The following is a 57671-nucleotide window of genomic DNA, read 5'->3' on the forward strand; positions in this document are numbered from 1 at the left end:
CTTTGCCTGTTAAGCGTGCGCCCACGTTGGTTTTTCCTAAAACATTCACAATAAAAGCGGTTAAATCATGGAAACGATTTGCAACTTTTTCTGCACGTTTTGCCCATTCAGGTTCACCAAAACGAGTGAAATATTCTGAGTAGTTTTTGATTGCATATACGCAAGAACCCGCTGGGGCTACAATTGGATAATCATTCACTTCAAAAGTTTCAACTAATTTTTTCATTCCTGCTACGGCATCTTTTGCATATCCGCTGTTAATTGCAGGTTGTCCACAACAGCCTTGTTTTTCAAGGAAAATCACGTTACAGCCTAGTTTTTCGAGCAATAACACGCTGTTTTTCGCCACATTGCTTTTTATAATGTCTGCGATACAGGTTACATAAAAATTCACGTTCATTTGAATTCCCACCTAATAAATAAAAATAAGAAATAATCGTATTTAGAAAGCCATAAATGACAAAAGGAAGCAAATGCTTCCTTTTAGTGTTTTTCCTATAGCTGACGCCATAGGTTACGCATAAGTAAGCCCCTTTGGGACTTTCAAGCGGTTATGTTTTAAATTTCTTACATTCAGCAATGAGGTGCTGATTTATGCTTATCCTAGGGCAAAAGCCCTAGGAAATTATCTACACATTAAAGAATAATGGAATCACCGTTAAAGCAACAATTGCTGCAATAACACCGTAGATAAACATTGGTACTACAGTTTTCTTAATGATTGCACCCTCTTGGTTTTCGATACCTAATACAGAGTTTACTGCTACGATGTTGTTGATACACACCATATTACCCATTGCACCGCCTGCAGATTGTAATGCAAGAACAAGTGAAGCAGAGAGACCTGTAATTTCAGCTGTTGATAATTGTACACTACCGAATGTTAAGTTCGAAACGGTATTTGAACCTGAGAAAAATGCACCTACTGCACCTAAATATGATGCGAAAATTGTCCAATATTCCCCTGTCGCGTGAGCAAAGCTACGACCGATGATTTTCACCATTGACTCATCGCCACCCACTAACATTAAGTTCACCATAATTAACGCGCCGATTAGAGCGATGAATGGGTTACGAACTTGTTTTAAGCTGCTTGAGAAAATACCTTTCACATTGCTTGCAGACATTGAGAACACAGGAATTGCGATTAATACTGTGATTACAAATGGAATCAACGCTGGTACATAAAGTAATTTATAGCTTGCGTTCATACCTGTGCCGAAGATATTTTTCAGGCTGAAAATTAAACCTTCACTGATCTCAAAGTGACCTAATGAACCTAATTGCATACCGACCCATTCAGTCGCATTGTTCATCATTGCTTTGAATGGTAATTGTTTAACACGGGTTAAGATTAAGAAAACAATTAATAAACCTGTTGGTAACAATGCTTTTGCAACTTCTTTACCTGTTACGGCGGTGTTATCTAAAGTATTTTCTACTTTCGCTAAACCAACGCCTTTATTTGCTAAGAAGATTGATAAGAACATACCAATTGCACCACCTACTAATGATGGGAACTCGTAGTTTACTTGAGCAAGTAAGAAATAAGGTGCTACGCAAGCTAATACACTTAAGTAAATGAAAACGATATTTTGACGAATTTCTTTCCAAGTTACGATAAAACTTAACGCAATCACAGGAATGATAAATGCCGCAATTGAGTGAATCGTTGCTGTCATAGAACCAATCTCTAAGATTTTATCTTCTGGAAGGTTCAATGGACCGAAACCGAACCATGTTGGTGTACCTACTGCACCGAATGAAACTGGCACTGAGTTCATAATTAACGCAACAATCGCCACACGAATTGGGTTGAAACCTAAACCCACTAAGATTGGTGCTGCGATGGCTGCTGGTGTACCGAAGCCACTTGCCCCTTCAATCATAAAAGCAAACGCCCAACCGATAATCATCAACTGTGCTACAGGGTTTGGGTTAATGTTACCTAACCATTTACGCAGTGTGTTTGTTACGCCAGACACTTCCGAGAAGCGGTTAAAGAGAATCGCACCAAAAATAACCGTTACAGGCGTTAATACATCCACCACCGCTGATGCAATTTTTGCACTAATAATAGAAACATCCGTTGCAAAGAAGACCAAATGAATAATTAATACTACTGCTGCAATCCAAGGTAAAGCAACATAAGATGGAAGAGCATTACGTTTTACCATTAGGTAAATCAATAATACTATTGGGAAAATACTAAGAAATAGAGCCATAAGGTTCACCTACAAAAAAGAAATATTTTTTTCTGATAGCAATTGCTAATCGGGCTCGATTGTAAACAACTTATTAAATAAAGATAGGATAATGTTACAGTTTTGTGAATTAGATCACGCTTTTTAAGTTTAATTGATTAAAAAATAGAAGAACTATTTTCGAGATAATTCAAAAGAGGTAGCGATTTTTAGCCCAACTACCCAACTAAAATCGTTTAGCGTGCTTTTAGTATAGGTTTAAAATGAAAGTTATTCATAATAAAGAAACGAAATTTTCAACTTGAGTAAAGTGAAAGTTTGTTACAATTCTTATAACAGATTTAAATGACAACAAAGGATTTTTTATGTCTCACCTTTTCCCAAATGCACAACCTCGTATTTCCGCCCCGTTCCGTTTTGATATTGTCGGCAGTTTTTTACGCCCTGAAACGTTAAAACACGCTCGTCAGCAATGTTCTTGTGGTGATATTTCTTGTGCAGATTTAACCCAGGTGGAAGATAGCGAAATTGCCAAACTGGTTGAACACCAAAAAGCGGTAGGCTTACACGCGGTGAGCGATGGCGAATTCCGCCGTACATTCTGGCACTTAGATTTCTTGAGTGCCCTTGATGGTGTAGAAGAAGTAGATGCAGAAAAATTCTCAGTACAATTCAAACATCACAACGTTCGTCCAAAAACCTTAAAAATCGTGGATAAAATTGATTTCTCTGAATCGCATCCATTTGTAGAGCATTTCCGTTCGTTACAAAAATTAGCAGGCGATACCGAAGTAAAATTAACCATTCCTTCGCCATCAATGTTGCATTTAATTACTAACGTACGTGCAACGGATTATGTGGCGATTCCACGTTACGAAAACAACAACCAACAACTTTTAGATGATATTGCAGATGCTTACATCAAGGCAATGCAAATTTTCTACCAATTAGGCTGCCGTAATCTTCAATTAGACGACACAAGCTGGGGCGAATTTTGTGCAGAAGATAAGCGTAAAGCTTACCAAGAGCGAGGTTTCGATTTAGACCAAATCGCTAAAGATTACGTGTATATGGTAAACAAAATCATTGATGCGAAACCTGCTGATCTTGCGATTACGATGCACATTTGTCGCGGTAACTTCCGCTCAACGTGGTTCTCCTCAGGCGGTTATGAGCCTGTGGCAGAAACATTATTCGGCACTTGCCGTGTCGATGGTTTTTTCTTGGAATACGATAGCGACCGCTCGGGCGATTTCAAACCTCTCCGCTTTATTAAAGATCAACAAGTGGTGCTTGGCTTGGTAACTTCAAAAAGTGGCGAACTCGAAAATCGTGATGAAATCATCGCTCGCATTAAAGAGGCAACGCAATATGTGGATATCAATCAACTTTGCTTAAGCCCGCAATGTGGTTTTGCTTCAACCGAGGAAGGAAATATCTTGACCGAAGAACAACAATGGGCGAAACTTGCATTTATTCGAGAGATTGCCCGCGAAGTTTGGGGCGAATAAAAAGAAATAACAACAGATGAAAAACGCACTTCGGTGCGTTTTCTTTTTAAGGTCAAACGATGCAATTAACCCTTCCACCGCTTAGCTTATATATTCATATTCCTTGGTGCGTGCAAAAATGCCCATATTGCGATTTCAACTCCCACGCACAAAAAGGCATTATTCCTGAAGCTGAATATATCGAACACCTACTTGCAGATTTATCGCAAGATTTGACCGCTTACAAAGAGGCTATTGGCGAGAGAAAAATCTATTCCATCTTTATTGGCGGCGGCACGCCAAGCCTATTTTCAGCCGAAGGCATCGGGCATTTATTGAGCGAAATTCAAAAACGCATTCCCTTTGAACAAGGCTTAGAAATTACCCTTGAAGCCAATCCTGGTACGGCAGAAGCAGAGCGTTTTATTGGTTACGCTAAAGCTGGTGTAACTCGCATTTCAATGGGGATTCAAAGTTTCGAGCCAGAAAAATTACTCAAACTTGGGCGAATTCACGACAGCCAAGAGGCGAAACAAGCAGTCAAATTTGCTCAAAATGCTGCAAGTGCAGGCTTAAAAAGTTTTAACATCGATTTAATGCACGGCTTGCCAAACCAATCGGTAAAACAGGCATTGGAAGATTTAAAACAAGGTATTGCGTTAAACCCACCGCATCTTTCTTGGTATCAACTCACCATTGAGCCAAACACAATGTTTTATTATCGCCAGCCAACATTGCCTGATGACGATGAGCTGTGGGATATTTTCGAACAAGGGCATCAGCTTTTAACTGAAGCAGGCTACGAACAATACGAAACCTCTGCTTACTCTAAAAAAGGTTTTCAATGCCAACATAATTTAAACTACTGGCGTTTTGGTGATTACCTTGCCATCGGCTGTGGTGCACACGGTAAAATTAGCTACCCAACGGGCGAAATTTACCGCTTTAGCAAAACCAAACATCCGAAAGGCTATATGCGTGGCGAATACCAATACAGCAAAGAGTTAATCGCCCTTGAAGATCGCCCTTTTGAGTTCTTTATGAACCGCTTCCGCTTACTCGAAGCTGTGCCAAAGGTAGAATTCGAAATGTACACAGGGTTATCGGCAAAAGTGGTTAAACCTACAATGGATTGGGCGTTGGAGCAAAATTACATTACCGAAACCGAAACAGATTGGCAAATTACCCAACACGGCAAGTTGTTCTTAAATGAACTGCTGGAGAAGTTTTTGGATTGATTAGCAAAAAAATTTAAGAAAATAACCGCTTGTGATAAGATACAAGCGGTTTATTTTTACGGAATTTTAACAAAATGAATACCTTAAAAGCAGGCAATTTGGCCCCTCAATTTACCCTTTTAAATAAAAACGAACTCCCTGTTTCTCTCTCTCAATTTGTAGGCAAAAAAGTCCTTGTTTATTTCTACCCAAAAGCCCTCACACCAGGTTGCACCACTCAAGCTTGCGCCTTACGTGATAGCCGCTCAGAACTTAACGCTTTAAACGTTGAAGTACTTGGCATTAGCCCAGATCTTCCGAAAAAATTAGCTCAATTTATTGAGAAAAAAGAGCTGAACTTTACGCTGCTTTCAGATCCAGAACATCAAGTAGCAGAAGCCTTTGGTGTATGGGGCGAGAAAAAATTTATGGGCAAAACCTATAACGGCATTCATCGCATTAGCTTTTTAATCAATGAGCAAGGCGTGATCGAAAAAGTATTTGATAAATTTAAAACTAGCGAACATCATCAAATGGTAATTGATTACCTAAAAGGGGAAAATTATGGGGCATAAAGCTATTTTTTTAGATCGCGACGGTACAATCAATATTGATCACGGTTACGTGCATAAAATCGACCATTTCCAATTTATCGAAGGCGTAGGCAAAGCGTTAAAACAGCTGCAAGATAAAGGCTATTTACTCGTGTTGGTCACAAATCAATCAGGTATTGCACGTGGTTATTTCAGCGAAGAGCAATTTACCCAACTAACTGAATGGATGGATTGGTCGCTTGATGAAGATTATGGCGTGGTGCTTGATGGTATTTATTACTGCCCACATCATCCCGAAGGCAAAGGCGAATATCGTGAAGATTGCGATTGCCGTAAGCCCAAAGCAGGAATGTTCTTCCAAGCGATTAAAGATCTCAACATTGACCCAGCCAAATCGTATATGGTGGGCGATAAATTAGAAGATTTGCTGGCTGCCGAAGCTGCAGGTGTGCAAACTAAAGTACTAGTTAAAACAGGCAAAGAAATTACAGAAACAGGACGAGAAAAAGCGGATTTAGTGCTTGATAGCTTGGTGGATTTGGTGAGATTTGTGAAATAACTTCAAGCGATAAGATTTGCAAAACAATTTGCAGATCTTACCACTGGTGTTTTATTAGGCATAGTAGACAAAATTGTTACTGAAAAGTTATTATATATCAATGCCTTACAAACACAGAAACCGACTCTAAATGCCCTGTATGTGGAAACATATCAATCATGGCAGATTTTTCTAATTTATAGCCCGCTTGAATCAGTTTTTCAGCATCACGAACTAAAGTCGCAGGGTTACAAGAAACATAAACAATGCATTCAGGATTGAGTTCACATAAGTGATCTAAAGCAAATAGTGCGCCGTTACGGGCGGGATCTAATAACACTTTGTTGAACGGTTTATCAGCCCACGGCTGATCGGCAAAGCGTTCATCCAAATTGGTTTGGAAAAATTCAACATTACTTAAGTTGTTTGTTTTGGCGTTCGCTTTTGCTTGATTAACCATTTCTTCGACACCTTCTACACCCACAACATAATTCGCTTTTTGCGCGATCGGTAGCGTGAAATTTCCCATTCCGCAGAAGAGATCTAAAATGCGATCTTGCGGTTGGATATCGAGCCAATTTAAGGCTGTTTCAACCATTTTCTGATTTAATTCACGGTTTACCTGAATAAAATCACGAATCCCGAAATGGAGTGTTAAGCCATTGATTTGATAGTAAGGAAGCTTGCCAAACCAGTGTTCTAGTTGATTCTCTTCCATCATTATAAATAAAGAAAGTTGTTCCTTTTTTGCGAATTGAAGCAGTGTTGTGCGGTTTTTCTCATTCATTTCGCCTAAGTGGCGTAAAAACATTGCAATGCCATTATCAGCAAGCACGAGCTCAATATGCCCAAGCAATTTTTTGTTTTGCCACATCACCACAAGCTGTTGCAGTTTCGGCAGTAAATCGGCAAGTGGTTTCTCTAAAATATCGCAACGTTCAAGCGGTATGATTTGGTTAGAATTTTGTAGCCTAAAGCCCATCACCCACTCATTTTTTTGTTGAGCAATGCTCAATCGAGCTCGGCGGCGGTAGTATTTGTCGCTTCCAACAATCATAGGTTGAAAATCAATAGGTGTGGCTTGCAATTTTTGCAGGCGATGAAATAGTGCTTTTTGCTTTGCCTTGCGTTGCAAGTCAAGGTCGATATGTTGCATTTGGCAACCACCACATTTAGCATAATATTGGCAAAAGGGTGTTTGACGTTTTGCAGATTTTTTCAAAATTTTGACCGCTTTTGCCCGTCCATATTGACGTTTTTCTTCCAGCGTTTGAATTTCTACCTCTTCATCGGGCAAGGCATTTTCAATAAACCAGGTTTTGCCATTGAGTTTTGCCACCCCTAAACCTTGATAATCTAAAGATTGAATTTTTACCGTTTGACGAGCGGTAGATTTTGGCGATATTTTTGCAGAGTTCTTTGCAGTATTAGGAGTATAAAAAAGAGCCATAAAATAGAGTAAATTAGTAATGATAACGACAAGAAGCAATTAAAATTGCTTCATCAGTTACGGCATAAACCAGCCTGTGTTTTTCATCAATTCGACGAGACCAAAAACCACTTAAATTAAACTTCAATGATTCAGGTTTTCCTATACCTTCAAAAGGCGTTCGTTGAATATCTTTGATGAGATTATTGGTGCGTTTTAGTTGTTTTTTGTCAGTTGCTTGCCAATATAAATAATCTTCCCAAGCGGGGGCGGCAAAGGTCAATTTCATTCAATCAATTCCCTCTCTTGCCCTTCATTTTGGCGAAGTTGCTCAATGGCTGAAAGTAAGCGTTGTGCATTGGTAGGTGAACGAAGTAAATAAGCGGTTTCCTCCAGTGAGCGATAATGTGCTAGAGAAATAAGCACACAATCTTCGCCCGTAGTGCGAGTGATTAGCACAGGCTCATAATTTTCCACGACTGAAGTCATTGTTTTGGCTAAAGTTTGACGGGCTTGCGAATAAGAAATAGCTTGCATATAAATTCCTTCAGAAAAGTTGTACAAAAGATTGTACATTTGTCGCTTAGAGAATGCAATATCAGGCTCAGATTACTTTTCTCTGCGTGAATGCAAAGCTTAAATTTGCTAAAATATTGCCTTAATGAATACAGAAAAAGAGGCGAAAATGTTTGTCGTTGGGCAAAGATGGATTAGCGAATCCGAAAATAATTTAGGTTTAGGTCTAGTTTCAAATGTAGATAACCGCACAGTGACTATTCAATTCCCTGCTGCGGAAGATGAGCGAATTTATGCGGTTTCAAATGCACCGCTTACCCGTGTGCAGTTCCAAGTGGGCGATGTGATTACCGCTCAAGAAGGTTGGAAAATGCAGGTGACGCAAGTGATGGATAATCAAGGAGTGGCGTTTTATTTAGGTAAACGAACGGATAATCAAGAAGAAAGCGTTTTGCCTGAAATGTTGCTTGATCACAAAGTCAGTTTTAGCCGCCCGCAAGACCGTCTATTTTCGGCACAGATTGACCGCTCAGATCGTTTTTCGCTCCGCTATCGAGCTTTGCAGCACCAACAAGCACAGTTCCAATCTCCGTTGCGCGGTTTGCGAGGCATTCGAGCCAGTCTGATTCCTCATCAATTGCATATTGCCAAAGAAGTAGGGCAACGTCTCTCTCCACGTGTATTACTTGCTGATGAAGTGGGTTTAGGAAAAACCATCGAAGCAGGGATGATTTTACAACAACAAATTTTTGCAGGTAGAGCGGAACGCGTGTTGGTGCTCTTACCTGAAAGCTTGCAACACCAGTGGCTGGTGGAAATGCTTCGTCGTTTCAACTTGCGTTTTTCGCTGTTTGATGAAGAGCGTTGTGCGGATTTCGACAAAACGGACGAAGATGGCAACGATGCAAGCGAAAATCCGTTTGAGAGTGAATCGATGGTGATTGCTTCCATCGACTGGCTAGAAGCGATGCCAAATCGTGCGAAGCAAGTGCTTGAATGCGATTGGAATATGTTGATTGTTGATGAGGCTCATCACCTTGAGTGGTCAGAAGATGCACCTTCGGTTGCCTATCAATTGGTGGAAAAACTGGCAAAACAGATTCCGTCTGTCTTACTGCTTACCGCAACGCCTGAACAGCTTGGCCAAGAGAGTCATTTTGCTCGCCTCGCTTTGTTAGATTCCGATCGTTTTTACGATTATGCTGCCTTTGAACAGGAACAAAATGCGTATCAACCTGTGGCTGATGCGGTGGCAACTTTGTTGAATGACAAGCTGTTAAGCGATGCGGAGCAGAATGCTATTGCAGAATTGTTGAGCGAAGAAGACACTGAACCGATGTTTAAGATCATCAATAGCAAAAAATCGGCAGAATCTGACCGCTTGCAAGTTCGCCAAGAACTCATTAAAGAGTTGATTGACCGCCACGGCACAAGCCGCGTATTGTTCCGTAATACACGCCAAGGCGTGAAAGGTTTCCCTCGTCGTGAATATTATCAAATTAGCCTTGAATTACCGAACCAATATGCGAATGCGTTAAAAGTGATGAGCACAATGGGCTCGTTACAGATGAGCGAGCGTCTTTACCCAGAGCGTTTGTTCCAACGTTTCAATCCAAATGCACGTTGGACAGAGTTTGATCCGCGTGTGGAATGGTTGATCACTTTCCTGAAAAATCACCACGATGAAAAAATCTTAGTGATTTGTAAACACGCAGAAACGGCAATTGCACTTGAACAAATTTTGCGTGAAAAAGAGGCAATTCGTTCAGCGGTATTCCACGAGAAAATGTCGATTGTGGAACGTGATAAAGCCTCTGCTTACTTTGCACAACAAGAAGATGGGGCACAGGTGCTGATTAGTTCTAGCATTGGCTCGGAAGGGCGAAACTTCCAATTTGCCAGCAATTTAGTGCTATTTGGTTTGCCAGATAACCCTGACTTATTGGAACAAAGTATCGGGCGTTTAGATCGAATCGGTCAGAAAAAAGACATCAAAATTCACGTGCCTTGTTTCGAAAATTCTGCACAATCGGTACTTGCTGATTGGTATCATCAAGGCTTGAATGCTTTTGAAGAAACTTGTCCGATGGGCACGGCACTTTACCGTGAATTTGGTGAAGACTTAGGGACTTATTTCCTCAACTCACAAGCGGACGGATTTTCAGAATTAATTGCAAAAACCAATAAACGCCAAAAAGCCTTGAAAGCTGAACTAGAGCATGGACGCGATCGATTGCTGGAACTTAATTCCAATGGTGGTGAACAAGCACAACAGTTAGGCGAGGAAATTGGTAAGCAAGATAATCAGCCACAATTGGTGAATTTTGCCTTAAATTTGTTTGATGTGATTGGTGTGGAACAAGAGGATTTAGGAGAGCAGAGTATTGTAATCCGCCCAACAGGGCATATGCTGGTACCCGATTTTCCTGGACTTTCGGAAGAGGGGAATACGGTAACTTTCAATCGTCAATTAGCGTTAATGCGTGAAGAGCTTGAATTCTTAACGTGGGATCATCCGATGATCCGTAACGGTATTGATTTGATTACCTCTGGCGATATTGGTAAATCAGCGGTATCGTTGTTGATTAATAAAAATTTGCCAGCGGGCACCTTGTTGCTCGAAACTATTTTTGTGGTGGAAACGCAGGCACCAAAAGGCTTGAATCTTACGCGTTTCTTACCGCCAACACCAATTCGTGTGTTGTTGGATGCGAAGGGTAATAACTTGGCAGCACAAGTGTCATTTAATGGTTTGGAAAAACAACTCAAGCCTGTAAATCGCCAAATCGCAAACCAAATTGTAAAAATGGCACGTCGCAATATTGAAAAATTGATCAGTGTGAGCGAACAAAAAGTGGCGGAACAAGCATCAGACATTATTGCCAAAGCAAAAATTGAAGCGAATAGCAAATTACAAGCTGAATTACACCGCTTAGAAGCATTGAAATCGGTGAATAAAAATATTCGTGATGATGAAATTCAAGCTCTTGAACAGCAATTACAAGAAACGCTTGCACAGCTTGAATTGGCGAATTGGCGATTGGATAGTTTACGTGTGATTGTGAGTAATCAGGAATAATTATGGCTCTTATCGAATACCACCCACCGCTTGAACCTTTTTTAGATGAGGTTTATCGCGACAACCATATTTTAGTAATCAACAAACCGAGCGGATTGCTTTCCGTTCCAGGTAATCGCCCCGAATATTTTGACAGCGCAATGACCCGCGTGCAGAAAAAATATGGCTTTACCGAACCTGCTCATCGTTTGGATATGGCAACAAGCGGTATTTTATTATTTGCATTAAGTAAGGTAGCAGAAAAAGAACTGAAACGTCAATTTCGCGAACGTGAGCCTAAAAAACATTATATTGCGTTATTATGGGGCAAACTAGGCGAGAAAGTAGGTAATACGGGCGAGATGAATTTCCCGCTAATTTGCGACTGGGAAAATCGCCCACGTCAAAAAATTTGCTACGAGCATGGCAAAAAAGCGATTACCCATTACGAAGTGTTGGAATATTTACCGAACAATACCACGAGAGTAAAACTTACCCCAATTACAGGACGTTCTCACCAGCTACGTGTACACTCTTTGGCGCTGGGACATCCCATTCTAGGCGATAAATTCTATGCTAATCCATTAGCCAAAAGCCTTGCTCCAAGGCTTTGCTTACACGCCGAAAGTTTAACGATTACTCACCCAATAACGGGCGAGAGAATGACGTTTACGGCAGAGGCTGAGTTTTAAACAAAAGTGATTGTGAGCTAGTGCCTTATAATACAAGGCTTTAATCCCATTTTAAACTCAACCATTCAAAAGCATGATAAGAAAAATAATCTTCAGTTTCGACATGATCAGCAACCGTTTTATGCATCTGCCATATAATTTCGAAAAACTGGATAATATAAAGGCAAGTAAGATTTCTCTACTTGCCTTTATTTTTTTAATCTCTATAATAGCAACCCTTATGTTCGCAAGAGCATAATCCAATGGGGGTGTTATTGGTTCCTCGCAACGGTGTTCAGCTTACTTGGTCAGGTTCGGAAGAAAGCAGCCTGGGTTGAAATTTCTGTGTGCCGAGGGGTGCTGGTAACACCCCCACCTTTTTTTCTATTTACCTGCCTCTTTTTTCTCTTCTTTTGGTAAACGATATAACTGATGTTTATACAAATAGCTTGGCAGCAAGGCTTGAGCTAATGCATCTTTTTTCTCTTCCTCATCAACGGCTTTCGGAATCAGTTTTTCGTTGGCTTTATCGTATGTAAAGCTCTCAATAGGCGTATTTGGACGCATTACAATCACATCATTATTCGCTTTCATGACAGCTTGTGTCGCATCATATTGCATAATTGCACGATTTGGCTCAACATTTTGGGTTAAGTCATAGCCCATCATTGGGTTTTCGCTGCTAATTCCCGCTACAGACAGCAGAGTTGCCGGCATATCAAGTTGGCTGACTAAACGGCTATCACGTTTTGGCTCGATATGATTACCGAGCAATAATGCTGGGATATGGAAGTGACGAATCGGTACTAAATCATCGCCTGTTGCACGCGAGTCGTGGTCAGCAATAATTAAGAAGATGGTGTCATTCCAATAATTCGATTTTTTCGCTAACTCGAAGAAATGCCCAATCGCATAATCAGCATATTTTGCGGCATTATTACGTGTTTGTTTTGGTTGTTCATACAGTTCAATTTTGCCATCTGGGAACTCAAACGGATCGTGGTTGCTTGAGCTAAACACAAGGCTAAAGAAAGGTTTGCCTTCATTGTGTAATTGGGTAAAAGTCTCGTTTGCTTTGTCGAATAAGTCTTCATCGCTTACGCCCCAAGTCGCTTTAAATTTGGGATTAGCGTAATCATTTTCATCAATAATACGGGTGAAACCATTGCCGTAGAAAAAACTTGCCATATTGTCGAAATGTTTTTCCCCTCCATAAATGAACGAGGTATCGTAACCTTGACGACGCAATAATTCTGCAATACTAAAGAAGTTATTTTGACTTTTCGTGAGTTTCACAACTGCACGGGCTGGTGTTGGCAAGAAACCGGTGGTTGTTGCTTCAATGCCACGCACAGAACGCGTACCCGTTGCATATAGGTTTTCAAACAACCATCCCTGTTCGGCTAATTTATCTAAGTTTGGAGTTAATGGTTTACCGCCAAGCGTGCCAACAAATTGTGCACCAAGGCTCTCTTGAAGCAATATTACGATATTTTTCGGTTTACCTGTGTAACTTGCTTGGTTGTAAGTCAGTGTTGGAATTTCGCTTGAAATGTAATCTGAATCTGGACGACCACGCAATTTTTTCACACGTTCGAACATTTCTTCATCCGACATTTTGCCATATTGCTCCGCTGATTTTTCTTCATCTTTCAGTTGTTGCACCGCATAAAGCACTGAGTAGCCAGAGTTTAATACAAGAGAGTTTACGAGTGGATCGCTTGAAAATGCCACCATAGCGGGGTTAATCCCACGGTGAGCAAAACTTGAGCGCCCCCCAACAAACACCAATGCCGCTACAAGTAAGGCAACAAGCGGTCGAATTTTCCAACTCATTTGTAAACTACGGGCGGAAACCTTTTTCACCGCCCAACCTGCTAATTTCCAATAGGTAAAAATCGCCAGTGCCATCACCACAAGGCTAATAATCACCGTGGTTAAATGCCCGTGAATAAGCATCGTAAACACTTCTTTTGGATAAGTCAGATATTCAATAAACAGGCGGTTCGGACGCAAGTCAAAGGTTTCAATAAAATTCGGCGTCGATACTTCCATAAAGAGAATGAATACGGAACCCGCGGTGAGCCAAATACGTAAAATCGCTTGCCAAATTTTGCCAATGGCATTGTTATTGAACAGTAGCACACTGAATAAAGCAGGCAAACCAAATAGCCAACAAAGGGCGGATACATCAATCCGCAAGCCTTGCAACATCAGTTGTGACCAGCCATCTACTGCATTCACCCGTTCAGCTTGCCATAAGCCAAGAGCAAGGCGGGAAAGTGAGAGTAGAATTAAGTTAATGATAACAAAAAATAAAATAGGAAAGAGAACGGAACGTCCTTTTCTTGGAGTTGATTGCTTCATAGCAATTCCTTATATGAAATGAAAATCCATCGCATTTTATGCTATTCATTTTATAAATAACAGTAGCCCGCGAAAATAAAAGCCGTTTGCAAAAACAGACATAGAACGGTAAACTTTGTTCACACTTTATTAACGAGAGAAAAACAAAATGGCTAAGAAACCGACGCCCAATTTTGAGACAACATTAAAAGAGTTAGAAAGCATCGTAACGAATTTAGAATCGGGTGACTTACCGCTCGAAGATGCTTTAAATGAATTTGAAAATGCGGTAAAACTTGTGCAACAAGGACAAGAATATTTGCAAAAAGCAGAACAACGCATTCAAATTCTTCTTAATAAAACACCTGAAGCTGAACTCACCGACTACTAATATGACTTACTCTCTCTCAACCGATCTTGCTGAAATCCAGCAACGTATTAACCACTATCTTTCTACTCAGCTTAAAACACTCAAAACTACGCAAGCACCGCTCACCGATGCGATGGCTTACGCTGTCTTACTTGGCGGAAAGCGAGTTCGTCCGTTTTTGATGTATGCGACTGGGCGAATGTTGGGCGTAGACTTAGCAAAAATCGATGCTTCTGCAGGAGCAATGGAGTCTATTCACGCTTATTCATTAGTACACGATGATTTGCCTGCGATGGATGATGATGCATTAAGACGAGGTAAACCTACCTGTCATATTGCCTTTGATGAAGCCACGGCAATTTTAGCGGGCGATGCTCTGCAAAGTTTTGCTTTTGAGCTAATTGCAGACGATGAACTACTCACTCCTTTGCAAAAAATTCGTCAAATTCAATCACTTGCAAAAGCCGCTGGTGCAAAAGGAATGTGCCTGGGGCAAAATTTAGATTTGCTTGCGGAAAACAAAGCAGTTTCATTAGAAGAATTAGAATTTATTCATCGTAATAAAACAGGGGCGTTAATTGAAGCCTCTGTGTTAATGGGTTTTAACCTTTCTGATTATGCAGAAGATAAACGTATTGAAATGCAGCTTCAACGCTATGCCCAAGCGATTGGCTTAGCTTTCCAAGTGCAAGACGATATTTTAGACGTCATTGGTGAAACAGATAAAATCGGCAAAACCGCAGGGGCTGATGAGCAGCACAATAAAAGCACTTATCCTAAACTACTAGGCTTAGAAGGGGCACAGCAAAAAGCTCAAAAACTTTATCAGGTAGCGATTGATACTTTAAATGAGCTGAATTTTGATACGACCGCACTAAAAGAGTTGGCAGATTTTATTATTCATCGAGAAAATTAAGTTCATAAAAATGGTTGGTAAAAATGCGTAGTTTGATAATTCAATACCACGCATTTTATTTTAATATCCCTCACTTTCAGCCAAAACCCCATTCACAATCGCAATCCCTGCACTTGCCCCAATTCTTGTTGCACCAGCTTCTATCATCGCTAATGCGGTTTGTGTATCACGAATACCGCCTGAGGCTTTTACGCCAATTTCGCCAACGGTCTGTTTCATTAACGCCACATCCTCTACGGTTGCCCCGCCTTTATTGAAGCCTGTTGAAGTTTTTACGAAGGCAACGCCAATGGCTTTACAGATTTCGCACGCTTTAACAATTTCTTCTTTGCTGAGTAAGCAAGTTTCCAAAATCACTTTAAGTGGTGTGTCATGGCAAGCATGAAATACAGCTTGAATATCGGCTTGCACCTTTTCCCATTGGTTCGATTTAATCCAACCCACGTTAATCACCATATCAATTTCGCCCGCCCCCGCTTGAATCGCTTGCTCGGTTTCAAACGCTTTAACCACAGTTGCATTTGCTCCCAATGGAAAGCCAATTACTGTGCAGATTTTTACCGCTGAATCAGCAAGTTTTTGCTTAGCGAGCGAAATATGGCAAGGGTTGATACAGACAGAATAAAAGCCATATTCAAGCGCTTCTTCGCAGAGTTTTAGAATATCTTGTTCGGTTTTTTCAGCAGTGAGAGCGGTGTGATCGATATATTTTGCAAGTTGAGATGCGTTCATAAAATCTCCTTTGAGTGAAAATAAAATTGCCCACAATATACGCCAACTGGTTAGATTTGCAAAAGATTTTACCATCTTAACCGCTTACCTTTTTCTTTATGAAGAAAAAATGTGATTTAGTTATCATTTCTGAAGTTTCACTCTGTTTTCAAAATATCAGCTTGCTATAATCCGAAAGGGTTAATTAATTTCGAGGTTAGTATGAGTGAAACAGCGATAACCATCGGTCTGCTTGCCCTTGTTGCCGTGATTGGACTTTGGGTAGGGCATTGGAAGATCAAAGGCGTGGGGCTTGGTATTGGCGGCGTGTTATTTGGTGGGATTATCGTCGCCCATTTCACCACACAATACGGCATTCAGCTTGATAGTCACACGCTACATTTTGTGCAAGAATTTGGCTTAATTCTGTTTGTTTATACTATCGGTATCCAAGTCGGTCCGGGCTTTTTTTCCTCTTTGCGAAAATCAGGACTGAAACTAAATGGCTTTGCGATTTTAATTGTTGTGCTTGGCTCGCTTGCGACCATTATTATCTACAAAGTCACAGGCATTCCGCTTGATGTAGCTATTGGAATTTATTCTGGTGCGGTAACTAACACGCCAGCACTGGGTGCAGGGCAACAAGTTTTAGCCGAGCTCGGTATGACGGGCGTAACCAGCACAATGGGGATCTCCTATGCCATGGCTTATCCTTTCGGGATTTGCGGCATTTTGCTCTGCATGTGGCTGCTTCGTCTCTTCTTCCGCGTGAAAATTGATGAAGAAGCACATAATTTCGTGAAAGAGAGCGGGCAGGATAAAGAGACGCTCGATACCCTTGTAGTGCAAGTCTCTAACCGCAATTTAGACGGCATCAATTTAACTGAAATCCCGGGTTTTAACCAAGAAGATGTGGTTTGCTCGCACCTAAAACGGGGCGAAGAAACCTTTGTGCCGAAAGCGGACAGCGAAGTGCGGCTAGGCGATGTGTTGCATCTGGTCGGGGAAAGTGCCTCGCTAAAAAAAATGCGGCTGATTATTGGCGATGAAGTCGATGTGCCTGTTACGACCTCAAGCGGAGAAATTCGTGCTGAACGTGTCGTGGTAACCAACGAAAAAGTGCTCAGTAAAAAAATCCGCAGCCTTGGCATTAACCAAAAATATGGCGTGGTAATTTCTCGCCTAAACCGTGCAGGAGTTGAACTCGTGCCAACCGGCAACACAACACTTCAATTTGGGGATGTATTACATATGGTAGGACGCACTGATGTGTTAAACAACGCTATTTCGGTTATTGGTAATGCGCAACAAAAATTGCTACAAGTGCAAATGTTACCCGTGTTTATCGGGATTGGCTTAGGCGTATTACTCGGCTCATTGCCATTAAGCATCCCCGGTTTCCCTGTTGCCTTGAAATTAGGGCTTGCAGGCGGACCACTTGTAGTCGCAATCATCCTTGCTCGTATCGGTAGCATCGGCAAACTCTACTGGTTTATGCCACCAAGTGCTAACCTTGCCTTGCGCGAAATTGGCATCGTGCTTTTCCTCTCTATCGTCGGCTTGAAATCGGGCGGCAGCTTTGTTGATACACTCACTAAGGGCTCTGGTTTAGAATGGATGGGCTACGGCATTTTCATTACCCTCATCCCGTTATTGATTATCGGTGTGATTGCACGTTGGTATGCCAAAATGAACTATCTCAGCCTTTGTGGCTTGCTCGCAGGCTCAATGACCGACCCACCCGCACTTGCTTTCGCCAATGAGATGAAAGAAGAGAGCGGCGCACAAGCTCTTTCCTATGCAACAGTTTACCCGCTTGTCATGTTCTTGCGGATTATTTCGCCACAATTGCTGGCAATATTGTTGTTTGTGGCGTGATTTATCAAATGAAAGCGGTCGATTTGTAAAAAATTTTTGCAAATCGACCGCTTGTTTATTTACGCCGCTTCCCGATGATAGAACCTCAAACTATGCTCTTTTTGGCGAGCAGAGCTGAAAGCGGAAACTCGTTTTAAGTAGCCAATTACGCGCGTGCCGTAATCGATATCTTTCGAGCCACATTCTGGACAGCATTGCAAGGTGCGTTTGTCGATATGGTCGCAGGCGTTGCAGATAGTGATTTTTACGTTAATGCAGAAGTAGTTGCAGCCCGTTTTGGCTGCGATGTCGAGCATTGTGCGGTAGCCCGTTTGGGTTAAGGCTTCGTCTAAATTCAAATGTAAGGCGGAGCCGCCATCAAGCCATTCAATCAGCTCTTTACCGTGGAGTAAGAATTTATCGAGGGCGTTAATTTGCTCATCTTCTACCACATAAAAATAGGAATTGTAGCACTCACGTGGCACAAAATAGCCGTCAGCTTTATCCCATTTCGCATTTTTCACACCTAAATTTTCCGCGGGCACAAATTCGGTGTTGAACTTCACGCCATACTGTTTTGAAGCTTGCTGGTTCGATTCAAAAATCACTTTTAAGCGACTTTGCACAAACAGCATATAGTCAGGATTATAGCCCACAGTTAAGCCTTGGGATTCCGCTGCTTCTGCCATGCCGTTAATGCCAATAGTGAGAAACTGTTTGTCAAGTGAGATAAAGCCCGCATCATACACAGGCAACATTCCTGCCGCGAGATACTCTTCCATCAATTTACGATAAGCGACTTGATATTGGTGGATCTTGCTGACTTCTGTTGCCAAATCGCGTCCATCTTGCACTAAGCGGTTCATATTCAGCGTAATCACGTTAATCGACCCTGTTGCCACACCGCCTGCACCAAGTGAATAGGAGAAAGTGTGATCCGCAATCTCATTGCGTAATCGGCAACAAGAAGCGAGCGAGTCTGGGTTGTCTGATTGATAGATAAAGAAGGCATTACCTTGCGAGAGCTCTTCCGCCATTTGGTCAGCAAATTCACTGTCTTTGCATTTGCCATTTTCAGTCAGCATTGCAGCTGTCACCACAGGAAAGGTTAAAATTGCCTTGGTGCGTTCTTGGTTAAACCATTTCATAAAGAAGCGTTGCAGTTTGGCGGTGGTTTCCCAGTTTGGGCGTTCAAAATCGGGGAAGACGAAATCGCCGAACATCGCCTCAAAATAGAAACGGTCATAAACCGAAATGTTCCAGAACACGCTTTGATAACCACGCGCCGCAGCGGGCTGGTTGATGCTATAAACCACTTGTTGAAGATGATTTTCCACCTCCAAGCGGTGTGTTTCTAAGTAATTTTCACCAAAATCTTTACGGGCGAAATAGTCGAAATAGGTTAAAAATTCCACTGTTGCTACTGCACCAGCAAATTGAGAACTCACAGCAAATACAAAGTTAATAAACGAACCGCAAAATGAGGCGAGATGTTTCGGGGCTTGAGATTCTCCGCCCAGCTTGGTTAAGCCTTCACGCAAAAATGGGTACATCGTCACCGATACGCAATAAGGCTTAAGGCTGGTTTCATCGTGAACATAAATCTCGTGGGCTTCGATTTGGCGAAGATACTCGTCTGCCATCGCTTGCCCAAATAGTTCTGCGATTTTCTGGCTCACTTTGGCACGGTTGATCTGCACGAAAAAATCTTTCATCAACTCTTGTTCCATTGTCGCAATGTTTTTTTGGGTCACGTTCGCATTAGCGTCCATTTTCGAACCATCGGCAGCATTTTTAGCTTTTTTATATTCTGTGATGAAATTTAGCTTTTGAGAAAGTTGAGTGGGGGTGAGTCGGATCATATTTTTTCCTTAACACTACATGTTTTTTAATGATGAAAACTTCGTTCCCTCTATAAACGGGGAGATATCAACGAATAAATAAACTATTCAAACACTCCCCCGTCCTTAAATCGACAAATCGTTGGTTGGTAGTAAGGCTATTTAATCCGCCACGCTCAGCAATCCAGCACCCTGTTTTGAGGTAGGTGAGTGAGGTTAAAATTCTTGGGTCAAGTTCTGTTTTTTCTAAGCCAGTATAAAGACAGGTTGCCAGCCCCTCGGCTTGTGCTATTTTAAGCAATGGAATGAGTTTTTCAGGCAACCATTCTCCGCCCATAAACAGCACGCAAGTGATAAAACCTTGGTATTTTTTGAGCTGTTCGGCAAGATAAATCTCCGTCAAAATCTGACCACTTCCCCGTTTCCAGCTCTCAATGCTATGGCAACCTTTACAGCCTAAAGGGCAACCTGTAATCAAAAAAGCGAGGCTAGTTTCATTCGGCACTTCTTGCCAAACGACTTGTTGGTTGCAAAATCTTATTTCTTCCATTTTAAAATTAAATTACTATATATTGTGTATTTGTTTACAAATAATCACAAGATGTAGATATGCTACGATTTTTCTAAAAAAAAGAAAATAGAAAAATTTGCACAAAAGGGGTTGCAAAATTTTTAGTTAAAGAAAATCAAAGAGATAAACCCAGAAATTTTTTCAGGTTAATTTTGTGTTAAAAATGGATGGAAATGTTGCGTTTTTGGTAAGTGGTTGAATTTCTTTTATTTTTTGCAAGCATAATATTTCAGTTACTAAAATTACCCCGTTTTTTCTATTGTTCACACTGTCAAAAAACGGGATAATAAGCACATTTTTTAATATTGAATGTGAAATTTGGGTGTGGAAAATGGTGGATTATCTTCTTCTGATTATAGGCACGGCACTCATAAACAACTTTGTCTTGGTGAAATTTCTTGGGCTTTGTCCGTTTATGGGGGTATCGAAAAAAGTCGAAACAGCGATCGGTATGGGGTTGGCAACAACGTTCGTACTGACTGTGGCATCACTTTCGGCTTATTTGACGGAGACATTTATCCTCATTCCGCTGCAAGCCCAATTTTTACGCACACTTGTTTTTATTTTAATTATCGCGGTCATCGTACAATTAACTGAGATGATTATCCACAAAACGAGCCCTGTGCTTTATCGCCTGCTTGGGATCTACTTACCGCTGATTACGACCAACTGTGCTGTATTAGGAGTGGCATTGTTGAATGTAAATCTTACTAATAACTTGGTGCAATCAGTACTTTATGGCTTTGGTGCCGCACTTGGCTTTTCACTTGTTTTAGTGCTTTTTGCCGCACTGCGTGAACGATTAGCAGCGGCGGATGTGCCTCGTCCGTTCCAAGGAGCTTCTATCGCATTAGTCACCGCAGGCTTGATGTCGCTTGCCTTTATGGGCTTTGCAGGGTTGGTAAAAATCTAATGTTAGCCTTTTCCATTGTGACTTATATTATTATCGCCATCGTGGTTATCGCCTTGATTTTTGGGGCGATTTTGGGCTATTCCTCTGTAAAATTGAAAGTGGAAGAAGACCCAATTGTCGAGAAAATTGATGCGATTTTACCGCAAAGCCAATGCGGACAATGTGGCTACCCAGGCTGTAAACCTTATGCAGAAGCGATTGCTAATGGCGATGTAATTACCAAATGTGTGCCAGGTGGACAACCGTTAGTAGTGAAAATTGCGGATTTATTGGGCGTAGATGTGCCTACAATGGATGGTGTGGAAGAGCCCGAAACTAAAGTGGCGTTTATTCACGAAGATCTCTGCATTGGTTGCACCAAATGTATTCAAGCCTGCCCTGTGGATGCGATTGTGGGCAGTAACAAGGCGATGCACACTATTATTGCGGATTTCTGCACAGGCTGTGAGCTCTGTGTCGCACCTTGCCCAACCAACTGTATTGAGATGATTAAACCGAAAAAAACAGCTCGCCAATGGAACTGGCAATTTGATCCAAATTTGGTCATTCCAATTGTGAACACCACCGAAATTCAACAGAAAAAAGTGATTGGCGGAGGAGCGGATGAGTAATCCAAATGAAGTGCTAACTCGCATTCGCCTTAATAAAGAAACAGGCAAACTTTGGCAATTTCCTGGCGGAATTCACCCGCTTGAGAACAAAAAACAGTCAAGCCAAAAACCTATTCGCACGTTGAATTTACCGAAATATTTTTATGTGCCTGTGGTACAACATTCTGGCTGGGCAGGCGATCTGATCGTCAAAGAGGGCGATTATGTCTTTAAAGGGCAAGCACTCACTCAAGGCGATCACTACCGCCAATTGCCTGTGCATGCACCGACATCGGGCAGAGTGGTAGCAATTGCCCCACACGTGGCATCACACGCTTCTGGTTTACCAGAAATGACCGTAGTGATTGAAACTGACGGCAAAGATGAGTGGATTGAACGTAAACCGATTGATGATTTTTTGCAAATGGGTAGCGAAGAAATTATCGAAAAAGTTTACCGATATGGTATTGCTGGATTAGGTGGAGCGGTGTTTCCAACAGCATCCAAACTTAGCCTTGCGGATAAACGTTGTAAGCTGTTAATTATCAACGGGGCGGAGTGTGAACCTTACATTACCTGCGATGATCGCTTGATGCAGGAGCGAACGAATGAATTGGTAGAAGGTATTCGCATTTTGCGTTATGTGCTTCGCCCTGAAGAAGTCGTGATTGCGATTGAGGATAACAAACCAAGCGCAATCAAAGCGGTTAAAAAAGCCTTGAAAGGTGCAAATGATATGTTTGTGCGTGAAATTCCGACTAAATATCCCTCTGGTGCAAGCGATCAGTTGGTGCAAGTGCTTACAGGCTTAGAAATTCCGCAAGGCAAACGCACGATTGAAATGGGTATTGTGATGCATAATATCGGCACAGTCTATGCAGTAAAACGAGCAATTATGGACGATGAACCTTTAATTGAACGGGTCGTTACACTCACTGGTGATAAAATTCGCAATAAAGGCAATGTCTGGGCAAGATTGGGCACACCAATTATTCACTTGCTTGAACAGGTCGATTATCAAGCTGATGCGCGTTTCCCAGTTTTTTTAGGTGGGCCAATGACGGGCTTTATTTTGCCATCATTGCAATCGCCGATAACCAAAACCGCAAACTGTATTATCGCTCCAGATCATTTTGAATATGCACCTCCAGAGCCTGAACGCAGCTGCATTCGTTGCTCGAGCTGTTCGGATGCTTGCCCTGTCGGCTTATTACCGCAACAGCTTTACTGGTTTGCCCGTTCAGAAGATCACGAAAAATCTAACGAATACCACTTAGAGGCTTGTATTGAGTGTGGCATCTGTGCTTACGTCTGCCCAAGTTACATTCCTCTTATTCAATATTTCCGCCAAGAAAAAGCCAAAATTGCAGAAATAGAAGAGAAAACGAAGAAATCGGAAGAAGCAAAAGAACGTTTTGAAGCACGTGAAGCTCGCTTGCAGAAAGAGAAAGAGGCTCGCACTGCTCGAATTAACCAAGCGGCTGAAAAACGCCGTGAAGAGATTGCTCAAAATCAAGGTGAAGATCCTGTAGCAGCCGCGCTAGCTCGTATTAAAGCGAAAAAAGCGGAGCCTACATCCGAAGTTCATGTAAAAGCCAATGGCGAACCTGATAACAGCGATTTGATGGCACAACGCAAAGCTCGCCGCTTAGCTAAACAGGGAGAGACTACACAAGCAGTTGAAAAAGTTGAAGAAACTGCAAAACCAGCTGAAAATCTATCTGAGAACCTAGATACGAAAAAAGCAGCTGTCGCTGCGGCACTAGCCCGTGCTAGAGCGAAAAAAGAAGCACAACAGGCACAAGCGGTTGAAAAAACGGAAGAAGCTACAAAACCTACTGAAGAGCTTGACTCACGCAAAGCCGCTATCGCCGCGGCACTTGCACGTGCGAAAGCGAAGAAAGATGCACAACAAGCGATCGAAAAATCTGAAGAGGTTGCAAAACCTACTGAAGAGCTTGATCCTCGCAAAGCCGCTATCGCTGTGGCGATTGCTCGTGCGAAAGTGAAGAAAGAGGCACAGCAAGCGGTCGAAAAAATCGAAGAGGTTGCAAAACCAATGGAAGAACTCGACCCGCGCAAAGCAGCTGTGGCTGCAGCAATTGCTCGTGCAAAAGCAAAAAAAAGCAGCTCAACAACAGAGTGAACAATAACCGAATAATGGAAAGAAAAGGAAGCATCAATGTTTAAAATGGTCAGCTCCCCACATACACACGGGAGCAATTTAACCGCCAAATTTATGTTATGGGTGATGGTTGCTATGTTGCCCGCCCTTGTTGTGCAATGCTATTACTTCGGCGTTGGCGTGTTGGTGCAGGTTATCATTGCAGTTAGCTTTGCTGTGGTTATTGAACTTACTGTGGCAAAACTTCGCCAAAAACCGACTGCTTTCTATTTGGCGGATCTCTCTGGCATTTTAACCGCACTGATTTTAGCAATGTCTATTCCGCCTTATTCCCCTTATTGGATCGTGATGATCGGGGTGATTGTTGCTTTACTGCTGGCAAAACATATTTACGGTGGGTTAGGACAGAATTTGTTTAATCCTGCAATGGTAGCGTATGCCTTGTTGCTGATTTCGTTCCCTGTGCAAATGACCTCATGGAGTGTACCAAGCCAGCTATTAAGCGAGCCGCCAACAATGAACGACGCCTTTCATTTGGTTTTTACAGGTGTTACGAGCGATGGTTTTAGTTTACGCCAATTAGTTGATAGCGTGGACGGTATTACTCAAGCAACACCACTTGATAGTGCGAAATTAGCGATGAAGGCACAAGGTTTTATTGCACCAGAACTTGCACAAAATATCAGCGATAAATTGGGCTTCAACGGCTGGTTTCAAATCAATTTGGCGTTTTTGATTGGTGGGATTTTCCTGATTGCGAAACGTATCATTCACTGGCAAATTCCAGTAGCGATGTTGACGGTGTTTGTGTTGTGTAGCTACACGGACAACACAGTGAAACAACTCGCTTTTGCCGATTCGAGCAGTGCATTGTGGGAAACGTGGCAACATCTTTTTAGTGGGGCGATGATGTTTGGGGCGTTCTTTATTGCGACTGATCCCGTTTCCGCCTCCATTACACCACGTGGAAAACTAATTTTCGGTGGCTTAATTGGCTTGTTGGTTTACCTGATTCGTTATTATGGAAATTACCCCGATGCGGTGGCATTCTCAGTGTTGCTAGCCAATATTTGCGTACCGCTGATTGACCACTATACGCAACCAAGATTGTACGGGACGAGAAAATAATGAATACCTCAAAAATTACCTTAAAATACGCCCTTTTGCTTGGGCTTATTGCGTTGCTTTGCACCGCAGTTTCAACGGGCGTTTATCTGCTTACTAAAGGGAGAATTGATGAAGTAACGGCTAATCAGCAACGAGCTTTATTACACGAGGTTGTCCCACAGAATCATTTCGATAATGATTTGCTCGCAACCTGTAAAGTGGCAAATTTACCTGAAGCACCGCATTTAAACCGCATCTATATTGCAAAAAAAGCGGATAAAACGACCGCTTACGCACTGCAAGGCACAGCACCAGATGGTTATTCAGGCAATATTGTGCTGTTAATGGGGATCGAGCCGAATGGTACGGTGTTAGGTGTGAGAACCTTGCAACATACCGAAACACCAGGGCTAGGCGATAAAATCGAAACCCGCATTTCAGATTGGATTTTATCTTTCGCAGGTAAGCTTTTTTCACTTGAAAACGAAAGTAGTTGGGCGGTAAAAAAAGATGGTGGGCAGTTTGACCAATTTACAGGCGCAACCATTACGCCACGTGCGGTAGTCAATAATGTGCGTGAAAATGCGAAATGGGTGATTACTCAGTTGGTGCAATATCCAGAGCTTGTCGAGAAATTAGAGGAGTGCAAATAATGAATTGTCAAGAACAGCAAATTCCAGTCACTCAAATTGAAACGGAAGCAACGCCAACGCAAAGCGTGTGGAAAACGCTATTTATGGATGGCGTTTGGAAAAATAATAGCGCGTTGGTGCAACTGCTTGGACTTTGTCCACTTTTGGCGGTATCTAATAGCGTGATGAATGCATTAGGGCTTGGCTTAGCAACAATGTTTGTATTGATTGCCACAAATACTACGATCTCTCTATTTCGTAAGGTAATCCCTAATGATATTCGTATTCCGATTTATGTGATGATTATCGCCACCGTAGTAACCGCAGTGCAATTATTAATGAATGCATTTGCTTATTCGGTTTATCAATCACTAGGGATTTTTATTCCACTGATTGTGACCAACTGTATTGTGATCGGACGAGCAGAGGCTTACGCTTCAAAGAACAATGTGGCACAATCCTCCTTTGATGGGTTTGCGATGGGATTAGGAGCAACATTAAGCCTTGTTGTGTTAGGCGCGTTACGTGAATTGCTTGGGCAAGGTACACTTTTTGATGGTTTAGACTTATTATTAGGCGATTGGGCGAAATCATTACGCCTAGATGTGTTACACTTAGACTCTGGCTTATTATTAGCCATTTTACCCCCTGGTGCCTTTATCGGCTTAGGGGTAATGTTAGCCATTAAGAACTTAATTGATAAAAAATAATGACTGAAATTACAGAACAGAAAGGCTACACGCATAAATTTTTGTGGCAATTTTTACTACCAAAGTACTGGAGCATATGGCTTGGTGTGCTAGTGTTGCTCATATTAGCGTTTGTGCCTTATCTATTGCGAGATAAACTAGCTGTTTTTGTTGGCAAAGTGGCTTGCCACTATTTGAAAAAGGAAGGCAACAAACAATTCCGTCGTTCAGATATTAACTTACGTTATTGCTTTCCCAATTGGAGTGAAGACAAGCGGTTAAAAACGATTGAAGAAATGTTTATTACCGTAGCTCAAACAATGTTGGGCATTGGTGAAATTGCAGTGCGTTCGGTGAAACATCTGCAAAAACGGAGTGAATTTATCGGGCTTGAGCACATTTATCAAGCTAAAGTGGAAGGCAAAAATATTATTCTACTTGTGCCACACACTTGGGCAATTGATGCATCTGGGATTATTCTGCATACACACGGAATGCCAATGGTTTCAATGTATAATCCACACCGAAATGCATTAGTCGATTGGCTCTGGAACGCAACCCGTGAGCGTTTTGGCGGACGAATGCACACACGTCAAAATGGGATTAAGCCATTTTTAGCAGATGTCAAAAAAGGGAATATGGGCTATTTCTTGCCAGATGAAGATTTTGGTAAGGAATTAAGTGTTTATGTCGATTTCTTTGCAACGGAAAAAGCAACTTTGCCAGGGCTAAACAAAATGGCTCGTGTCGCAAATGCAGTGGTTATTCCAATGTTTGCTACTTATCAAGCAAAGAAAGGCGTATACCAAATGGAAATTTTGCCTCCGCTAGAATTTTCGGGCACACCTGAACAATCTGCCCGTGAAATGAACAAAGTGATTGAATATTTTGTGACTAAATCGCCAGAGCAATATGTCTGGATTTTGCGTTTATTAAAAACGCGCCGTGATGGGCAAGATATTTATAAAAAGAATAAAGAGTGAGAGATTGAATGAGCGAAAAATTAGATGTTCAACCCGCTAAGATTAGACAACCTCGCCGAATTTCCCCTTTCTGGCTTTTGCCGATTGTGGCATTTGCGATTGGTTGTTTATTATTTTTCCAAATTTTGCAAGAACGTGGGCAGATGATCACCATTCGTTTTAACGAAGGAGACGGCATTACGGCAGGTAAAACAGCGATTCGTTATCAAGGCTTGCAAATTGGTGTGGTCAAAAAAGTCTATTTTGTAGATAACCTTAAACGTGTGGAAGTGGAAGCAGAAATTAACCCAGAGGCTCGTTCTGTACTAAAAGAGGGAACGCAATTTTGGGTAGTAAAACCAACCGCTTCACTTGCGGGTGTTTCGGGGTTAGATACCCTTGTTTCAGGCAACTACATTACGCTTAAACCTAGCGATGATCCCAATGCAAAAAGTGAAGATGAGTTTATCGCTCAAGATGAACCACCCGTGGCAATTGCGACTGATGGTGCATTGTTGATTAAGTTAGTATCGGATGATCTCGGTTCACTGACAACAGGCTCGCAAGTCTATTTCCGCAAAGCGCCCGTAGGGCAAGTAGCAGACTACCGTTTTAGTGCAGATCGTAAAAAGGTCGAGATTGATATTTTAATCAATAAAAAAGATGTTAGCTTAGTGAAGAAAAATAGCCGCTTCTGGAACATCAGCGGCGTGAACGTAAAAGCGGGAATGTCGGGCGTTGATCTCTCAATGGATAGCTTGGCTTCTGTGGTGATGGGCGGTGTTGCTTTTGATTCCCCAGATAATGATGAACCTGCTGAACAAGGGCAAAACTATGCGCTTTATCCAGATTATAAATCAGCAAAACGTGGCGTCGATATTCAGATTTTAGTGCCTATGGATGATGGACTAAAACTGCAAGAGACAGGTGTGTTCCACAAAAATGTACAAGTAGGTTTATTAACTGATTTAGAAATTCCTGTTGAAAACGATAGCATATTTGAAGAGCTACAGCCTGAGCAGAAGAAAGGAATGCTCAAAGGCACATTATTAATCGATCCGAATTATGTTCATCTGTTTAAAACAGAAACAAAAATTTTACTTAGAGAGCCAACATTTAGCTTAGATAAAGAGCAAATTAGTAAAATCGGAGAACTATTCCGTGGTGACTATTTTGATGTTTTAAGTGGTTCGGGTGAAGCAAAAACACAGTTTACGGTTGAAAAAGAAGAAGATTTCTTGTTAGGCTTACCGAATATGTTAGCCTTAACGTTTCAATCTGCAGAATCTTATGGTGTAGATGAAGGGCAAGGCATCTATTATAACGATGTACAAATTGGAGAAATTTTAAAGCGTAATCTCACCTTAAATAATGTGGAATTCCAAGGGGTAATTTATCCCGCATATCGCCATTTAGTTGGGCAAAATAGTAAGTTTGTCGCGATTTCTAACTTGGATGTAAATATCGGTTTAGACGGTTTACGTGTCAAAGCAGGTTCACCAAGTGATTGGATCAAAGGTGGCATTCGTTTATTAGCAGATAAGCCTTCGGGCAAAGCAAAAAGTAAATATCCGCTTTATAAAGATGTAGATTATGCAGAACTTGGCATTGCTTCTAGTGAAAAATTACCAACTTTAACGCTCTCTACCAATACCCCTTCAGGTATTAGCCAAGGTTCGGTGGTGCTTTATCGTGATTTCCAAGTGGGCGAAGTGTTAAAAGTACGCCCAACAAAAAACCAATTTGAGGTAGATCTTTTTGTTGAGCCTGCTTATCGCCACTTAATCAGCGAGAAAAACCGTTATTGGGTTGAGCCTGCTGTTTCTGCAGATGTTTCACTTAAAGGTGTGAGTATTCAAGCCTCACCGATTATGCGAACACTTAAAGGCGCGATTAGCTTTGATAACCAAGCAGAAAGTGGTAGTAAAACCCTTTTTGCAAGCAAAGAAAAAGCATTATCTGGCAATACTTACCTTACTTTAATTGCAAAAGATGCCTCCAAACTGACTGAAGGAATGGACATCAAATATATGGGCTTAACTGTGGGGAAAGTTGAAAAGCTAGAACTACAAAACGCAAAAAATCAGATAAAAGCGACCGCTTATGTCGAAGGGCAATATTATCCATTGCTTGCTAAAGCAGGCAGCAAATTTAATGTAATCTCAACTGAAATTTCTGCTTCAGGTGTAAAAAACATTGATGCGGCATTACAAAGCTATATTAGCGTAGAGGCGGGAAATGGTAAGGTGCAAACGCAATTTACACTTGCTGATACTGATACCGTTAAAACCACTTATGGCAATGGTTTTCCTGTGATTGTGGAAACAAGTGATGCACAGGGCATTCAAGTTGAAGCCCCCGTTTTCTATCGCGGAATGCAGGTAGGGATTGTGAAAAAAATAAGTTTAAGTGAACTAGGCGATCGCGTCTTTATTCACTTGGCGATTGAAAATAAATATCAGCATTTAGTGCGCAATAACACCGAATTCTGGGCGGCCTCAGGTTATACTATGAACATTAGCTTGCAAGGTGTGAGCATGAACTCAGGGACGATGTCGCAATTATTAAATGGTGGTATCGCATTCTCAACCCCATCAGGCAGAGTAGTGCAACCACAGGCAAAACCAAACCGCCATTTCTTATTACAACGTAAAATTCCGCAAGAAGCCCCAGAGTGGGATCAAGGAATTGCGGAATAGAAAGATTTATTATTAGGAGAGAATTATGCCTTTATTAGATAGCTTTAAAGTAGACCATACTAGAATGAATGCTCCAGCAGTTCGCGTGGCAAAAACCATGACAACGCCAAAAGGCGATACCATTACCGTGTTTGACTTACGCTTCTGCCGTCCGAATATTGATATTCTGCCTGTGCGTGGTATTCACACCATGGAGCACCTTTTTGCAGGCTTTATGCGTGATCACTTAAATAGCGACAACGTAGAAATTATTGATATTTCGCCAATGGGTTGCCGCACGGGTTTTTATATGTCGTTAATTGGTGCACTAAGCGAACAAGATGTGGTAAAAGCGTGGACAGCGTCAATGAAAGATGCGCTACACAAAGTGCCAGATGTATCGAAAATTCCAGAGCTAAACGAATACCAATGCGGTTCATACAAAGAGCACTCTTTAGAAGAAGCTCACCAAATTGCTCGTGATGTGTTAGCAAAAGGGATTGGCGTAAATCGCAACGAAGATTTAGCGTTGGATGAGAAGTTATTAAATCCGTAAGAATCTAAATTTATATAGCAAGTAAAATATTAAGCGGTAAAATTCTTATCTAATTTTACCGCTTGTATTATTTAAAACTTCATTTAATGCACATCATCATCCGCTAAAAAACCACCGCTTTGGTGTGTCCAGAGTTTGGCGTAAACACCACCTTGGGCGAGTAATTCTTCGTGTGAACCTTGTTCGACGATTTCACCTTTATCTAACACGATTAAGCGATCCATCGCCATAATGGTTGATAAACGATGTGCAATGGCAACGACGGTTTTGCCTTCCATTAAGTTTGTAAGGTTCTCTTGAATTGCTACTTCCACCTCAGAGTCTAAAGCACTAGTTGCTTCATCTAATAAGAGAATTGGAGCATCTTTGAGCATCACGCGTGCAATAGCAATCCGCTGGCGTTGTCCGCCTGAAAGTTTCACTCCTCGCTCCCCTACGTGGGCATCAAAACCTGTCCTACCTTTAGCATCTTGAAGATTCGGGATAAACTCGCTTGCAGCAGCTTGTTCAACGGCTTTAAGCATCTCTTCTTCTGTCGCATTTGGTCTGCCATACATCAAATTTTCACGCACAGAGCGATGTAATAACGAAGTATCTTGGGTTACCAAACCAATTTGTGAACGTAAACTTTCTTGTGTGATGTCGCAAACGTTCTGACCATCAATGGTAATTGATCCGTTTTGAATATCGTAGAAACGGAGCAATAAGTTCGTCAGTGTTGATTTTCCTGCCCCACTGCGCCCGACTAAACCGACTTTTTCACCTGGTTTAATCGTTAAATCAAATTTTTTAAGCAATGGTTTACGTGGATCGTAAGCAAAATCAACGTGATCAAACTTGATTTCACCTTTGGTTACCACAAGCGGTTTGGCATCGGTTTTATCCACCACACTATGTGGTTTTGAGAGCGTTCCCATTCCATCTTGTACTGTGCCAATATTTTCAAATAAACGAGCGAATTCCCACATAATCCATTGTGATAAACCTTTGATGCGTAATGCTAAAGCAGTTGAAGTTGCTATCGCACCCGCACTCACAAGCTCTTGTGACCAAAGCCACAAGCCAATGCCTGCTGTAGAAACGATTAAACTGATGCTCGTGAAGTTAGTCAATGTTTCAATCACTGTCACCAAACGCATCTGTTTATGCACCGTGACCATAAACTCTTCCATTGACTCTTTCGCATAATCTGATTCACGATTGCCGTGTGAGAAGAGTTTGACTGTAGCGATGTTAGAATAAGCATCGGTAATTCGTCCTGTCATGAGGCTTCGTGCATCTGACTGTTCTTGGGCGGCAAAAGCAAGTTTCGGCACGAAAATTTTAATGGTTAAACCAAGTGAAATAATCCATAAAATAAAGGGCAAAAACAGCCAACCATCAAACTGCAGCAAGATCACACTTGAAGTTGCAAGATAAACGGCAACATAAATCAGCATATCCGCACAGGTCATCACCACATCGCGCACTGCAAGGGCTGTTTGCATCACTTTTGCTGATACACGCCCTGCAAATTCGTCTTGATAGAAGCCCATACTTTGTCCAAGCATCAAGCGGTGGAAATTCCAACGTAAACGCATAGGGAATACACCTTGCAAACTTTGGAAGCGGATACTGCTTGATAAAAAGACAAGTAGCACGCCTAAGATTGCGATGCAAAACATTGTGATAATTGAACCGCCTTTCTCTGCCCAAAGTGCAGACGGGCTGAAGCGATTGACCCAATCGACCAATTCGCCCATAAATTGAAATAGAACCGCCTCAATAATCCCCACGCTTGCCACCAAAATAGTAAGCAAAATCAGATAAAATCGCATTCCTGTTGTCGCATCATAAATGAAAGGGAGTAAACTTGCTTTTGGCGTTTTTGGTTGTTCGTTTGGATAGGTTTCGATTCTATTTTCAAACCAAGTGAATAATTTATTTAACATGAATTTTCTAAGATAGAAGCCCTAAGATAAAACAAAGACGCACTATGATGCGTCTATGAAAATGATAAAAAATATTATACTTTTTTAAGCTGACTAAAAAAGCTTAAAATTTCGCCACTAATTTCTTTAAAGCGAATTAAAGAAAATCACCAGAATAATGACTGGAATCACAAATCTTACGTAATTAAACCAAAGATTTGTAAATGTCCTACCAGCGCCTAATTCTTCTTTGGCTTCATCTTTTAAAACAAAACCAACGAAAATAGCACTACCTAATGCGGTTAAAATAAAGAGAATATTACCGCTGATGTAGTCGAAAGCATCAAAAATGCTTTTGCCTATAATGGTTGTCTCTTTCCAAAGATTATCGCCTAATATAGAAGGAATATTTCCTAAAATGAAAATAACACCTAATGTCACAGCAATTGCTTTTTTACGCCCCATTTTCGTTTTTTCTTGTAAAGCGGTAATAATCACTTCATAAATTGTTAATGATGTCGTTAATGCAGCAACCACTAATAAGCCAAAAAAGATGATCGCAAAGATCGTCCCGCCCCACATATTTGAAAATACGATAGGTAAGCTTTGGAAGACGAGTGTTGGGCCTGAATCAGGTGGAACACCAAAACTAAAGAGCGATGGGAAGATCATAAATCCTGCAAGTACCGCAATAATAGTGTTCATAATGCCAGTAATGGTTGCGGTTTTTACTAGGTTTTCATTTTTGTCTAAGTAGCTTGAAAGCGTAATTAACACACCGAAACCAAGGCTTAATGCAAAGAACACTTGTCCTAATACAAACACGAAAAGTTGTGGCGTGATTTTAGAGAAATCTGGCATTAAATAGAATGAAATCCCTTCCATTGCGCCAGGTAAGGTAATGTTACGAATTACCATCACAAGCAAAAAGACAAAGAGAATTGGCATTAAATATTTAACGGAACGTTCAATACCATCTACGATCCCTTTGACCAAAATGAAGTAGTTTACGATAACAAAAAGAAGCGTGTAGGCAATAATTCCCCATAGATTGTCGTGGATATTCTCTTTTAAGAAAGATGCTGTGTATTCCACATTAAGTGGCTGAGAAAAATCTAGTTTGCCTGTTAAAAGACTGCCGATATATTCAAGTACCCAGCCACCAAGCACCATATAATAGGCAAGAATCCCGAAGGCCCCAAGCAAACCAGTATAACCTAAAATTTTCCAGCCTCTGGCAATTTTTTTACCATTTGCATGACCGCTAAACGCATCAATTGCATTCACTTTCATTCGGCGACCAATGACGTTCTCAACTAAGATCATCGGAATACCGATCACAATCATTGCAACACAAAATAAGAAAACATAAGCACCGCCACCATTTTCACCGACTAAATAGGGAAAACGCCACGTTGCACCGAAGCCGACAGTTGCACCTGCAACGGTCATCACATAAGCTAATCGGCTAGACCAAGACTGTCGTTCTTCTTGATTAGACATAAAAAATAAAATCTCCTAAAACAAATTTACCCTGTTCGGAAACAGGGTAAACCTGGATAAACACACTAAAAATTAACGAATAATGCCACGTGTTGAGCGCTTGAAGAAATCAAGATAAACCGCAACCACAGGCTCTTTTAACGCCATTTCTTCTAATTCTGGTAAAATTTCTTCTACCGTTTTGCTTGACGTGTAGATTAACTTATAAGCAGCTCGAATCGCGTGCATTGCTGGTTTATCAAAACCACGACGTTTTAAGCCTTCAAAGTTAATACCGAATGGGCGAGCGTGGTTACCTTGTGCCATCACATAAGGAGGTACATCTTGGCTAACCATTGAACCACCGCCAAGCATCACGTGCGAACCGATCACAGCAAATTGGTGAATCGCAGACATTCCACCTACAATTACAAAATCATCTAACGTCACATGCCCTGCAAGCGTACCGTTGTTTGCAATGATACAACGGTTACCAATGCTACAATCGTGAGCAATGTGGCAGTTAATCATAAATAAATTATCGTTTCCAACACGCGTTATGCCACCACCCTGCACAGTGCCACGGTGAATGGTCACGCTTTCGCGGATACGATTACGATCACCGATGATCGTTTTAGTCGGCTCGCCTTGATATTTTAAATCTTGGTTAATTTCACCAATACTCGCGAATTGGAAAATATGGTTATCTTCACCAATCTCAGTAATGCCGTTGATCACCACGTGCGAATGAATTTTGGTTCTCGCCCCTATTTTGACATCTTTACCGATAACTGAAAATGGTCCGATTTCAACGTGAGCGCCAATTTGGGCACCTTCTTCTACAATCGCTAATGGGCTGATTTTTGCAGTTGAATCAATTAAACGCATAATAAACTCCCCTTCCTAATTTGGGTTATTTTCTTGCACACATTAAGTCTGCTTCACAAGCCAATTTACCATCTACATAAGCTTTACCTGTAAATTTGGTAATACCACGTTTTTCTGTTAGAAATTCCACTTCTAAAACTAGCTGATCACCTGGCACAACAGGGCGTTTAAAGCGTGCATTATCAATTGCAGCAAAATAATAAAGCTCGCCCTCTTTCATTTTGCCATAGCTCGCCACGGCCAAAATACCCGTTGCTTGAGCCATTGCCTCTAAAATTAATACGCCAGGGAAAATCGGTTTTTGTGGGAAATGACCTGTAAAGCAAGGCTCATTAACACTCACATTTTTTACTGCTCTTAACCATTTACCTTCTTCATAGTCTGTTACACGATCGACTAAAAGGAATGGATAGCGATGCGGTAGCATATCCATAATTTCCGTGACTTCAATTACCTTTGGTTCTCTATTTTCTTGAATCTCAATTGTCATTATTTAAAAGACCTCTATCAATTTGATTAAATTCAGTTTATTCAGCTAATTTTTTTTCTAATGCTTTCACACGCTCATTGATTTTATCAATATTCATTGTTAAAGCTGCCGTTTTACGCCATTGTTTATTTGTTTGAGCAGGAATCCCCGAAGAATAAATACCTTTCTCGGTAATTGGCTTCATAATCATACTCATACCTGTAATAATTGCTCCATCACAAATTTCCATATGACCATTTAACACGCTTGCCCCACCAATTTGGCAGAAACGCCCAACTTTTAAACTACCTGCCATAATGACACCACCTGCAACCGCTGTGCCATAACCAATGTGAACATTATGAGCAATTTGGCAAAGATTATCTATAATCACATTATCTTCAATCACAGTCGGATCAAGTGCACCACGGTCAATACAAGTACAAGCCCCAATTTCCACATGGTTACCAATAATAACACCACCTGTTTGTGGGATCTTTATCCATTGCCCTTTATCATTAGCATAACCGAAACCATCTGAGCCAATCACGGCAGAAGATTGGATTAAACAATGTTCCCCAATTTTCACTTGATGATAAACTGATACATTCGCCCAAAGTTGAGTGCCTGTCCCGATTTGGCTATTTTGCCCTACAAAACAACCAGCTCCAATCACAACATCATCACCAAGTTCCACTCCTGCTTCAATCACCGCATTCGCACCAACCGATACATTCAGCCCTAATTTTGCTTCAGGCGAAATCACCGCACTTGGATGAATATTAGAAGCCGCTTTGGGGGTGCTGTCCATATATTGAGCGAGTAAGGCATAAGCCAAATAAGGATTAGCAACGATCACAATATTTTGATCTTCTCGACAATACGGAACATCGTCTTCGTTCACAATAATCGCTCCCGCTTGGCAAGCGGTTAAATTTTCTCGATATTTTGCATTAGAAATAAAGGTAATTTGCGAGCCATTTGCCTTGTCTAAAGCAGCGATACTTTGAATAGGCAAATCGGTGTTACCTCTAACAGTACCACCGATATGCTCCGCTAATTCAATTAAACGGAAAGTAGCCATTATTTTTTCGCTTCTTCTGGTTTAGCTTGCTCAGTTTTTGTTGCATCTGCTTTAGGTGCTTCTGGCAATTTAATTTCTGGATGTTTTGCTTTAATTGCATCTAACACAGCTTCAGTGATATCTTTGCTTTCATCTTCAGCGTAAAGTGCAGCTTGTGGTTGAAGAATTAAGGTATAACCTTTCGCTTTTGCTACTTCTTTAATAGTTGCATTCACTTCATCAATCGCAGTTTTTTGTGCTTCTTGAGGATTTAAACCACCACTATTTTTATTTGCATCTTCAATTTTTTGTTGGAAAGCATCCGCACGTTTTTGGAAATCTTCTGCTTTTTTCGCAAACTCTTGTTCACGTTTTTGAATTTCAGCCACTTTGTTTTCAAAAGCTTTTGCTTTGCCTTCAATTTTTGCTTGGCGAGCTTGGATCTCTTTAGCACGTAAACGCGGTGCATCCTTCTCTAATTGAGCAACCTCTTTTTTCAATGTCGCTTCAACGGTTGCTTGTTCTTTTTGAAGATTTTTTGCATCAATATTTAATGCATCACGCTCAGCTGTTAATTTTTTATTTTCTTCTGCTAATTTTTTATCTTCATCAGCAAATTTAGCCTGATTTTCTTTCATAAAATTTTCAAATTTAATTGAAGCATCAAGAAGAACTGGATGGTTCTGCATCACATAACCAGGATCAACAAAACCGATAGTATCTGCTGCATTCGCTACAGCTGAAGTTGCAAGTAAAGCACTTAATGCACTGATTTTAAATAACTTTTTCATTTTTTATCCTTAATTTAAACGAATGAAAGCGGTCAAATTTGCAAATTATTTTACTAAATCAACCGCTTATCATAACTAGAATGTACTACCGATATTAAATTGGAATTGTTCCACTTCATCATTCTCATATTTTTTGATTGGTTTCGCATATGAGAAAGAGAGTGGACCAATTGGTGACATCCATTGGAATGCCACGCCAGCAGAGGCTCTCACTCGTTTGTAATCGCCAAAATCTGGTAAAGTCGGGTAATCCAATTTTTTCCATTTAGTATTCCACACGCTTGCTGCATCAACAAACAATGATGTGCGAACATTGTGCTGGAATTTATCGGCAATAAATGGTGTTGGTGTAATTAACTCAAGATTTGCCGTTGCAATCGTATTACCACCAATAACATCATTACTTGCTGAGGTAAAGTTACCCGCATCTCTATTCCAATAAATTGCTTTAGGACCAATAGCACCATACGCGAAACCGCGAATTGTACCAATACCACCTGCGGTGTACAGTTGATAGAACGGCACTTCTTTACCTCCAAAACCGTTGGTATAACCTAAACTTGCACGAGTTGAAAGCACCCATTTATGTTCGCGGTTTAATGGAATATATTTCGCGAAATCTGCATTCAAACGATAGTATTTATTATCTGAACCAGGAATTGTTACTTTACCACCAATACTTGCACTTGCTCCTTCCGTTGGGAAATAACCACGGTTTAAGCTGTTGTAATTCCAACCAAATGAGAAATCGAAATCGTCCGCTTTCATTTTACCGTAACGGCTTGGGTCATCGCCCACTAAAGGGAAACTCATTGAGCGAACGTATTTTTCACGCGTAAACTCACGTTGTACATTGCTTAAGCTATCGTGTGTATAACCTAAACCCGTATAGAATGAGTTATATTCATTTACAGGAAAGCCTAGGTTTACATTCGCCCCATAACTGCGGCGTTTATACGAAGAAACGTTGTCATTTTTTGAGTTATCGTAATCTTCGAAGAAGACATTACCACCTAAACTTACCCCATCTTTTGTGAAGTATGGTTCGGTATAGCCTAAAGCAACACTTGTACCATAATCGTTACGCGTACCATTTAAGCTAATCGTTGAGCCCATTCCCAAGAAGTTATCTTGTTTGATACCTGCTTGATAACTGATACCGCTTTCTGTACCGTAACCAATACCGAAGTTGATGCTACCAGTATTACGCTCTTTAATCGCATACACTAAATCCACTTGGTCAGTTGTATTTGGCACCGCAGGCATTTGCATATCAACGCTTTCATAGAAACCAGTTCTTTCTAAACGTGATTTACCAAGCGATGCCGCAGTAGTGGATAACCAAGCACCTTCTTGCTGACGCATTTCACGACGCAATGTTGAATCAGCGGTAACATTATTGCCTTCAAAGCGAATTTTACGTACATATACACGCGGACCAGCTTCAACAACAAAATTGACTTGAACAGTTTTCTCATCTTCATCAAATTTCGGATAGAGATCGACTTGTGCTGAGCCAAAACCATTCTCACCTAATTTTTGTTTGATTGCTTCCTCAATTTTCAATAAATCATCTTTGCGGAAAAGATCGCCCGTTTGGTAATCTTTTAACAATGCGTTGAGTTGGTTACCTAAATTGGCAGTGTTACCAATAATACGCACATCGCTTACTTTATACTGTTCACCTTCTGATACCTGATAGGTTAAATCTACTTCTTTTTTATCATCAGTAAATTTCACATCCGTACCGGTTAAAGCAAATTTTGCATAACCACGGTTCATATAGAAATCACGGATTGTGTCTAAATCTTTTGCGTATGCTTGGGATTCAAACTTACTACTTGCAAAAATATTAAACCAAGAAACATCTGGTTGAATATCAAGCTGTTTAGTTAGTTCTTTTGAGCTAAATGCGTGATTACCTTCGAAATTGATGTGTTTTACGTATGCTACATCACCTTCTTTAATGTCTAATTTAACATTAATTCCACCATTTTCTGCTCGGGTAGTAATCGTATCAATGGTTGCGGTATAACGACCAATAGAGTGATAATGTTCAATCAAACCTTGTTTGAAAGATTCTAATTTTTGCGCATCAAAAACTTCACCTTTCGCAATTAAATTAGCTTTTAAATTTTGCTCTAATGCATCTTTAGGGATTGCACCATTACCCTCAATATCTACGGTATTGATTAAAGGGCGCTCTGCCACTTTAATAACTAACGTATTGCCTTCACGTGCTGCGCGCACATCTTGGTAACGATTTTGAATGAAAAGACTTCTTACAACATTCGCCACATCAGCATCTGTTGCTGTTTGACCGACACGAACAGGTAAAGCTGAAATGATCGCTTCGCCCGTTTCAGGCTGTACACCATCAACACGAATATCTTTTACTACAAATGGTGCAGCCATCACACCATTGGCAATTAAAAGAGAAGAAAGCAATAATTTTTTCATTGAAATTATCCTATGAAAGTTTTGTAAAAGAGTCAGCGATTTACACCGCTGGTTTAAAAATGAATAACATCATTGATGAACGCAAATGCCATCAGCGATAACACAAAGAGCATTCCAAGCTGTTGAAAACGTAGCTGAAATTTCTCTGAAACAGGTTTTCGTTTTATCGCCTCTAACGCTAATAAAAGTAGTTGCCCACCATCTAAAGGCAGGATAGGAAAGAGGTTCATCACACCTAAATTCACGCTAATTAATGCCATAAAACTGAGATAATACACCCAACCTATTGCAGCAGTAGCGGCAGCACCTTTCGCCATCGAAACCGGGCCACTCATATTGTTCAAAGACAACTCGCCTGTGATTAAATTCCCAATAAACTGGAAAATGCTATAAATAAGAGAGCCGACCTTATCTACACTTTTGCCGATTGCCGTGAGCATATCATACTCTAGCACCGTCTGATATTTCTCACCAATGCCTTCATAAGTTGGCGTAATACCAATAACATAACGATCCTTTTGCTTTTCAGGCATAATTTCAACCGCTTGTTTTTGTTGGTTTGAGCTTTCGATTTCAAGCGTAATTGGCTGCCCTGTTTGCACCGTTTTAACTAAATTTTGCCAATCAAATGGCTGATGATTTACCGTTAAAATTTTATCTTGTGCTTTTAACCCTGCTTTTTCAGCAGGTGAATGAGGTAAAACTTGAGCAATCTCAGATTTAATCACTGTATTTTTAGGACGTATCCCTAAACTGATTAGTGGGCTCTCTTTCGTACTATCAACTTTCCAATCCGTTAAATTGAGATAGAAACGTTGCGGATGATCTTCATCAATATTTGAGCCCACAACTTCTACACGTTCTGCTCCTAGATTGTCAATTAACGCAAGACTTACTTCTTCCCAATCCAAAACGTTTTTCCCTGCTACCTGTTTGATCTCAAATTCAACGGGTAAATTTGCTTGAGCTGCTATTGAATTGGGGATCACTTGCCCAACAACGGGCTTAAGAGTTGGAATCCCACTAATGAAAACTGCCCAATAAGTAATCACCGCAAAAATAAAATTAGCAATAGGCCCCGCGCTGATAATAAAGACACGTTGAAGCGGTGATTTTTTTGATAAAGATTGCAAAATTGGGGCATCAATTTTCTGCTCATTGACTTCAGATTCACCATTCCACATCTGCACATAACCACCAAGCGGAATGAGTGAAAACGCAAATTCTGTGCCGTGTTTATCTTTTTTACGAAAGAGCACCTTGCCAAAGCCAATTGAAAAACGAATGACTTTAACACCACAGCGGCGAGCGGCCCAGAAATGCCCATACTCGTGCACAAACACGAGTACGCAGATTAAAATAAAAAATGAAATAATGGAGCTCATTCTTTACCTAAATTAAAGCACAAAGAAAAACATCGTAGCAAAGAACGGAATCGCTGCCGTTAAGCTATCAACACGATCTAAAATACCACCGTGTCCTGGAATTAGATTACTGCTATCTTTAATGCCCGCTTGGCGTTTAAACATACTTTCGGCTAAATCACCTAACACAGAAATCGCTACTGTCGCAACAGACACCACAATAAATGGCACAGTTTCTAAAGCACGCCCAAAAACATCATCTGGTGTTGCTTGCAAGAACACAAAGGCAATCACGCCTGAAGTAAATAAACCACCTAATGCTCCTTCCCAAGATTTACCTGGTGACACTCTTGGCGCCAATTTATATTTACCCAAAGCACGACCAAAGAAATAAGCACCTGAATCCGCGCCCCAAACGAGCAAGAATACATAAAGTAATAAATAAGTACCTTGATAAGCATTTACACTATAGTTATTAAAGCGAATCGCTAATAATCCAATAAGGAATGGGAAAAGCGTGCAAAGTGCAAATAAGAGTTTCGCTACAACTGATTTTTCCCATAGCTTGGCAGAATTTGGATAGGTAACGACTAATCCAAAAGCAATAACCCACCAAGCACAAGCAATAAATAATACAATCGCATTTGCATCGGTAATAAAGCGAGCAGCACTAATATAGTCTGTATTCGCCACAATCAACAACAAGAGAATACAAGTTGTCGCCCCCGCCACAACCACACGCGACATTTGGCTTTTAAAACCTGCAAATTGTGCCCATTCCCACATACCAAGCACCACTAATGCCGAAAGGGCAATCGTAAATGCCAATGGAGGCAACCAGAAAATCGCAGCTAACGCCACAATAATCATAACAATCGCAGAAAGTACACGTTCTTTTAGCATTTTTTTATTCCTTTCTTATTCTTTTTTAGCAACCACCAAAACGGCGAGTGCGTTTCTGATAAGCGATAATCGCTTCGCCAAAGACATTATCATCAAAATCCGGCCACAAAACAGGCGTAAAAAAGAGTTCTGCATACGCAATTTGCCAGAGTAAGAAGTTACTAATCCGTTGTTCACCGCTAGTGCGAATCAGCAAATCGACTTGTGGTTGTTCTTCGGTAACTAAGGCTTTTTCAAACAGCTCAGGCGTAATTTGATCAACCACCAATTCACCTAATTTGACTTTAACTGCCATTTTTTGAGCAGCTTGAGTAATATCCCAATAGCCACCATAATTCGCTGCAACATTTAAAATCAAGCCTGTATTTTGAGAAGTTAACTCTTCTGATTCTCTAATTTTCTTCTGTAAACTTTCACTAAAACGAGATGTATCGCCAATTACTTTTAGCTGAATATTATTTTTATAGAGCTTTTTTACTTCAGAATTAAGCGCCGTCATAAATAGCGTCATCAATGCAGAAACTTCCGTTTCAGGACGACTCCAATTCTCACTGCTAAATGCATAGAGCGTCAAAACCTTGATCCCATATTTTGCTGCAAAACTTACCGCAGATCGCACCGCTTTCACCCCATTTTGGTGACCAAACACCCGCAATTTGCCTTGTTGTTTTGCCCAACGCCCATTGCCATCCATAATAATCGCAACGTGCTGAGGCATATTTTGAGGATCAAAACTCGCCATCATTTCTATATTTACCCATAATCAAAATGGCGATAACTATATCACAGTCTCGCCATTTCTTCCAGTAAGGGAAAAGTAAACTCACTATATGAATTAAAAATTATCTTTCTATAAAAAAGCACCGCCAACAAGCGGTGCTTTTTCAATGATATATTACTTATTATTCTTCGCTATTCTTCATTTAGCAATTTAAGCTCACGACCACGCACTTGGTTTTTCAAGATTTCAGCAAATTCTTCGACCTTGAATGTGCCTAAATCTGCACCTTTACGGGTACGTACCGCGATTTTACCTTCTGAGATCTCTTTATCACCACACACGAGCATATATGGCACGCGACGTAAGGTGTGTTCGCGTATTTTGAAACCGACTTTTTCGTTGCGAAGATCGGCTTTAACGCGTAAACCTGCGTCAGATAAGGTTTTCACTACTTGTTGAACGTAGTCCGCCTGGCTGTCGGTGATGTTCATTACCACGGCTTGAGTTGGGGCTAACCAGGCTGGGAAGAAGCCAGCATATTCTTCGGTGATGATACCGATAAAACGTTCGATTGAGCCTAAAATTGCACGGTGAATCATCACTGGTGTGCGACGACTATTGTCTTCCGCCACATAAGAAGCATCTAAGCGGCCTGGTAATGCAAAGTCTAATTGCACCGTACCACATTGCCATTCACGACCTAAGCAGTCGCGCAAGGCGAACTCAATTTTCGGACCATAGAATGCACCTTCACCTTCTTGAATTTCATATTCTAAACCGTTGTGTGCTAATGCTGCGGCTAAGCCTGCTTCAGCACGATCCCACATTTCATCTGAACCGATGCGGTTTTCAGGACGAGTTGAAAGTTTCACAGCAATGTTCGTAAAGCCGAAAGTACTGTAAATATCGTAAACCATACGGATGCAGCTAGTTACTTCAGATTCGATTTGATCTTCGGTACAGAAAATGTGGGCATCATCCTGGGTGAATCCACGCACACGCATCAAGCCGTGTAAAGAACCTGATGGCTCATTACGGTGGCAAGAACCGAATTCTGCCATACGGATTGGTAAGTCGCGGTAAGATTTCAAGCCTTGATTGAAAATCTGAACGTGTCCTGGACAGTTCATTGGTTTAATCGCATATTCACGGTTTTCAGATTGCGTCGTGAACATTAAATCAGCATAGTTTTGCCAGTGACCAGTTCTTTCCCATAACACGCGATCCATCATAAACGGACCTTTCACCTCTTGGTAATCATACTCTTTTAACTTGGTACGTACGAAGGTTTCAAGTTCACGGAAAATTGTCCAACCGTCATTATGCCAGAATACCATACCTGGTGCTTCTTCTTGCATATGGTATAAGTCTAACGCTTTACCGATTTTACGGTGGTCACGTTTTGCTGCTTCTTCTAAGCGTTGTAAATATTCGGCTAATTGTTTTTTATCAGCCCAAGCTGTGCCGTAAATACGTTGTAGCATTTTATTTTTGCTATCGCCACGCCAGTAAGCTCCCGCCACTTTTTGAAGTTTGAAGTGGTGGCAGAAACGCATATTTGGCACATGTGGGCCACGGCACATATCAATATATTCTTGGTGATGATATAACGCAGGCGTTGCTGTGCGTTCGATGTTCTCATCTAAAATTGCCATTTTGTATGGCTCGCCACGTTGCTCGAAGGTGTCGCGTGCTTCTTGCCAGCTCACACGTTTTTTCACTACATCATAGTTGGTTTTTGCCAACTCAAGCATACGTTTTTCAATCTCATCAATATCTTCTTGGGTTAAAGAGCGATCTAAATCCACGTCGTAATAGAAGCCGTTTTCAATCGTTGGACCGATTGCCATTTTCACGTCTGGGAATAATTGTTTGATAGCATGACCAAGCAAGTGAGCACAAGAGTGGCGGATAATTTCTAAACCGTCTTCATCTTTTGCGGTAATGATTTCTAATGTTGCATCTTGATCGATAATATCGCACGCATCACGGCGTTCACCGTTTACACGACCCGCGATAGTCGCTTTGGCAAGACCCGCACCGATAGATTGGGCAACCTCTAAAACAGAAATAGGATTGTCAAATTGGCGTTGTGAGCCATCTGGTAAAGTAATAATTGGCATTTTTTTATCCTTACAGTGGTAACCCATACGACAGGCTACTTGTTAAATTTGAAAAAATTTTGAAAGAAAAAACCGCTTGCAAGCGGTCAATTTCTTAGTCTGATTTGCAATGCGCATTATTTCCCGTACTAATGGGGAATAAGAGCGAGGGTATTCTAGCATAATTAGTTACAAAAAATAACCACTACACTATCCAAATAAAGCCAGCAACTCCGACACTTTTCCTCGTGACTCACTCTTCTGCCCTATTGAGCGATTAACCTGTAAGGTTTTGAATTTTGCACCTTGGTAAATTTTACGAGTAAATTCCGTATCGTGGTTTGAAATCAGCACAGGAGAATCTATTTCTCGAGCTAAATCAGCTAACCTTTTTTGTTGTTCAAGGCTAAAGCCGCCACCTGCGTATTGGGTGAAATTAGTATCTTGTTGCAATGGAGCATAAGGTGGATCGCAATAGACTACATATTGATCGGGTTGCTTTTGCAAGCGGTTAAAAACTTGCTCGAAATCGGCACAGATAAATTCCGCTTTTTGGGCTTTCTCAGCAAAAAAACAAAGCTCTTTTTCGGGGAAATAGTGCGTTTTATAGCGACCGAAAGGCACGTTATAGCCTCGTTTTTGGTTGTAACGGCATAAACCGTTGAAACCAAAACGGTTTAGATAGAGGAAAAGCACAGAGCGTTGAAATTCGTCTTTTGAGGCATTAAATTCTGCTCTACGTTCTAAATAGAACGCCTTGCTATTCGCTTTTTCGTGCGAAAAAAGTGCTTGGGCGTGCTGAATATAACGCTCAACATCATTTTTAACAGCATTGAATAGATTGATTAGATCAGGGTTGATATCCGCCAATAAATAGCGTTCAAAATCCATATTTAAAAACACCGAGCCTGCGCCAACAAAGGGCTCAACGAAACAAGCCCCCTGCGGAATGCTTGGGGGCAAGTGGTCTGAAATGGCTTGAGCAAGGCGATATTTTCCGCCCGCCCATTTTAAAAAGGCTCGTTGTTTTTCCTGCATAGGATTTATTCAGTAAGCGGTCTATTTTTGGGTAAATTTTTCAATCGCTGCAAGCACTTGTTCTTCGGTTACTTCTGAAGTCACATAAGCTTTGCCAAGTGCTTTTAATAAGATTAAACGGAGTTTACCCGCTAATACTTTCTTATCTCTCCACATATAAGGTAAGTATTCTTGCGGCTGCATACCATCTGGCGAGATGGTTGGTAATACAGCGCGAGCAATCAGTTTTTCAAGGCGAGCAACATCAGATTCCGAAATATTACCCAAGATACGAGAAAGCTCAGCTGCTTCAAGCATTCCTACTGCTACGCCTTCGCCGTGTAACCAGCTGCCATAGCCCATATGTGCTTCAATGGCGTGCCCAAATGTATGGCCTAAATTAAGCAAAGCACGATCGCCTTTTTCGGTTTCATCACGTGCAACAACATCTGCTTTTAACTGACAGCAGCGTTGAATACAATATTCGAGTGCTTGTTGATCTAACGCAACCAGTTTATCGACATTCTCTTCTAACCACGCAAAGAATTGCTCATCAAAGATCGCACCGTATTTAATCACTTCCGCCAAACCGGCACTCACTTCGCGTTTAGCAAGCGTGTGTAAAGTGTTGATATCAATAATAACGGAAACGGGTTGATAGAATGCCCCAATCATATTTTTGCCAAGAGGATGGTTTACCGCTGTTTTTCCACCCACAGAAGAATCGACTTGAGCTAATAAAGTGGTTGGGATTTGGATGAAACGAATGCCGCGTTGGTAAGAAGCTGCTGCATAACCCGCCACATCGCCAATCACACCGCCACCTAATGCAATAAGGGTGGTATCTCGGTTGTGGTTTTTTTCAAGCAAAGCGGTAAAAATGAGGTTCAGCGATTCTAAATTTTTGTATTTTTCACCATCAGGAATCAAAACAGAATCTACGCTACAGCCAAGCTTAGTTAGGGCTTTTTCCACCGTTGCAAGATAATGTGGTGCAATGGTTGGGTTTGATACAATCATCACCTTATCACCCGCTTTTAATGGGGCATAACTATTAGGTTCACTTAATAAACCTGCCGCAATCCGAATTGGATAACGGCGTTCTTTAAGTTCTACATTAACTTGCAACATTGTGTTCACCTTATTTTTTATTGTTGTTTTTATTGCAGATTATCGATCATTTCGATGATATTTGTCGCAACTAATTTTGCCGCTTGATCATCAGTTTGAAGAGTAATATCTGCAATTTCTTCATAAAGTGGGTTGCGGATTTTTGCTAGTTCTTCAAGCGTTTTACGTGGATCATCATTTTGTAAAAGAGGTCGTTTTTTATCACGCTGAGTACGCTCAAACTGCTTGTCTACGGTTGTTTCAAGATAAATGACAATCCCACGAGCAGAAAGCACATTACGGTTCTCTTTAGAGAGAATTGAGCCACCGCCCGTTGAAAGTACCACGCCTTGTCCTTGGGTTAATTCATTAATAATACGCTCTTCACGTTTACGGAAACCCGCTTCCCCCTCTACATCAAAAATCCAATCAATATCTGCCCCTGCACGCTCTTCAATCACAGAATCTGAATCCATAAATTCCATTCCGAGCATCTGTGCTAATTGGCGACCGATTGTGCTTTTGCCTGCGCCCATAGGACCAATTAAGAAAATATTACGTTTTTCTGCCATTTTATTCTCATTGAAAAATTAGTTTAACATTGTGATTTGGGTTGAAAAAATGACCGCTTGTAAAAACAAGCGGTCTGTTTTTTGAAAAAGATAACAAAATCTTTTATTCAATTTTAAGAAAGCACCACAAATCGCCTAAAAATAGTTAAGTACGATTATCTCAAGAAATCACACCTAATTTCAACCTTTAGCAATCTAATCGCTGAATTTATTTATAGACTAGAATAATTCAGCACCTGATGGCGAAGAGAGAATCCCTTTCGGTGGTAAGCCCAAACGTATACCACCACCGGCATCACGAGGATTACCTGATTCTTCGCCTGGAATACCTTGCTCTACCACAAATTTTTTGGTTGGTTCTGTACCCTTAATAAAGTACTCGGTTAATTGGCTACCTAAGAAACCACTGGCGGCATCAATTTTAGCTTCCACAATATTAGTTGGTTTTGGAAGTATGCGATCTTTTTTATCCGCCAGAGCAACTTTCATATAATCGCGCCACGCTGGCATTGCAGTTCGAGCACCTGACTCTCCTTTACCTAAAACCCGTTTATTGTCATCAAAACCCACGTAAACCGTTGTTACAATGTTTGAACCAAACCCAGCATACCAAGTCACTTTAGATTGATTCGTTGTCCCTGTTTTTCCGCCAATATCTTTACGTTTGAAATCATTGGCAAGCGAACGACTTGTGCCTCGCCAACCTTGCCCTTGTTCGCCATAAATTGCACTATTTAACGCACTACGCATCAAGAATGCAATTTCAGGCTTCATTACACGTGGTGCATAAATCGTTTGACCTGCTTGATTTTGCACATTGCTCATTAAATCAGGGCCATTTTCTCGAATAACTGTGTCGAGCACAGGTTCTTCGCTATCTGACGTCGTTTCTTCTGCTGTATCAATTGCCGTATCCGTTACATTCACTGTTTCATTCGCTTTCAATGAGCGAAAGAATTGCTCTTCATCGTGAATTTTCACGCCGTCAAATTGCTCTGGTTCAGCATAAGTAAGTGGAAGGTTATTACATTCTATACATGCAATTGGCGGATTGGCTTTAAACAGCTCATTCCCTTGGCTATCTTCAATACGCTCAATAATATAAGGTTCAATTAAGAAACCGCCATTATCAAATACTGCATAAGCACGTGCCATTTCAAGTGGCGTAAATGAAGCAGCCCCCAGAGCCAACGCTTCTGTTGCAACGAATTGATCTCGCTTAAAACCAAAACGTTCTAAATAGCCTGCAACATAGTCAATTCCCGCCATTTGTAGAATTCGGATTGATACCATATTTTTTGACTTACCTAATGCGACACGCATACGAAGTTGCCCCTCGTAACGCCCATCCGCATTTTTGGGCGTCCACGGTTTTTGACCACGTTTGGTAATGGTAATCGGATCATCGCTAATCGTGCTCGATAAGCTCAGGCCTTTATTCATTGCTGCAGCATAAATAAATGGCTTAATTGAAGAACCCACTTGCACAAGAGATTGCGTTGCACGGTTAAAACGGCTTTGCTCAAAACTAAAACCACCCACAACCGCTTCAATAGCACCGTTATCACTGTTAAGCGACACTAAAGCTGAATTGACTTCAGGAATCTGTCCTAACATCCATTCGCCATTTTTTCCCTTGCTTACCCAAATGAGATCGCCAGCATTCAATTTAATCTGTTTACCGAAAGTCGCATTCGCTTTTTTCATCTCGGTTTTATCACCACTTGGCAACATCAGCGTATAGCTATTTTTATTTACCGCCGTGACCACCACACCTGTAAATGGCTCAGAGTTCGGCAATTTACTAAGGTAATCAATAATAGCCTCATCATCCCAAGCGGTCTTTCCTGTCCAAAGTTTTGCAGCACCACGCCAGCCGTGACGACGGTCGTATTGGATCAAGTTATTACGCAGAGCATCTTGCGCGGCTTTTTGGTCATCAGACACCACGGTAGCATACACTTTAAAGCCCTTATTATAAGCGACGTCTTCGCCATAACGTTTTACCATCTCTTGGCGAACCATCTCGGTCACATAATCAGCCCTAAAATCTAACACTGCGCCATAATATGCAGATTTCACCTCTTCTTTTTTCGAGGTTTCATACTGTGCTTTGGTAATTTTTCCTACTTCAAGCATACGACCAAGCACAACATTGCGTCGGTCTGTTGCACGTTTGACTGAATAAATAGGGTTCATTGTTGAAGGTGCTTTTGGTAAGCCTGCAATAATCGCCATTTCCCCTAAAGTGAGCTCATCAAGTGTTTTACCAAAATAGGTTTTAGCTGCCGCCGCAACACCATAAGAGCGATAGCCTAGATAAATTTTATTCAAATAAAGCTCTAAAATCTCATCTTTAGTTAATACTTTCTCAATCTCAAGAGCAAGAATAGCCTCTTTGATTTTTCGCTCAATATTACGCTCAGGTGTTAAGAAAAAGTTACGCGCAAGCTGCTGAGTAATAGTACTCGCCCCTTGCGTATCGCCTTGGCTAGAGCGATAAAGTGCGCGCATAATCCCTTTTGGATCGACCCCTTTATGCTCATAAAAACGGCTATCTTCCGTTGCCAAAATAGCATCGATTAACGGTTGTGGAATTTCCGCTAATTTCACTGGAATACGACGCTCTTCCCCCACCTCACCAATCAGCTTCCCATCAGAGGTAAAAATTTGCATTGGCCGTTGCAGCTCAACGGTTTTAAGCGTTGAAACATCAGGCAAACTTTCACGAATATGAATGTAGGCAATAACGCCTACAAGGCCTGCCACAATTAGCAGAGTAAGTAAAGCACTAAATATTATTTTTGCGATCTTCATCGAAAAAATCTCTTTTCCTAAATGACAAATAAATTAAATCACCAATAATGTTGGCGTAAAACTGGCTAAGTATAAACGAAAAAATGGCTAAAAGTGTCAAGCAAATGTAATTTTTTTGGTCAGCAAATGAAGGATTTTTTTATGTCATTGCTTACAAAATTTTTTCCCAAAAAACAACAAGAAGACTTGCCAATCGGCATTGCAGAAGATGAAACCCACTACTGTATTGCTTATTTAGTGCAAGAACAACCTATTGTAAATTTTTATCCAAAATCGACCGCTTTAACCGAGATTTTAGCAACAATTTCCGGTTTTTCAGGCAAAAAGAAGCAGATTATTCGCCCTGTACCATATCACTATATTTGGCGGAAATATCTGATTCAACCTATAAATGTAGATAAAGAAACGATTTTTCGCCAAGTAATTCAAACTATCAAACAAGAGCTTCCTATTTCGATAGATGAGGTCTATTTTGATTATCAAACCTTGCCTCATAAAGCCCAAAAAGTTACTCAAATTATTATTTATGCACTGAGAAAACGTTTTGCCGAACAGTTATTGCTGGATATGGACACCGTTTTAGATTGTGAGTTGCAATGTTGGCAAAGAGGATTTCATTTTTTTATGCAATCGCTACCTCAAAATGGACAAAATTATGCATTTAAAGAGAAATTTTTTACATTTAAATTAACTGAATTAAGTATTCAAAACGAATGTAACGAAAATTATTTAAGCCTGAATGATTTAACTTTGCCAGAAAATGTCGTTTCTAAAGAGCTATATATTCTTGCATTAGGGGCTTGCTTGTGGAAATAAAAAGAAATATCAATTTAAGTCCATCATTACAGAAAAGTTGGTCAGACAAAACTACAAAAAATATATTTAAGCTACTAATTATATTTCTTTGCCTTATCGGATTATTATTATGTTTAAAATTTTACCAAGAAAACAGTAAGCGTGAACTTGCAGCGATTACACAACAGTTCATCGAACAACAAGAACAGCTATCACAAATTGAGCAAAGTTTAACAAACCTTACACCACTACCGATTAACTACACAAAAGTATTAAGAAAAGAGGAGCTAAACAATTTGGTTAATTTATTAGAAGAATTACCTGTAAAAAGTGCAGGAATTAGCGTTATTCGATTTTATGTCGATCAAGGCTTAAAGCTAAAAATTGCTGGCAGTTATCAACATCAGCAAGATTTTGAAGAGTTAGAAAATTTCTTTAAAGAGAGTGGTTTTAGCGTCAATATTGAATATTTACAAAGTAATAATAAAGCAAAAGCAGATTTTAGCATTATTGTCTATAAAGAAAATAAATAATATGAAAAAACGTATTTCTTACTATTATTTTAACCCAGATAAAGTTGGTTATCAGTTATTGAGTAAACTCAATCAATACTTTTTTCAGATTGCCATTACTTTAGCGGTTATTCTGCTTTTTTATCCGCTTATTCAATCGGTCAATATTTCACAAAAGATTGCAGATAACGCACATAAGCTTAATACACTAAATATGGAGATTGAAAATAAAGCACAATCTTTAACAGAAAAATTAGCTGAAAAAGGCGATACCAATAATACAAAACTCACACCGACAAAAGTGAATCAACAGCTGGAGACGCTTTTTCATCAATATGATGCAGAAATCAGTGGAATGCAGTGGGAATTAGATCAGGATAAATTACTGCATATTACGATTATACAAAAAGCAAAATCTTTATTTGAAATCATTTCGGAATTAAATCAACTCGATTTTCTATTTTATAAAGAAATCACCTTAACCCGTTTAGATTATAAAAACTTAATACAATTAAATGCGACTTTACAGCTAATGGAAAAATAAAATGAAAAAATATTTATTACTGCTATTTTGCTTTCTATCTTATACAACACATAGTATTGCGGATCCTTTTTATGGAAAAGAACAAGAAAAAGAGAATATAGCAAAAGCAACGATTGCAAAAAAGAGAGCAAAAAAAACTGCTTGTGAACTGCCTGAAAATGCCAATATTGTCAATATCCCTATTGAATTTGAAGATCTGAAATTAGTCGGTGTATTGAAATATAACAACACAACAAAAGCATTATTTATTGATAAAAGTAATCAAATTTTTGATTTTGCTCAAGATGATTTTATTAAAGATAAAACCATTCAAATCAGAGAAATTAGCACCAAAGCGGTGAAATATATCAATTGGGGGTTAACTGATGATTGCAACACACCTTATCAAATTACATTAAAACTTTAATTTTCAAAAGGTTATTTATGAAAAAGTGGATATTATTATTTTCAATTTTCCCGCTCTCGCTATTAGCAAACCAAATTTCGCTCGTGTTAAAAGATGCTCCGACAGCTGAAGTTGTCTCTTATTTAGCCAGTGAAATGGATAAAAATATTGTATTGCATCAAGATATTGAAAGCAAAAGCAATATTCGCATTGAAAATGGCCAGTTTGATGCAATTTTAAAAAGCATTGCCAAAATCAATAAACTCAATATTCAACAAGAAAATGGTATCTATTATATTAGTGAAAAAACAAAAGAGGATTTAAACGAAAAAATAAAGCCTCTTGATGAAGAACAAAAGCTACAATTAGTTACTCGTACGGTGAAATTAAAATATGCTAAAGCCTCAGAAGTCATTGATTCGCTTACTAAAGGCAGTGGCTCATTTTTAAATGATGGCGGTTATATTCACTTTGATGAGCGAAGCAATAGCTTAATTATTAAAGAAAATGTAGCTTCCATTAAAAATACGTTAGCTTTAATTAAAGAGCTAGATAAACCAACCGAACAAATTGCCATTGAAGCTCGCATTGTCACCATCAGCAGCAAAAATTTGCAGGAACTTGGCGTGCGTTGGGGAATGTTCTCCGCAGATAGTAGTATCGAAGAAGTAGCAAGAAATGGAGGGCGAGTGCAGAATTTAAACGTGAACTTCCCCGTGGTTGCAGGAGCTTCAGCCACCTTACAAGTCGCTTCTATCAATTCCAAATTGTTGGATTTAGAACTCTCTGCCCTTGAGCAAGAAAACAGTGTAGAAATTATTGCAAGCCCGCGTTTGCTGACGACCAACAAAAAATTGGCAAGCATCAAACAAGGCACAGAAATTCCTTATGCGATTTATGATCGCAAATCGGAAACCTACGATATTTCCTTTAAAGAAGCAGTTTTAGGCTTAGAGGTGACGCCGCATATTTCAGAAAATAATCAGATTTTAATGGATTTAATCGTGACTCAAAATTCGCAAGGGCAATCGGTCGGTAATGCCAATTCGGGCAATACGGCAATTGCAATTGATAAACAAGAATTGAACACACAAGTATTCGCCAAACACGGTGAAACCATTGTGCTTGGCGGGGTGTTTCAACATTTGAAATCAAAAGATAACGATAAAATCCCTGTGCTTGGTTCAATTCCGTTTCTCAAGCGGTTGTTTAGCTATCAAAAAGATCAAATTAACAAACGCGAATTAGTAATTTTTGTAACGCCTTACATTGTACAATCAAAAGATGTCGCAGTGGATTTCTCAAAAACGAAAGAAAAAAGCCCAAAACGATAAAGAAAGTATCACGAAATTATGCTACAATTCGGCAACATTTTTGATTATCGAATTAACTAGAGGTTATATGAAACTTTCTCCTCGACGCCGTGCAAGAGAGTGTGCGGTTCAAGCATTATATTCTTGGGCAATTTCGCAAAATAGCGTAGAACAAATTGAATTAGTTTTCCAAACCGATAATTTTGCATCTGAAGATCCTGAAAGCACAGGTCAAGTTGATCGTGCATTATTTACCCGTTTATTACGCGGCACTGTAGCAAATATTGAAGAGATTGATGCTTCACTTCGTCCGTTTTTAGATCGTAACGAAGAAAATGTCGATTTAATTGAACGTAGTATTTTACGTATGGCGGCTTATGAATTACATTTTGAACAAGATACCCCATACAAAGTGGTGATTAACGAAGCGATTGAAGTAGCAAAAGCATTCGGTTCAGACGACAGTCACAAATACATCAACGGAATCTTAGATAAATTAGCACCAGCACTTGGACGGAAATAATTTATCTACTTATTTTAAAGCGAGCAAAGTCTCGCTTTTTTTCATTTTGAGAATAATTATTTGAGAGAACAAAATGGGCGAATTTGATCTGATCAAGCGGTATTTTTCGCGAAAAAGTTTGCAAAATGAGGTAATCTTATCGGTGGGCGATGATTGTGCGATTACCAGCATCTCCGCAGGCTACCAACTTGCGATTACCACAGATACCTTAGTGGAAGGCACGCATTTCTTACCTTCGATTTCTCCTGCCGCCTTAGCTTATAAAAGCGTTGCAGTAAACTTAAGCGACTTAGCCGCGATGGGAGCAACGCCTACTTGGGTGTCGCTTGCACTCACCTTACCCGAAATCAAAGAAGCATGGTTAGCTGAATTTAGCCAAAGCTTGTTTGCTATTTTAGATCGCTATAGCATGAGTTTAATTGGGGGCGATACCACTAAAGGACCGCTTTCGATTACCCTTACTGCTCAAGGTTTTTTGCCTGAAAATCAAGGTTTATTCCGCCACCAAGCCAAAGTGGGCGATTGGATCTTTGTTTCTGGCTTTTTGGGTGATAGTGCGGCAGGGCTCGATTTACTTTTACAAAATCGCAAAATAGAGAACGAATCTGACCGCTATTTCATTCAACGCCATCTGCACCCAACGCCTCGTGTCGAACTCGGTTTAGCCCTTCGTGCATTTTCTTGTTGTGCATTGGATATTTCTGATGGATTACTTGCTGATCTGGGGCATATTTTAGAACGTAGTCAAGTTGGCGCGGAAATTTATCTCGAAAATCTACCGCTTTCACACCATTTATGCACCCAATACGAACAAACACAAGCGGAAAAATTTGCTTTAACGGGGGGCGAAGATTATGAACTTTGCTTTACTGTCAGCGAAGAAAAACGCGAAGAGATGGAGCAAGTTTTACGTTCGCAAGGGATAAAAGTAACCTGCATCGGTCAAATTCTCCCTGCAACAAGCGGTTTAAATTTACTTAAAAATGGCAAAAAAATGGCTTTACCTACCCATATTGGTTTTGACCATTTTAGCTAAAGCAAAGGAAAAGGAATGGATAAAAAAATTAACTTAAAAAATCCCGTACATTTTTTAGCAGTCGGATTCGGCTCAGGCTTATTAAAGCCTGCACCAGGCACTTGGGGCACGCTTGCAGGCTTAATGCTTTCTATTTTGCTTTGGAATATAACCCAATCAAACCTATTTTTTATTTTTCTTGCCGTTATTTCTTTTATTTTTGGCTGCTATCTTTGCCAAAAAATGAGCAATGATTTAGGCGTACACGATGATGGAAGAATAGTTTGGGATGAAATTGTCGCAATATTTTTAATGTTCGCCTTTTTACCTGAATATAATTGGTTTACTTATATTTTTACTTTTATAAGCTTCCGTATTTTTGATATTTTAAAACCTTATCCAATTCGTTATTTTGATGAAAAATTAGAAAGTGGCTTAGGTATTATGGTAGATGATATTCTTGCCGCCATTTTTGCTTTAATTTCATTACATTTGATTTATTGGATTATTTAATGCTCACTATTTTATTTATTCATCTTGTTGGACTTGCAAGCCCTGGTCCTGATTTCTTTTATGTAGTTCGTCAATCCGCAAGCCACTCAACCAGAGCAGGCATTTTAGCTTCGGTTGGAATTGCAATGGGGATTATCTTTTGGGCAGCTTTTGCAATTTTCGGCTTAGCGTGGTTAAAACATAGCGTAGGGAATGTGTTGCAATATGCAATTATGTTATTAGGTGGCGGTTATTTAGCTTATTTAGGCTCGAAAATGGTTCGGGTGAAGGATAATGCAAAATTTAGTGAAGAAAAGACTGATTTATTAGAATTAAACGCCATCATAGAAATTCGCAAAGGTTTAATGATCAACATAATGAATGCTAAAGCGGGCGTTTATTTTACTAGCGTTATTTCCGCATTTTTAGACCAATTTACTGAAACTTATCAGCTTTTTGAATTGCTGTTTTTATTTGTTTTTTTAACCTTTATCTATTTCTATTTAGTCGCATTATTATTTTCGCGTAAACCAATTCGCAAAATTTATGCAAAAAACAGCCGCTATATTGATAATGCTGCTGGAGTAATTTTTATCGGATTTGGATTAAAACTGATTTATGAGGGGATAACGCATTTAGCGGTAATTTTATAGAATAATGGGCGTAATGTACGCCCATTTTATTATCTACGCTTTTTCTCTGGAAAAATAAGAGAAGCAATCACACCAATAAATAACACACCTAAAACAATAAATAAGCTGGTGTTTGGCGAAATATGGAAACCCGTATCGAATACGGCGTGGTTCCAAGATTGAACTCCCATTTTAAAACCGATAAAGAATAATAATGCAATCACTGACTTTTCTAAATGAACTAAATATTTTGTAAGCGCCGCCAAAATAAAATAGAGGCTACGCAAACCAAGAATAGCAAAAATCATTGCTGCATAAACTAAGAGCGGTTCTTGTGTTACGGCAATCACGGCTGGCACTGAATCAAACGCAAAAGCAACATCGGAGGTTTCAATTGCGATTAAACATAAAAATGCAGGCGTTGCATAACGTAAGCCTTTGCGGGTTACATTTGCGAGCTCTTCCGCTTTTAATTCGGCGTGTTTAACGAAGAAATTGTCACCGTGTAATTTCGGTAGCACAGGCATCATTTTACCAATCCAACGCACGCTCCAATGGTTTGTATAATCTTCAATTTCTTCTTCTGCCTCGTCTTTAGTAGTCAGCATTTTCCAGCCACTCCAGAGTACGAACAATGCGAAAATGAAGCCAACCCAAGGGCTTGCCGCGAATAAGCCTGTACCAAGCACCACGAAAATCGCACGGAATACTAATGCCCCTAAAATGCCCCAATATAAGATGCGATGTTGCAATTTACCTGTAATACCAAACGAGGCAAAAATAGCCACAAAGACCATTAAGTTATCAATTGATAAACTTTTTTCTAAAACATAGCCTGCTAAATATAAATCCGCCCAAGAAGCATCAAAACGAATATATAAATAAACGTAAAATGCAACAGCTAATGAAATCCAAAATAACGACCACATTGCCGCATTTTTTACTGTAATTTCTTCGCTATTTTTATGGGCAACTAAATCCATATAAATGGAAAAAAAAATTACCGTAAAAAAGACAATAATTGTTTCTAAAGGAAAACCAAAGTGTGCCATATAACCTACAAAAAAATAAAAATTAAACTAAATGATCGATATTATTAAATTCAACTAATTCCACCTTGCCATTTTCAACTTTGGCAATATTGATGGCGGTATTCATCACAAATTTGTGTTTTTCTTCATCACGACATTCCGACCAATGCAAGCCTTTTAACACTGCAGTTAAAACGGTTAAGGTCATTCCGTGTGCGA

53 protein-coding genes and 1 other RNA gene (2 of these 54 cut by a window edge) are annotated in these 57671 nt (G+C 40.3%); 28 read left to right on the forward strand and 26 right to left on the reverse strand.

Annotation, left to right across the window (positions count from 1 at the left end; genetic code table 11):
• Positions 1–400: the 5' portion of a (Fe-S)-binding protein gene (locus DPV92_RS02500; RefSeq protein ID WP_111353512.1), read on the reverse strand. Its footprint begins 338 nt before the window's first position; 400 of the gene's 738 nt are visible here — the first part of the coding sequence; its start codon is at positions 398–400; its stop codon lies beyond the left edge, outside the window.
• A gap of 229 nt (positions 401–629) precedes the next feature.
• On the reverse strand, positions 630–2225 hold the full coding sequence (locus DPV92_RS02505) for a lactate permease LctP family transporter (RefSeq protein ID WP_111353513.1): 1596 nt from the start codon (positions 2223–2225) through the stop codon (positions 630–632).
• Between the two features lie 344 nt (positions 2226–2569).
• On the opposite strand from DPV92_RS02505, the gene DPV92_RS02510 reads away from it, so the two are divergent.
• The 4 genes from DPV92_RS02510 (at position 2570) to gmhB (ending at position 6024) form a co-directional block, all read left to right on the forward strand.
• A complete protein-coding gene (locus DPV92_RS02510; RefSeq protein WP_111353514.1) occupies positions 2570–3715 on the forward strand; it encodes a 5-methyltetrahydropteroyltriglutamate--homocysteine S-methyltransferase in 1146 nt (381 codons plus the stop codon).
• A 59-nt stretch (positions 3716–3774) separates the two neighbouring features.
• Positions 3775–4932, forward strand: a complete 1158-nt coding sequence (gene hemW, locus DPV92_RS02515) for a radical SAM family heme chaperone HemW (protein WP_111353515.1) — start codon at positions 3775–3777, stop codon at positions 4930–4932.
• A gap of 74 nt (positions 4933–5006) precedes the next feature.
• The gene (bcp, locus tag DPV92_RS02520; protein ID WP_111353516.1) at positions 5007–5486 is read left to right on the forward strand and encodes a thioredoxin-dependent thiol peroxidase; all 480 of its coding nucleotides are present in this window, start codon (positions 5007–5009) and stop codon (positions 5484–5486) included.
• Positions 5476–6024: a D-glycero-beta-D-manno-heptose 1,7-bisphosphate 7-phosphatase gene (gmhB, locus tag DPV92_RS02525; RefSeq protein WP_111353517.1), complete on the forward strand. Its 549-nt coding sequence runs from the start codon at positions 5476–5478 to the stop codon at positions 6022–6024. The genes bcp and gmhB overlap by 11 nt, the downstream gene beginning before the upstream one ends.
• A gap of 97 nt (positions 6025–6121) precedes the next feature.
• On the opposite strand, the gene rlmD is transcribed toward gmhB, so the two are convergent.
• From rlmD to yefM, 3 genes are read right to left on the reverse strand one after another with little or no spacing between them, the layout of a single operon-like run.
• Positions 6122–7453: a 23S rRNA (uracil(1939)-C(5))-methyltransferase RlmD gene (rlmD, locus tag DPV92_RS02530; RefSeq protein WP_111353583.1), complete on the reverse strand. Its 1332-nt coding sequence runs from the start codon at positions 7451–7453 to the stop codon at positions 6122–6124.
• Positions 7454–7466: 13 nt separating this feature from the next.
• Positions 7467–7721 carry a Txe/YoeB family addiction module toxin gene (locus DPV92_RS02535; protein ID WP_111353518.1) on the reverse strand — a complete coding sequence of 85 codons (255 nt, stop codon included), beginning with the start codon at positions 7719–7721 and terminating at the stop codon, positions 7467–7469.
• On the reverse strand, positions 7718–7969 hold the full coding sequence (gene yefM / locus DPV92_RS02540; RefSeq protein WP_111353519.1) for a YoeB-YefM toxin-antitoxin system antitoxin YefM: 252 nt from the start codon (positions 7967–7969) through the stop codon (positions 7718–7720). The genes DPV92_RS02535 and yefM overlap by 4 nt, the downstream gene beginning before the upstream one ends.
• Before the next feature lie 148 nt (positions 7970–8117).
• On the opposite strand from yefM, the gene rapA reads away from it, so the two are divergent.
• From rapA to ffs, 3 genes are all read left to right on the forward strand, one after another.
• Positions 8118–11027, forward strand: coding sequence for an RNA polymerase-associated protein RapA (gene rapA / locus DPV92_RS02545; protein WP_111353520.1), 2910 nt, complete (start codon positions 8118–8120; stop codon positions 11025–11027).
• A 2-nt stretch (positions 11028–11029) separates the two neighbouring features.
• On the forward strand, positions 11030–11698 hold the full coding sequence (gene rluA, locus DPV92_RS02550) for a bifunctional tRNA pseudouridine(32) synthase/23S rRNA pseudouridine(746) synthase RluA (RefSeq protein WP_111353521.1): 669 nt from the start codon (positions 11030–11032) through the stop codon (positions 11696–11698).
• A 251-nt stretch (positions 11699–11949) separates the two neighbouring features.
• An RNA gene (gene ffs, locus DPV92_RS02555) (signal recognition particle sRNA small type) lies at positions 11950–12047 on the forward strand.
• Between the two features lie 14 nt (positions 12048–12061).
• Here the strand turns inward: ffs and DPV92_RS02560 are convergent.
• Positions 12062–14044, reverse strand: a complete 1983-nt coding sequence (locus DPV92_RS02560) for an LTA synthase family protein (RefSeq protein WP_111353522.1) — start codon at positions 14042–14044, stop codon at positions 12062–12064.
• A gap of 148 nt (positions 14045–14192) precedes the next feature.
• On the opposite strand from DPV92_RS02560, the gene xseB reads away from it, so the two are divergent.
• Together xseB and ispA are read left to right on the forward strand one after the other, a co-directional pair.
• A complete protein-coding gene (gene xseB / locus DPV92_RS02565) occupies positions 14193–14414 on the forward strand; it encodes an exodeoxyribonuclease VII small subunit (protein ID WP_111353523.1) in 222 nt (73 codons plus the stop codon).
• A 1-nt stretch (position 14415) separates the two neighbouring features.
• Complete coding sequence (gene ispA, locus DPV92_RS02570; RefSeq protein WP_111353524.1) at positions 14416–15309, forward strand: (2E,6E)-farnesyl diphosphate synthase; 894 nt, start codon at positions 14416–14418, stop codon at positions 15307–15309.
• A gap of 60 nt (positions 15310–15369) precedes the next feature.
• Here the strand turns inward: ispA and deoC are convergent, their stop codons facing one another.
• Positions 15370–16041: a deoxyribose-phosphate aldolase gene (deoC, locus tag DPV92_RS02575; protein ID WP_111353525.1), complete on the reverse strand. Its 672-nt coding sequence runs from the start codon at positions 16039–16041 to the stop codon at positions 15370–15372.
• Between the two features lie 201 nt (positions 16042–16242).
• Between deoC and DPV92_RS02580 the strand changes: the two genes are divergently transcribed.
• Positions 16243–17898, forward strand: coding sequence for a putative transporter (locus DPV92_RS02580; RefSeq protein ID WP_111353526.1), 1656 nt, complete (start codon positions 16243–16245; stop codon positions 17896–17898).
• A 59-nt stretch (positions 17899–17957) separates the two neighbouring features.
• Here DPV92_RS02580 and nrdD read toward each other — a convergent pair whose 3' ends face one another.
• Both nrdD and nrdG read right to left on the reverse strand, forming a co-directional pair.
• A complete protein-coding gene (nrdD, locus tag DPV92_RS02585; protein WP_111353527.1) occupies positions 17958–19739 on the reverse strand; it encodes an anaerobic ribonucleoside-triphosphate reductase in 1782 nt (593 codons plus the stop codon).
• A gap of 67 nt (positions 19740–19806) precedes the next feature.
• A complete protein-coding gene (gene nrdG, locus DPV92_RS02590) occupies positions 19807–20268 on the reverse strand; it encodes an anaerobic ribonucleoside-triphosphate reductase activating protein (protein WP_111353528.1) in 462 nt (153 codons plus the stop codon).
• A 352-nt stretch (positions 20269–20620) separates the two neighbouring features.
• Here nrdG and rsxA point away from each other — a divergent pair, with 352 nt between their 5' ends.
• The 9 genes from rsxA (at position 20621) to luxS (ending at position 30541) form a co-directional block, all read left to right on the forward strand.
• Positions 20621–21202: an electron transport complex subunit RsxA gene (gene rsxA / locus DPV92_RS02595; protein WP_111353529.1), complete on the forward strand. Its 582-nt coding sequence runs from the start codon at positions 20621–20623 to the stop codon at positions 21200–21202.
• Positions 21202–21813 (forward strand): electron transport complex subunit RsxB, encoded by a 612-nt coding sequence (gene rsxB / locus DPV92_RS02600; RefSeq protein ID WP_111353530.1) that lies wholly within the window; start codon positions 21202–21204, stop codon positions 21811–21813. The genes rsxA and rsxB overlap by 1 nt, the downstream gene beginning before the upstream one ends.
• Positions 21806–23938, forward strand: coding sequence for an electron transport complex subunit RsxC (rsxC, locus tag DPV92_RS02605; protein ID WP_111353531.1), 2133 nt, complete (start codon positions 21806–21808; stop codon positions 23936–23938). The genes rsxB and rsxC overlap by 8 nt, the downstream gene beginning before the upstream one ends.
• 93 nt (positions 23939–24031) lie before the next feature.
• A complete protein-coding gene (rsxD, locus tag DPV92_RS02610) occupies positions 24032–25045 on the forward strand; it encodes an electron transport complex subunit RsxD (protein ID WP_404810735.1) in 1014 nt (337 codons plus the stop codon).
• Entirely contained in the window at positions 25045–25677 is a 633-nt protein-coding gene (gene rsxG, locus DPV92_RS02615; protein ID WP_111353532.1) for an electron transport complex subunit RsxG, read from the forward strand. Before rsxD ends, rsxG begins: the two co-directional genes overlap by 1 nt.
• Positions 25677–26366, forward strand: a complete 690-nt coding sequence (locus tag DPV92_RS02620; RefSeq protein WP_111353533.1) for an electron transport complex subunit E — start codon at positions 25677–25679, stop codon at positions 26364–26366. The genes rsxG and DPV92_RS02620 overlap by 1 nt, the downstream gene beginning before the upstream one ends.
• Positions 26366–27328: a lauroyl-Kdo(2)-lipid IV(A) myristoyltransferase gene (gene lpxM / locus DPV92_RS02625; RefSeq protein WP_111353534.1), complete on the forward strand. Its 963-nt coding sequence runs from the start codon at positions 26366–26368 to the stop codon at positions 27326–27328. Before DPV92_RS02620 ends, lpxM begins: the two co-directional genes overlap by 1 nt.
• Positions 27329–27336: 8 nt before the next feature.
• Positions 27337–30006 carry a PqiB family protein gene (locus tag DPV92_RS02630; RefSeq protein ID WP_111353535.1) on the forward strand — a complete coding sequence of 890 codons (2670 nt, stop codon included), beginning with the start codon at positions 27337–27339 and terminating at the stop codon, positions 30004–30006.
• A gap of 25 nt (positions 30007–30031) precedes the next feature.
• Positions 30032–30541: an S-ribosylhomocysteine lyase gene (luxS, locus tag DPV92_RS02635; RefSeq protein WP_111353536.1), complete on the forward strand. Its 510-nt coding sequence runs from the start codon at positions 30032–30034 to the stop codon at positions 30539–30541.
• A gap of 83 nt (positions 30542–30624) precedes the next feature.
• On the opposite strand, the gene DPV92_RS02640 is transcribed toward luxS, so the two are convergent.
• From DPV92_RS02640 to DPV92_RS02710, 15 genes are all read right to left on the reverse strand, one after another.
• The gene (locus DPV92_RS02640; RefSeq protein WP_111353537.1) at positions 30625–32472 is read right to left on the reverse strand and encodes an ABC transporter ATP-binding protein; all 1848 of its coding nucleotides are present in this window, start codon (positions 32470–32472) and stop codon (positions 30625–30627) included.
• A gap of 126 nt (positions 32473–32598) precedes the next feature.
• Positions 32599–33954, reverse strand: a complete 1356-nt coding sequence (locus DPV92_RS02645; RefSeq protein ID WP_111353538.1) for a sodium-dependent transporter — start codon at positions 33952–33954, stop codon at positions 32599–32601.
• A 72-nt stretch (positions 33955–34026) separates the two neighbouring features.
• Positions 34027–34821 (reverse strand): acyl-ACP--UDP-N-acetylglucosamine O-acyltransferase, encoded by a 795-nt coding sequence (lpxA, locus tag DPV92_RS02650; RefSeq protein ID WP_111353539.1) that lies wholly within the window; start codon positions 34819–34821, stop codon positions 34027–34029.
• Positions 34822–34846: 25 nt separating this feature from the next.
• The gene (gene fabZ, locus DPV92_RS02655; protein ID WP_005710285.1) at positions 34847–35311 is read right to left on the reverse strand and encodes a 3-hydroxyacyl-ACP dehydratase FabZ; all 465 of its coding nucleotides are present in this window, start codon (positions 35309–35311) and stop codon (positions 34847–34849) included.
• A gap of 37 nt (positions 35312–35348) precedes the next feature.
• On the reverse strand, positions 35349–36374 hold the full coding sequence (gene lpxD, locus DPV92_RS02660; protein WP_111353540.1) for a UDP-3-O-(3-hydroxymyristoyl)glucosamine N-acyltransferase: 1026 nt from the start codon (positions 36372–36374) through the stop codon (positions 35349–35351).
• Positions 36374–37144, reverse strand: coding sequence for an OmpH family outer membrane protein (locus DPV92_RS02665; protein WP_111353541.1), 771 nt, complete (start codon positions 37142–37144; stop codon positions 36374–36376). The genes lpxD and DPV92_RS02665 overlap by 1 nt, the downstream gene beginning before the upstream one ends.
• 75 nt (positions 37145–37219) lie before the next feature.
• Positions 37220–39604 carry an outer membrane protein assembly factor BamA gene (bamA, locus tag DPV92_RS02670; RefSeq protein ID WP_111353542.1) on the reverse strand — a complete coding sequence of 795 codons (2385 nt, stop codon included), beginning with the start codon at positions 39602–39604 and terminating at the stop codon, positions 37220–37222.
• Between the two features lie 53 nt (positions 39605–39657).
• The gene (gene rseP, locus DPV92_RS02675; protein WP_111353543.1) at positions 39658–40989 is read right to left on the reverse strand and encodes an RIP metalloprotease RseP; all 1332 of its coding nucleotides are present in this window, start codon (positions 40987–40989) and stop codon (positions 39658–39660) included.
• Positions 40990–41001: 12 nt separating this feature from the next.
• The gene (locus DPV92_RS02680; protein WP_111353544.1) at positions 41002–41871 is read right to left on the reverse strand and encodes a phosphatidate cytidylyltransferase; all 870 of its coding nucleotides are present in this window, start codon (positions 41869–41871) and stop codon (positions 41002–41004) included.
• Positions 41872–41896: 25 nt separating this feature from the next.
• Positions 41897–42613, reverse strand: a complete 717-nt coding sequence (gene uppS / locus DPV92_RS02685; protein ID WP_005710306.1) for a polyprenyl diphosphate synthase — start codon at positions 42611–42613, stop codon at positions 41897–41899.
• 170 nt (positions 42614–42783) lie between these two features.
• Positions 42784–44715, reverse strand: coding sequence for a threonine--tRNA ligase (gene thrS, locus DPV92_RS02690; RefSeq protein ID WP_005710183.1), 1932 nt, complete (start codon positions 44713–44715; stop codon positions 42784–42786).
• 189 nt (positions 44716–44904) lie between these two features.
• Complete coding sequence (locus DPV92_RS02695) at positions 44905–45732, reverse strand: Dam family site-specific DNA-(adenine-N6)-methyltransferase (RefSeq protein WP_111353545.1); 828 nt, start codon at positions 45730–45732, stop codon at positions 44905–44907.
• A gap of 21 nt (positions 45733–45753) precedes the next feature.
• Positions 45754–46842 carry a 3-dehydroquinate synthase gene (gene aroB, locus DPV92_RS02700; RefSeq protein WP_111353546.1) on the reverse strand — a complete coding sequence of 363 codons (1089 nt, stop codon included), beginning with the start codon at positions 46840–46842 and terminating at the stop codon, positions 45754–45756.
• A 29-nt stretch (positions 46843–46871) separates the two neighbouring features.
• Positions 46872–47393, reverse strand: a complete 522-nt coding sequence (gene aroK, locus DPV92_RS02705; RefSeq protein ID WP_111353547.1) for a shikimate kinase AroK — start codon at positions 47391–47393, stop codon at positions 46872–46874.
• A 219-nt stretch (positions 47394–47612) separates the two neighbouring features.
• Positions 47613–50210 carry a penicillin-binding protein 1A gene (locus DPV92_RS02710; RefSeq protein WP_111353548.1) on the reverse strand — a complete coding sequence of 866 codons (2598 nt, stop codon included), beginning with the start codon at positions 50208–50210 and terminating at the stop codon, positions 47613–47615.
• A gap of 141 nt (positions 50211–50351) precedes the next feature.
• On the opposite strand from DPV92_RS02710, the gene DPV92_RS02715 reads away from it, so the two are divergent.
• The 9 genes from DPV92_RS02715 (at position 50352) to DPV92_RS02755 (ending at position 56442) form a co-directional block, all read left to right on the forward strand.
• Positions 50352–51026: a competence protein ComA gene (locus tag DPV92_RS02715; protein WP_111353549.1), complete on the forward strand. Its 675-nt coding sequence runs from the start codon at positions 50352–50354 to the stop codon at positions 51024–51026.
• A complete protein-coding gene (locus DPV92_RS02720) occupies positions 51017–51538 on the forward strand; it encodes a hypothetical protein (protein ID WP_111353550.1) in 522 nt (173 codons plus the stop codon). Before DPV92_RS02715 ends, DPV92_RS02720 begins: the two co-directional genes overlap by 10 nt.
• 1 nt (position 51539) lies before the next feature.
• On the forward strand, positions 51540–52061 hold the full coding sequence (locus DPV92_RS02725; protein WP_111353551.1) for a hypothetical protein: 522 nt from the start codon (positions 51540–51542) through the stop codon (positions 52059–52061).
• Position 52062: 1 nt separating this feature from the next.
• A complete protein-coding gene (locus DPV92_RS02730; protein WP_111353552.1) occupies positions 52063–52467 on the forward strand; it encodes a pilus assembly protein PilP in 405 nt (134 codons plus the stop codon).
• Between the two features lie 17 nt (positions 52468–52484).
• On the forward strand, positions 52485–53780 hold the full coding sequence (pilQ, locus tag DPV92_RS02735; protein ID WP_111353553.1) for a type IV pilus secretin PilQ: 1296 nt from the start codon (positions 52485–52487) through the stop codon (positions 53778–53780).
• A 67-nt stretch (positions 53781–53847) separates the two neighbouring features.
• Complete coding sequence (nusB, locus tag DPV92_RS02740) at positions 53848–54282, forward strand: transcription antitermination factor NusB (RefSeq protein ID WP_111353584.1); 435 nt, start codon at positions 53848–53850, stop codon at positions 54280–54282.
• Between the two features lie 73 nt (positions 54283–54355).
• On the forward strand, positions 54356–55318 hold the full coding sequence (thiL, locus tag DPV92_RS02745) for a thiamine-phosphate kinase (protein ID WP_111353554.1): 963 nt from the start codon (positions 54356–54358) through the stop codon (positions 55316–55318).
• Positions 55319–55333: 15 nt separating this feature from the next.
• Positions 55334–55810: a phosphatidylglycerophosphatase A family protein gene (locus tag DPV92_RS02750; protein WP_111353555.1), complete on the forward strand. Its 477-nt coding sequence runs from the start codon at positions 55334–55336 to the stop codon at positions 55808–55810.
• On the forward strand, positions 55810–56442 hold the full coding sequence (locus DPV92_RS02755; protein WP_111353556.1) for a LysE family transporter: 633 nt from the start codon (positions 55810–55812) through the stop codon (positions 56440–56442). The genes DPV92_RS02750 and DPV92_RS02755 overlap by 1 nt, the downstream gene beginning before the upstream one ends.
• Positions 56443–56471: 29 nt before the next feature.
• Here the strand turns inward: DPV92_RS02755 and DPV92_RS02760 are convergent, their stop codons facing one another.
• Positions 56472–57473, reverse strand: a complete 1002-nt coding sequence (locus tag DPV92_RS02760) for a TerC/Alx family metal homeostasis membrane protein (protein WP_111353557.1) — start codon at positions 57471–57473, stop codon at positions 56472–56474.
• 22 nt (positions 57474–57495) lie between these two features.
• Positions 57496–57671: the 3' portion of a histidine phosphatase family protein gene (locus tag DPV92_RS02765; RefSeq protein ID WP_111353558.1), read on the reverse strand. 457 nt of this gene lie beyond the right edge of the window; only the last 176 of its 633 coding nucleotides appear in the window; the start codon falls outside the window, past its right edge — the gene reads right to left on this strand; it ends in the stop codon at positions 57496–57498.

The sequence above is a fragment of the Pseudohaemophilus paraphrohaemolyticus genome (assembly GCF_003253115.1).
GTDB classification, from domain to species: Bacteria; Pseudomonadota; Gammaproteobacteria; order Enterobacterales; family Pasteurellaceae; genus Haemophilus_A; species Haemophilus_A paraphrohaemolyticus_A.

What these genes read in the sequence shown, in the direction of transcription:
- thrS (WP_005710183.1), bottom strand. Translation starts at nt 44,715, where the DNA reads ATGCCAATTATTACTTTACCAGATGGCTCACAACGCCAATTTGACAAT.
- DPV92_RS02680 (WP_111353544.1), bottom strand. Translation starts at nt 41,871, where the DNA reads ATGCTAAAAGAACGTGTACTTTCTGCGATTGTTATGATTATTGTGGCG.
- DPV92_RS02665 (WP_111353541.1), bottom strand. Translation starts at nt 37,144, where the DNA reads ATGAAAAAGTTATTTAAAATCAGTGCATTAAGTGCTTTACTTGCAACT.
- DPV92_RS02715 (WP_111353549.1), top strand. Translation starts at nt 50,352, where the DNA reads ATGTCATTGCTTACAAAATTTTTTCCCAAAAAACAACAAGAAGACTTG.
- luxS (WP_111353536.1), top strand. Translation starts at nt 30,032, where the DNA reads ATGCCTTTATTAGATAGCTTTAAAGTAGACCATACTAGAATGAATGCT.
- yefM (WP_111353519.1), bottom strand. Translation starts at nt 7,969, where the DNA reads ATGCAAGCTATTTCTTATTCGCAAGCCCGTCAAACTTTAGCCAAAACA.
- rseP (WP_111353543.1), bottom strand. Translation starts at nt 40,989, where the DNA reads ATGAGCTCCATTATTTCATTTTTTATTTTAATCTGCGTACTCGTGTTT.
- DPV92_RS02535 (WP_111353518.1), bottom strand. Translation starts at nt 7,721, where the DNA reads ATGAAATTGACCTTTGCCGCCCCCGCTTGGGAAGATTATTTATATTGG.
- rsxB (WP_111353530.1), top strand. Translation starts at nt 21,202, where the DNA reads ATGTTAGCCTTTTCCATTGTGACTTATATTATTATCGCCATCGTGGTT.
- bcp (WP_111353516.1), top strand. Translation starts at nt 5,007, where the DNA reads ATGAATACCTTAAAAGCAGGCAATTTGGCCCCTCAATTTACCCTTTTA.
- rsxD (WP_404810735.1), top strand. Translation starts at nt 24,032, where the DNA reads ATGTTATGGGTGATGGTTGCTATGTTGCCCGCCCTTGTTGTGCAATGC.
- aroK (WP_111353547.1), bottom strand. Translation starts at nt 47,393, where the DNA reads ATGGCAGAAAAACGTAATATTTTCTTAATTGGTCCTATGGGCGCAGGC.
- hemW (WP_111353515.1), top strand. Translation starts at nt 3,775, where the DNA reads ATGCAATTAACCCTTCCACCGCTTAGCTTATATATTCATATTCCTTGG.
- nrdG (WP_111353528.1), bottom strand. Translation starts at nt 20,268, where the DNA reads ATGGAAGAAATAAGATTTTGCAACCAACAAGTCGTTTGGCAAGAAGTG.
- rluA (WP_111353521.1), top strand. Translation starts at nt 11,030, where the DNA reads ATGGCTCTTATCGAATACCACCCACCGCTTGAACCTTTTTTAGATGAG.
- aroB (WP_111353546.1), bottom strand. Translation starts at nt 46,842, where the DNA reads ATGTTGCAAGTTAATGTAGAACTTAAAGAACGCCGTTATCCAATTCGG.
- DPV92_RS02640 (WP_111353537.1), bottom strand. Translation starts at nt 32,472, where the DNA reads ATGTTAAATAAATTATTCACTTGGTTTGAAAATAGAATCGAAACCTAT.
- fabZ (WP_005710285.1), bottom strand. Translation starts at nt 35,311, where the DNA reads ATGACAATTGAGATTCAAGAAAATAGAGAACCAAAGGTAATTGAAGTC.
- DPV92_RS02620 (WP_111353533.1), top strand. Translation starts at nt 25,677, where the DNA reads ATGAATTGTCAAGAACAGCAAATTCCAGTCACTCAAATTGAAACGGAA.
- lpxM (WP_111353534.1), top strand. Translation starts at nt 26,366, where the DNA reads ATGACTGAAATTACAGAACAGAAAGGCTACACGCATAAATTTTTGTGG.
- rlmD (WP_111353583.1), bottom strand. Translation starts at nt 7,453, where the DNA reads ATGGCTCTTTTTTATACTCCTAATACTGCAAAGAACTCTGCAAAAATA.
- pilQ (WP_111353553.1), top strand. Translation starts at nt 52,485, where the DNA reads ATGAAAAAGTGGATATTATTATTTTCAATTTTCCCGCTCTCGCTATTA.
- rsxC (WP_111353531.1), top strand. Translation starts at nt 21,806, where the DNA reads ATGAGTAATCCAAATGAAGTGCTAACTCGCATTCGCCTTAATAAAGAA.
- lpxA (WP_111353539.1), bottom strand. Translation starts at nt 34,821, where the DNA reads ATGCGTTTAATTGATTCAACTGCAAAAATCAGCCCATTAGCGATTGTA.
- DPV92_RS02710 (WP_111353548.1), bottom strand. Translation starts at nt 50,210, where the DNA reads ATGAAGATCGCAAAAATAATATTTAGTGCTTTACTTACTCTGCTAATT.
- xseB (WP_111353523.1), top strand. Translation starts at nt 14,193, where the DNA reads ATGGCTAAGAAACCGACGCCCAATTTTGAGACAACATTAAAAGAGTTA.
- bamA (WP_111353542.1), bottom strand. Translation starts at nt 39,604, where the DNA reads ATGAAAAAATTATTGCTTTCTTCTCTTTTAATTGCCAATGGTGTGATG.
- uppS (WP_005710306.1), bottom strand. Translation starts at nt 42,613, where the DNA reads ATGGCGAGTTTTGATCCTCAAAATATGCCTCAGCACGTTGCGATTATT.
- DPV92_RS02630 (WP_111353535.1), top strand. Translation starts at nt 27,337, where the DNA reads ATGAGCGAAAAATTAGATGTTCAACCCGCTAAGATTAGACAACCTCGC.
- DPV92_RS02510 (WP_111353514.1), top strand. Translation starts at nt 2,570, where the DNA reads ATGTCTCACCTTTTCCCAAATGCACAACCTCGTATTTCCGCCCCGTTC.
- rapA (WP_111353520.1), top strand. Translation starts at nt 8,118, where the DNA reads ATGTTTGTCGTTGGGCAAAGATGGATTAGCGAATCCGAAAATAATTTA.
- nrdD (WP_111353527.1), bottom strand. Translation starts at nt 19,739, where the DNA reads ATGATCCGACTCACCCCCACTCAACTTTCTCAAAAGCTAAATTTCATC.
- rsxA (WP_111353529.1), top strand. Translation starts at nt 20,621, where the DNA reads ATGGTGGATTATCTTCTTCTGATTATAGGCACGGCACTCATAAACAAC.
- thiL (WP_111353554.1), top strand. Translation starts at nt 54,356, where the DNA reads ATGGGCGAATTTGATCTGATCAAGCGGTATTTTTCGCGAAAAAGTTTG.
- DPV92_RS02580 (WP_111353526.1), top strand. Translation starts at nt 16,243, where the DNA reads ATGAGTGAAACAGCGATAACCATCGGTCTGCTTGCCCTTGTTGCCGTG.
- lpxD (WP_111353540.1), bottom strand. Translation starts at nt 36,374, where the DNA reads ATGGCTACTTTCCGTTTAATTGAATTAGCGGAGCATATCGGTGGTACT.
- DPV92_RS02755 (WP_111353556.1), top strand. Translation starts at nt 55,810, where the DNA reads ATGCTCACTATTTTATTTATTCATCTTGTTGGACTTGCAAGCCCTGGT.
- DPV92_RS02750 (WP_111353555.1), top strand. Translation starts at nt 55,334, where the DNA reads ATGGATAAAAAAATTAACTTAAAAAATCCCGTACATTTTTTAGCAGTC.
- DPV92_RS02760 (WP_111353557.1), bottom strand. Translation starts at nt 57,473, where the DNA reads ATGGCACACTTTGGTTTTCCTTTAGAAACAATTATTGTCTTTTTTACG.
- DPV92_RS02695 (WP_111353545.1), bottom strand. Translation starts at nt 45,732, where the DNA reads ATGCAGGAAAAACAACGAGCCTTTTTAAAATGGGCGGGCGGAAAATAT.
- deoC (WP_111353525.1), bottom strand. Translation starts at nt 16,041, where the DNA reads ATGAACGCATCTCAACTTGCAAAATATATCGATCACACCGCTCTCACT.
- rsxG (WP_111353532.1), top strand. Translation starts at nt 25,045, where the DNA reads ATGAATACCTCAAAAATTACCTTAAAATACGCCCTTTTGCTTGGGCTT.
- DPV92_RS02645 (WP_111353538.1), bottom strand. Translation starts at nt 33,954, where the DNA reads ATGTCTAATCAAGAAGAACGACAGTCTTGGTCTAGCCGATTAGCTTAT.
- DPV92_RS02560 (WP_111353522.1), bottom strand. Translation starts at nt 14,044, where the DNA reads ATGAAGCAATCAACTCCAAGAAAAGGACGTTCCGTTCTCTTTCCTATT.
- ispA (WP_111353524.1), top strand. Translation starts at nt 14,416, where the DNA reads ATGACTTACTCTCTCTCAACCGATCTTGCTGAAATCCAGCAACGTATT.
- gmhB (WP_111353517.1), top strand. Translation starts at nt 5,476, where the DNA reads ATGGGGCATAAAGCTATTTTTTTAGATCGCGACGGTACAATCAATATT.
- DPV92_RS02505 (WP_111353513.1), bottom strand. Translation starts at nt 2,225, where the DNA reads ATGGCTCTATTTCTTAGTATTTTCCCAATAGTATTATTGATTTACCTA.
- nusB (WP_111353584.1), top strand. Translation starts at nt 53,848, where the DNA reads ATGAAACTTTCTCCTCGACGCCGTGCAAGAGAGTGTGCGGTTCAAGCA.
- DPV92_RS02725 (WP_111353551.1), top strand. Translation starts at nt 51,540, where the DNA reads ATGAAAAAACGTATTTCTTACTATTATTTTAACCCAGATAAAGTTGGT.
- DPV92_RS02730 (WP_111353552.1), top strand. Translation starts at nt 52,063, where the DNA reads ATGAAAAAATATTTATTACTGCTATTTTGCTTTCTATCTTATACAACA.